Genomic DNA, 54878 nt, shown 5'->3' with positions numbered 1-54878 from the left:
TGTTCTCGGTGCGGGCGGCCTCGAGCTGCTCGACGGTGACGCGGTAGCCGGTGGTCTCGTCGGCCACGACGTCGACCGGGACACCGCCGGCGAGACGGATCGACTCCGGGTACGTCGTCCAGTACGGCGCCGGGACGATGACCTCGTCGCCCGGGTCGAGGATCGCGGCGAAGGCTTCGTAGATGGCCTGCTTGCCGCCGTTGGTGACCAGGACCTGGGTGGCGTCCACCTCGTAGCCGGAGTCGCGCAGCGTCTTCGCGGCGATCGCGGCCTTCAGCTCGGGCAGGCCGCCGGCCGGCGTGTAGCGGTGGTACTTCGGGTTCGAGCAGGCCTCGATGGCGGCCTGGACGATGTAGTCCGGAGTCGGGAAGTCCGGTTCACCGGCGCCGAAGCCGATCACCGGCCGCCCCGCGGCCTTGAGGGCCTTGGCCTTGGCGTCCACCGCGAGGGTGGCGGACTCGGAGATCGCGCCGACGCGGGCGGAGACCCGGCGCTCGGTGGGAGGGATTGCAGCGCTCATGGCCCCATCGTTTCAGACCGGAAACCTCCCCGGCACGCGGGTTTCACAGACTGAACAAGGACCGGGCAAGGACTGGACATCCGTCCGGATCGAGGCGGTGGGCTGGACGATCTTCCGCGATCAAAGTCCGTACGGGCACTTTCTGTTCGACGACCGGCCCCGGAGCACGTACACTCTCTCCTCGTTGGCCTTCACCGGCCGCACTCACCCGGTGCACACCGAGCACTCGGGCGGATGCGGTACGTTGGGGGAAATCAAAGGGTCGTAGCTCAATTGGTAGAGCACTGGTCTCCAAAACCAGCGGTTGGGGGTTCAAGTCCCTCCGGCCCTGCTACACAATCCGTTCGCCAGGATGTGTGCGCAATACGTACTGCTAAGCACCGCCGTGCGGCCTGGCCGGGCACGGCGCAGCCACGACCCGGAATCAGGTGAGGACGAGTGACGGACGCCGTGGGCTCCATCGACATGCCTGATGCCGAGGCACCGGAGTCCAATAAGAAGACTCGCAAGGGCGGCAAGCGTGGCAAGAAGGGCCCTCTGAGGCGCCTCGCCACCTTCTACCGCCAGATCGTCGCGGAACTCCGCAAGGTCGTCTGGCCGACGCGGAACCAGCTGACGACGTACACCACAGTGGTCATTGTCTTCGTCGTCATCATGATCGCCCTGGTGACCGTGATTGACTATGGGCTCGACCACGCCGCCAAATACGTATTTGGCTGAGCCAAACGCGAAGGGCGCCGTCACCGGCGCCCCTTTCGTGTGTTCCACCCCCATGTATCCAGGAAGAAGCAGCCACCGTGTCTGACCCGAACCTGAACGACGCCATCGAGTCGGTCGAGTCCGTTGAGGACGAGCTCGACATCGTGGAGGGCGCGGACACCGATAACCCGGACGAGGTCGAGGCTGCCGACGCCGCCGTTGAGCCCGCCGAAGAGGCGGCCCTGCACGTCGAGGACGAGTCCGGCGGAGACGTCGAGTCCGGCGGGGACGTCGAGTCGGGCGGAGATGTCGAGTCCGGTGGGGACGTCGAGTCCGTCGAGGACGAAGACGTTTCGGACGAGGCCCTCGCCGTCGAGGACGAGGAAGCCGAGGCCGAAGAAGAGGCCGAGGCCGAGCCCGTCGATCCCGTCGCCGCCCTGCGTGACGAACTCCGCGCGCTCCCCGGCGAGTGGTACGTCATCCACACGTACGCCGGTTACGAGAACCGCGTGAAGACCAACCTCGAGCAGCGTGCCGTCTCGCTGAACGTCGAGGACTTCATCTTCCAGGCCGAGGTGCCGCAGGAAGAGGTCGCGCAGATCAAGAACGGCGAGCGCAAGACCGTCCGCCAGAACAAGCTGCCCGGCTATGTGCTGGTGCGCATGGACCTGACGAACGAGTCCTGGGGCGTCGTCCGCAACACCCCCGGCGTCACCGGCTTCGTGGGCAACGCCTACGACCCGTACCCGCTGACCCTGGACGAGATCGTCAAGATGCTCGCTCCGGAGGCCGAGGAGAAGGCCGCCCGTGAGGCCGCCGAGGCCGAGGGCAGGCCCGCTCCGGCGCGCAAGCTCGAGGTCCAGGTGCTGGACTTCGAGGTCGGCGACTCGGTCACCGTCACCGACGGCCCGTTCGCCACGCTCCAGGCGACCATCAACGAGATCAACGCCGACTCGAAGAAGGTCAAGGGCCTTGTCGAGATCTTCGGCCGCGAGACCCCGGTCGAGCTCTCCTTCGACCAGATCCAGAAGAACTAGCAGCTTCTGGACGTACGTCTTCCGAACAGGTCAGGCGGCTCTAGCAGCCGTCTGACCTCTCGGTTTTTGGCCGCGCATGGATACCCGTTATCGTTGTGCGGTATGCCTCCATCCGGGTCGGATTCAGTGGTTCGGTTGAAGGCAGTCGTCCGGGCGTGTCTCGGACGTAGGTAGGCGAAAACGAAAGAGGACCCGGAATGCCTCCCAAGAAGAAGAAGGTCACGGGGCTTATCAAGCTCCAGATCCAGGCCGGCGCTGCCAACCCGGCTCCGCCGGTCGGCCCCGCGCTCGGTCAGCACGGCGTCAACATCATGGAGTTCTGCAAGGCCTACAACGCCGCGACCGAGTCGCAGCGTGGCTGGGTGATCCCGGTGGAGATCACGGTCTACGAAGACCGCTCCTTCACCTTCATCACCAAGACTCCGCCGGCCGCCAGGATGATCCTCAAGGCCGCGGGTGTCGAGAAGGGCTCCGGCGAGCCGCACAAGACCAAGGTCGCCAAGATCACCCAGGCGCAGGTCCGTGAGATCGCCACGACCAAGCTCCCCGACCTGAACGCCAACGACCTGGACGCCGCGTCGAAGATCATCGCCGGCACCGCCCGTTCCATGGGCATCACGGTCGAGGGCTGAACCCCAATCTCGTAGGACACACCGTGGCAGGGCCTGCTCGGCCCACACCACGACTCCTCAGAACACATCAGGAGAAGCAGTGAGCAAGCGCAGCAAGTCTCTCCGCGCTGCGGACGCCAAGGTCGACCGGGAGAAGCTCTACGCCCCGCTCGAGGCCGTCCGTCTCGCCAAGGAGACCTCCACCTCGAAGTTCGACGGCACCGTCGAGATCGCCTTCCGTCTGGGTGTCGACCCGCGCAAGGCCGACCAGATGGTCCGTGGCACCGTGAACCTCCCGCACGGCACCGGTAAGACCGCCCGGGTCCTGGTCTTTGCGACCGGTGACCGTGCCGAGGCCGCACTCGCCGCGGGCGCCGACATCGTCGGCTCCGACGAGCTCATCGACGAGGTGTCGAAGGGCCGTCTGGACTTCGACGCCGTCGTCGCCACCCCGGACCTCATGGGCAAGGTCGGCCGCCTCGGCCGAGTCCTCGGCCCGCGTGGTCTGATGCCGAACCCGAAGACCGGCACCGTGACCCCGGACGTGGCCAAGGCCGTGACCGAGATCAAGGGCGGCAAGATCGAGTTCCGCGTCGACAAGCACTCGAACCTGCACTTCATCATCGGCAAGACCTCGTTCGACGAGACCAAGCTGGTGGAGAACTACGGCGCCGCGCTGGACGAGATCCTTCGTCTGAAGCCGTCGGCCGCCAAGGGTCGCTACATCAAGAAGGCCGCGATCAGCACCACGATCGGCCCCGGCATTCCGCTCGACCCGAACCGCACCCGCAACCTCCTCGTCGAGGAGGACCCGGCCGCCGTCTGAGCCTTCCGCTCACCCCGGTGACCGCGTCGCGTACGCGCATCTGACACGGGCCCCGCAACCTTTCGAGGTGCGGGGCCCGTTGCCGTTTGCGGGGGATGCGGCCACCGGTGCCGTACGCCGGAGTTAGCGTGGACCTCACGGGGCGTACAAGGGGGGCACGGACGATGCACAGAACGGTGGGGCGAGGGATACTCCCGATCGCGCTGATGGCCGCGCTGACCACGGTCGCCGCGTGCGGTTTCTGGGGGGACTCGGACAGCCGCGCCGAGGAGACCCCCGCCGGGAGTGCGCGTGCGGATGCCGGTTCACTGGCCGCGCTGCGGGCCGCCGAGAAGGCCACCGGCGAGGCGGGTTCTGCCCGGATCACCTCCACGACGGTCATGGGCGACATGCTCTCCATGGAGACGGACGGCGCACTCGGCTGGGCCGGCGCCTCGACCGGCCGGCTCCGGCTCACCTACACGGGCGGCCAACTGGCCGAGACCATGCGGAAACTGGGCACTGCCTCGATGGAGGCCCGGCTGCTGCCCGACGCCTACTACGCGAAGGTCGGCGACGAGTTCGCGGCCCAGATGCACGGCAAGCACTGGATCAAGTACGCCTACGACGACCTGGAGAGCCTTCCGGGAGGCTCGGGGACGTATCTGAAGGAGCAACTCGCCAACACCGCCCCGGTTCCGCCGGTCAAGCTCCTGCTCGCCTCCAAGGACCTGCACAAGGTCGGCGAGGAGGAGGTGCGGGGCGAGCGGACCACGCATTACTCGGGCACGGTGAACGTGGCGGACCTCAAGGGCGCCGACGCCCTCAAGGAGCAGCTCGAACAGGCCGGCGTCACCACGGAGACGGTCGACGTCTGGGTCAACGGGGACGACCTGCTGGTCAAGAAGGCCGAGAAGGGCGAGCTGACGAGCGGCTCGATGTCCGCGACGGCGTACTACAGCGACTACGGCGTGCGGGTCTCCGCCCAGGAGCCACCGGCGAGCGACACCGCCGACTTCAAGGAGCTGCTCGGGTCGCAGACCCCCTGAACGTGCTGGAATCGGCCCGAGCGGGTCTCGTACGGGCGGATTTGCCTGACGCGCGGCCGTTCACGTACTCTTCCGGAGAAGCCAAAGACCGCTGGTCGTTGTCTTGTGCTCGCAAGAGGACAAGGTGACCGAAGGATCCGCTGAAACTGCGGACGACCCGCGTAGGTGACTGTGGACATGCTCCTGGAATTCTCCCAAGGAATTCGAGTTGAGCTACGCCCCGTGCGCCTGCGCCGGGGCGTTTCGTATTCCTCAGCCCCTTCTGAGCGGTCCTCATCACCCGGAAGGAGGCCACGCTTATGGCAAGGCCCGACAAGGCTGCCGCGGTAGCCGAGCTCGCGGACCAGTTCCGTAGCTCGAATGCCGCCGTGCTGACCGAGTACCGGGGTCTCACCGTGGCGCAGCTCAAGACGCTGCGTCGTTCGCTCGGTGAAGACGCCCAGTACGCCGTGGTGAAGAACACGCTGACCAAGATCGCGGCCAACGAGGCCGGGATCTCTACGCTCGACGACCTGTTCAACGGTCCGACGGCGGTCGCCTTCATCACCGGTGACCCGGTGACGTCGGCGAAGGGTCTTCGTGACTTCGCCAAGGACAACCCCAACCTCGTCATCAAGGGCGGTGTCCTTGACGGTAAGGCGCTGTCCGCCGACGAGATCAAGAAGCTTGCGGACCTCGAGTCCCGCGAGGTTCTGCTCGCCAAGCTGGCGGGTGCCTTCAAGAGCAAGCAGTCCCAGGCTGCCTCGCTCTTCCAGGCGCTGCCGTCGAAGTTCGTCCGCACCGCGGAGGCGCTTCGCGTCAAGCTGGCCGACGAGCAGGGCGGTGCCGAGTAATTCGGCTCGCGCATTGACCGCCGCCTGAGGCGACGGTCGCAGCGGGCCGAACGTACGCCCGCCTCACCAGTACATACCGGCACCTGCCGAATTAGTGGAAGGACGCCATCATGGCGAAGCTGTCCCAGGAAGAGCTGCTCGCGCAGTTCGAGAACCTCACCCTCATCGAGCTCTCCGAGTTCGTGAAGGCCTTCGAGGAGAAGTTCGACGTCACCGCCGCCGCCGCGGTCGCCGTTGCCGGCCCCGCCGGCCCGGGCGTCGTCGCCGACGCTCCGGAGGAGCAGGACGAGTTCGACGTCATCCTCACGGGTGCCGGCGAGAAGAAGATCCAGGTCATCAAGGTCGTGCGTGAGCTGACCTCGCTGGGTCTGAAGGAGGCCAAGGACCTCGTCGACGGCGCTCCGAAGCCGGTCGTCGAGAAGGTCGCGAAGGAGGCCGCCGAGAAGGCTGCCGAGTCCCTCAAGGCCGCCGGCGCCTCCGTCGAGGTCAAGTGACCCGACGAGTCCGCCGAGGACTCCTGTCGCGCTGACACAGCCGCTCACGTAGCGCTGTAACGCTGACGCACCGAAGAGCGATCACCCAACTGGGTGGTCGCTCTTCCGCGTTCCCGGGGGACCGGAAGCGGCTGCCTTGCGCTGGTGGTCGCGACGAGTAAGGTGATCTTCGTTGTGCCTCCGGCCGCCCCAGTGACGGGCTGCAAGACAGGCTGTGCGTGACAATCGCTGCACTCGGTTTGGGCATGGGGGGCCTTGACGAACCGCACGCAGCGCGCAATTCTCAGGACGCGTCGTCACAACGATCCGGATCCGAGGCATGGATCGGCGGCGAAGAGGGCAGTATCGATGTGCATCGAGGGCGTGGCTTGCAGCAGGGGTTGAGAACAACGAGGGTCTTCAAAAACCCGCACTGGACATCAGTGGGCCTAGTGGCTACACTGACCCTTTGCGCTGCCTGTTAGCTGCCTCCTGCCCGTCACCAGGGGCATACTCGTGTACGAACGCAGAGGATTGAATCGTCCCTGACCTGGCCTTTTTCGGCCGAATCGGGAACGCCTCAGCTCTGTGTCCGACATGGGACCGGTACGCGCGTAGTGAGTCCGAGCCCTCGGAAGGACCCCCTCTTGGCCGCCTCGCGCACTGCCTCGACCGCGAATACGAACAACGGCGCCAGCACCGCCCCGCTGCGCATTTCCTTTGCAAAGATCAAGGAGCCCCTCGAGGTTCCGAACCTTCTTGCGCTGCAGACCGAAAGTTTCGACTGGCTGCTCGGCAACGCCTCGTGGAAGGCTCGTGTCGAGGCGGCTCTGGAAAGTGGACAGGACGTCCCCACCAAGTCCGGTCTTGAGGAGATCTTCGAGGAGATCTCTCCGATCGAGGACTTCTCAGGGTCGATGTCCCTGACGTTCCGCGACCACCGCTTCGAGCCGCCGAAGAACTCGATCGACGAGTGCAAGGACCGTGACTTCACGTACTCCGCGCCGCTCTTCGTCACCGCCGAGTTCACCAACAACGAGACCGGCGAGATCAAGTCCCAGACGGTCTTCATGGGCGATTTCCCGCTCATGACCAACAAGGGCACCTTCGTCATCAACGGCACCGAGCGTGTCGTCGTGACGCAGCTGGTCCGTTCGCCGGGTGTCTACTTCGACTCCTCCATCGACAAGACGTCCGACAAGGACATCTTCTCGGTCAAGGTCATCCCGTCCCGGGGTGCCTGGCTGGAGATGGAGATCGACAAGCGCGACATGGTCGGTGTCCGCATCGACCGCAAGCGCAAGCAGTCCGTCACCGTTCTCCTGAAGGCTCTCGGTTGGACGACCGAGCAGATCCTGGAGGAGTTCGGCGAGTACGAGTCCATGCGCGCCACCCTGGAGAAGGACCACACCCAGGGCCAGGACGACGCGCTGCTCGACATCTACCGCAAGCTGCGTCCCGGCGAGCCGCCGACCCGTGAGGCCGCGCAGACGCTGCTCGAGAACCTCTACTTCAACCCCAAGCGCTACGACCTGGCCAATGTCGGCCGTTACAAGGTCAACAAGAAGCTGGGCGGCGAAGCCCCGCTGGACGCCGGGATCCTGACCGTCGAGGACATCATCGAGACGATCAAGTACCTGGTGAAGCTGCACGCCGGTGAGACCGAGACCGTTGGTCCCAACGGCGCCTCGATCGTCGTCGAGACCGACGACATCGACCACTTCGGCAACCGTCGTCTGCGCAACGTCGGCGAGCTCATCCAGAACCAGGTCCGCACGGGTCTGGCTCGTATGGAGCGCGTCGTCCGCGAGCGCATGACGACTCAGGACGTCGAGGCGATCACGCCGCAGACCCTGATCAACATCCGGCCGGTCGTCGCCTCCATCAAGGAGTTCTTCGGCACCAGCCAGCTGTCGCAGTTCATGGACCAGAACAACCCGCTGTCGGGCCTGACCCACAAGCGCCGTCTGAACGCGCTGGGCCCCGGTGGTCTGTCCCGTGAGCGGGCCGGCTTCGAGGTCCGTGACGTTCACCCGTCGCACTACGGCCGCATGTGTCCGATCGAGACCCCCGAAGGCCCGAACATCGGCCTGATCGGCTCGCTCGCCTCCTACGGCCGGATCAACGCGTTCGGTTTCGTCGAGACCCCGTACCGCAAGGTCACCGGTGGTGTCGTCACCGACGACGTCGACTACCTCACGGCTGACGAAGAGGACCGATTCGTCATCGCGCAGGCCAACGCGCCGCTCACCGAAGAACTTCGGTTCGAGGAGTCCCGCGTGCTGGTCCGCCGTCGTGGCGGAGAGGTCGACTACGTCCCCGGTGACGACGTCGACTACATGGACGTCTCGCCGCGCCAGATGGTGTCGGTCGCGACCGCCATGATCCCGTTCCTCGAGCACGACGACGCCAACCGTGCCCTGATGGGCGCGAACATGATGCGTCAGGCCGTGCCGCTCATCAAGTCCGAGGCGCCGCTGGTCGGCACCGGCATGGAGTACCGCTGCGCGGTCGACGCCGGTGACGTCCTGAAGTCGGAGAAGGACGGTGTGGTCCAGGAGGTCTCCGCGGACTACATCACCACCGCCAACGACGACGGTACGTACACCACGTACCGCCTCGCGAAGTTCTCCCGCTCCAACCAGGGCACGTCCGTCAACCAGAAGGTTGTCGTGGACGAGGGCGCCCGCGTCGTCGCCAGCCAGGTGCTGGCCGACGGTCCGGCGACCGAGAACGGCGAGATGGCGCTCGGCAAGAACCTGCTCGTGGCGTTCATGCCGTGGGAGGGTCACAACTACGAGGACGCGATCATCCTGTCGCAGCGCCTCGTGCAGGACGACGTCCTCTCCTCGATCCACATCGAGGAGCACGAGGTCGACGCCCGTGACACCAAGCTCGGCCCCGAGGAGATCACCCGGGACATCCCGAACGTCTCCGAGGAGGTCCTCGCCGACCTCGACGAGCGCGGCATCATCCGTATCGGTGCCGAGGTCGTCGCCGGTGACATCCTCGTCGGCAAGGTCACGCCCAAGGGTGAGACCGAGCTGACCCCCGAGGAGCGCCTGCTCCGCGCGATCTTCGGTGAGAAGGCGCGCGAGGTGCGCGACACCTCGCTGAAGGTGCCGCACGGCGAGATCGGCAAGGTCATCGGCGTCCGCGTCTTCGACCGTGAAGAGGGCGACGAGCTGCCGCCGGGCGTGAACCAGCTGGTTCGTGTCTACGTGGCGCAGAAGCGCAAGATCACGGACGGTGACAAGCTCGCCGGCCGCCACGGCAACAAGGGTGTCATCTCGAAGATCCTGCCGATCGAGGACATGCCGTTCCTGGAGGACGGCACCCCGGTCGACATCATCCTCAACCCCCTCGGTGTCCCGTCCCGAATGAACCCGGGACAGGTCCTGGAGATCCACCTCGGCTGGCTCGCCAGCCGCGGCTGGGACGTCTCCGGGCTCGGCGACGAGTGGGCGCAGCGCCTCCAGGCCATCGGCGCCGACCAGGTCGATCCGGGTACCAACGTCGCCACCCCCGTCTTCGACGGTGCGCGTGAGGACGAGCTCGCGGGTCTGCTGCAGCACACGATCCCGAACCGCGACGGCGACCGCATGGTCCTCCCGTCCGGCAAGGCACCGCTGTTCGACGGCCGCTCCGGCGAGCCGTTCCCGGAGCCGGTCTCGGTCGGCTACATGTACATCCTCAAGCTCCACCACCTGGTCGACGACAAGCTGCACGCCCGCTCGACCGGTCCGTACTCGATGATCACCCAGCAGCCGCTGGGTGGTAAGGCCCAGTTCGGTGGCCAGCGCTTCGGTGAGATGGAGGTGTGGGCGCTTGAGGCTTATGGCGCCGCGTACGCCCTCCAGGAGCTGCTGACCATCAAGTCCGACGACGTCACCGGCCGCGTGAAGGTCTACGAGGCCATCGTCAAGGGCGAGAACATCCCAGAGCCCGGCATCCCCGAGTCCTTCAAGGTGCTCATCAAGGAGATGCAGTCCCTGTGCCTCAACGTGGAGGTGCTGTCCTCGGACGGCATGTCCATCGAGATGCGCGACACCGACGAGGACGTCTTCCGCGCAGCGGAGGAGCTCGGCATCGACCTGTCCCGGCGCGAGCCGAGCAGCGTCGAAGAGGTCTGACGGGAGTCCGGAGACCTGTACTCACAGGTCTCCGGCCCCAGGACCCCCGTATCAGACCCCTAAGACTTACAACCCTGAGAGGGATTGACGCATAGTGCTCGACGTCAACTTCTTCGATGAGCTCCGGATCGGTCTGGCCACCGCTGACGACATCCGTCAGTGGAGCCACGGCGAGGTCAAGAAGCCTGAGACCATCAACTACCGCACCCTCAAGCCCGAAAAGGACGGACTCTTCTGCGAGAAGATCTTCGGTCCGACCCGGGACTGGGAGTGCTACTGCGGCAAGTACAAGCGCGTCCGCTTCAAGGGCATCATCTGTGAGCGCTGTGGCGTCGAGGTCACTCGCGCCAAGGTGCGCCGTGAGCGGATGGGCCACATCGAACTGGCCGCGCCCGTCACCCACATCTGGTACTTCAAGGGCGTTCCGTCGCGTCTTGGCTACCTGCTCGACCTCGCTCCGAAGGACCTGGAGAAGGTCATCTACTTCGCGGCGTACATGATCACGTACGTCGACGACGAGCGTCGTACGCGTGACCTGCCCTCGCTGGAGGCGCACGTCTCCGTCGAGCGTCAGCAGGTCGAGAACCGTCGTGACGCCGACCTCGAGTCGCGTGCCAAGAAGCTCGAGGGCGACCTGGCCGAGCTTGAGGCCGAGGGCGCCAAGGCCGACGTACGCCGCAAGGTGCGCGAAGGTGCCGAGCGTGAGATGAAGCAGCTGCGTGACCGTGCGCAGCGCGAGATCGACCGTCTCGACGAGGTGTGGACCCGGTTCAAGAACCTCAAGGTCCAGGACCTCGAAGGTGACGAGCTGCTCTACCGCGAGCTGCGTGACCGCTTCGGCACGTACTTCGACGGTTCGATGGGTGCCGCGGCGCTGCAGAAGCGCCTGGAGTCCTTCGACCTCGACGAAGAGGCCGAGCGGCTTCGCGAGATCATCCGTACCGGCAAGGGCCAGAAGAAGACCCGTGCGCTGAAGCGGCTGAAGGTCGTGTCTGCCTTCCTGCAGACCTCCAACAGCCCCAAGGGCATGGTCCTCGACTGCGTCCCGGTCATCCCGCCGGACCTGCGTCCGATGGTGCAGCTGGACGGTGGCCGCTTCGCGACCTCCGACCTGAACGACCTGTACCGCCGCGTGATCAACCGCAACAACCGTCTGAAGCGACTCCTTGACCTCGGCGCCCCCGAGATCATCGTGAACAACGAGAAGCGCATGCTTCAGGAGGCCGTCGACGCGCTCTTCGACAACGGCCGTCGTGGTCGCCCGGTCACGGGCCCCGGCAACCGTCCGCTGAAGTCGCTGTCCGACATGCTCAAGGGCAAGCAGGGTCGTTTCCGTCAGAACCTGCTCGGCAAGCGTGTGGACTACTCCGCGCGTTCCGTGATCGTCGTCGGTCCGCAGCTGAAGCTGCACCAGTGCGGTCTGCCCAAGGCCATGGCACTGGAGCTCTTCAAGCCGTTCGTGATGAAGCGCCTGGTGGACCTGAACCACGCGCAGAACATCAAGAGCGCCAAGCGGATGGTCGAGCGCGGCCGCACGGTCGTGTACGACGTCCTGGAAGAGGTCATCGCCGAGCACCCGGTTCTGCTGAACCGTGCGCCGACGCTGCACCGCCTCGGCATCCAGGCCTTCGAGCCGCAGCTGGTCGAGGGCAAGGCCATCCAGATCCACCCGCTCGTCTGCACCGCGTTCAACGCGGACTTCGACGGTGACCAGATGGCCGTGCACCTGCCGCTCTCCGCGGAGGCGCAGGCCGAGGCCCGCATCCTGATGCTGTCCTCGAACAACATCCTGAAGCCCGCCGACGGCCGCCCGGTCACGATGCCGACCCAGGACATGGTCCTCGGTCTGTTCTTCCTGACCACGGACGGCGAACTGCGTGACGTCAAGGGCGAGGGCCGGTCCTTCGGCTCCACGGCCGAGGCGATCATGGCGTTCGACGCCGGCGAGCTCGCGCTCCAGTCGGCCGTCGACATCCGCTTCCCGGTGGGCACCATCCCGCCGCGTGGCTGGGTGCCGCCGGTCCGCGAAGAGGGCGAGCCGGAGTGGCAGCAGGGTGACATCTTCCGGCTGCGTACGACTCTGGGCCGCGCGCTCTTCAACGAGCTGCTGCCCGAGGACTACCCGTTCGTCGACTACTCGGTGGGCAAGAAGCAGCTCTCCGAGATCGTCAACGACCTGGCCGAGCGCTACCCCAAGGTCATCGTGGCGGCGACGCTCGACAACCTGAAGGCGGCCGGCTTCTTCTGGGCGACCCGCTCCGGCGTCACCGTGGCCATCTCCGACATCGTCGTTCCCGAGGCGAAGAAGGAGATCGTCAAGGGCTTCGAGGCGCTGGACGAGAAGGTTCAGAAGCAGTACGAGCGCGGTCTGATCACCAAGGACGAGCGCACTCAGGAACTCATCGCGATCTGGACCAAGGCGACCAACGAGGTTGCCGAGGCGATGAACGCGAACTTCCCGAAGACCAACCCCATCTTCATGATGGTCGACTCGGGTGCCCGAGGAAACATGATGCAGATGCGTCAGATCGCCGGTATGCGCGGTCTGGTGTCGAACGCCAAGAACGAGACGATCCCGCGCCCCATCAAGGCCTCCTTCCGTGAAGGCCTGTCGGTGCTCGAGTACTTCATCTCGACTCACGGTGCTCGTAAGGGTCTCGCCGACACCGCCCTGCGTACCGCCGACTCGGGTTACCTCACCCGTCGTCTGGTGGACGTCTCGCAGGACGTCATCATCCGCGAGGAGGACTGCGGCACCGACCGTGGCCTCAAGCTGCACATCGCGGAGCGCGGCGAGGACGGCGTGCTGCGCAAGGCGGACAACGTCGAGACCAGCGTGTACGCACGTGCGCTGGCCGAGGACATCGTCGTCGACGGAGTGGTGCTGGCCCCGGCCAACACCGACCTGGGCGACGTCCTCATCGACGAGCTCGTCAAGCACGGCATCGAGGAGGTCAAGACCCGCTCGGTCCTGACCTGCGAGTCCGCCGTCGGCACCTGCGCCATGTGCTACGGCCGTTCGCTGGCCACCGGCAAGCTGGTCGACATCGGTGAGGCGGTCGGCATCATCGCCGCCCAGTCCATCGGTGAGCCCGGCACGCAGCTCACGATGCGTACCTTCCACACCGGTGGTGTGGCCGGTGACGACATCACCCAGGGTCTGCCCCGTGTCGTCGAGCTCTTCGAGGCTCGTACGCCCAAGGGTGTCGCCCCGATCTCGGAGGCGGCCGGCCGCATCCGTATCGAGGAGACCGAGAAGACCAAGAAGATCGTCGTCACCCCGGACGACGGCAGCGACGAGACGGCGTTCCCGATCTCGAAGCGTGCCAAGGTCATGGTGCGTGAGGGTGACCACGTGGAGGTGGGCCAGAAGCTCACCTTCGGTGCCACCAACCCGCACGACGTGCTGCGGATCCTCGGTCAGCGCGCGGTCCAGGTCCACCTGGTCGGCGAAGTCCAGAAGGTCTACAACTCGCAGGGTGTGTCGATCCACGACAAGCACATCGAGATCATCATCCGGCAGATGCTGCGCCGTGTGACGATCATCGAGTCGGGCGACGCGGAGCTGCTGCCCGGCGAGCTGGTCGAGCGTTCGAAGTTCGAGACCGAGAACCGTCGTGTGGTCCAGGAAGGCGGCCACCCGGCCTCCGGCCGTCCGCAGCTGATGGGTATCACCAAGGCCTCGCTGGCGACGGAATCCTGGCTGTCGGCCGCCTCCTTCCAGGAGACGACCCGAGTCCTGACGGATGCGGCGATCAACGCCAAGTCCGACAGCCTCATCGGCCTCAAGGAGAACGTCATCATCGGTAAGCTCATCCCGGCCGGTACGGGTCTGTCCCGCTACCGCAACATCCGGGTCGAGCCGACCGAGGAAGCCAAGGCCGCGATGTACTCGGCCGTCGGCTACGACGACATCGACTACTCGCCGTTCGGCACGGGCTCCGGCCAGGCCGTCCCGCTGGAGGACTACGACTACGGTCCGTACAACCAGTAAGGCGTACGTCTGCTGAAGGGCGGCCACTCCGTTTCGTACGGGGTGGCCGCCCTTCGGCGTGTCATCGGGTGCGGTCGGCGGGTTCAGGGCCTGTACGGGCCCCTCAGCGCCGCTCAGGGCCGTGCTGTGACGCCGTTGTCCTACGGAATCCCCAGCTCGAAGATCACGTAGTGCGCGTACCACCCCGATGCCACCGCCGCTGTCGTGAAGAAGACCAGCAGGGTCGGCAGCTTCAGGCGGCTCATCGCGGCTGCCGGGGCGAGGAGGAGGGGGAAGCAGGGGAGAAGGTAGCGCGAAGTGTTGCCGAACATCTGCTGGGTGCCCAGGACGGAGACGATGCCGGCCAGTGTGTAGGCGACCAGGACCAGGGGCGGCCGCTTGCGCAGCATCAGGGCGATCAGGAAGGGCAGCGCCACCACCAGTTGCACGGCGAGCAGGTCCGGGACGCTGAAGGCGAAGATGTAGTCGTGCTTGCCGACGGCCGTGTTGCGCAGGACGTCGTAGGTGTAGTGGCCGAAGTCGAAGTAGTGGGCCCACCCCTCCTTCTGGAGCGTGAAGTACGCCGTGAGGTCGCCCATGCTGAGGCCGACCCAGGTGATGTAGGTGAGCAGGCCGAGTGGCGCGGCGAACATGGCGTACACCGGGCCCGCGACTCCGTGTTCCCGTCTGCTCTCGCGCCGGGCGAGCGTCACCAGCGCGGCCAGTCCCACGGCGCCGATGAGCGCGGCGGACGTGGGCCTGCTGAGCCCGGCGGCGAAGGCGAGCAGTCCGGCCGTCACCCACTGGCGTTTCATCACGGCGTAGCAGCACCAGGCGGCGATCGCCACGAACACGGACTCCGAGTACACCGCCCACTCGGTGCCCGCGCCGGGTGCCACGGCCCACAGCCCGGCGGCGATCGTGCCCGCGCGGGCCCCCGCGAGCAGGGAGATCACGGCGTAGATGCCGGCCGCGGCGACGAACGAGGCCAGGACCGAGACCAGCAGGCCGGACCCGAACAGGCCGAGGCCGGTGATCTCGGACACTGTCCGGATCAGGGCCGGGTAGAGGGGGAAGTAGGCGACCGAGTTCTGCTGGACCGTGAACATGCCGCCCGGGTCGAGCCGCTCCAGCGGGCGGGGGTCGTACCCCTTCTCCGCGACCTGGAGGTACCACCAGCCGTCCCAGCTGCCGAGTACGTCCCACCAGTGGGCGCCGCCGCCGAAGCGCGGGTTCTTCTTCTGGTATTCGCCTGCGCTTTCCAGCAGCCAGGCGAAGACGCCGAGACCTACGAGCTTGGCGATGCCGTAGAGGATCAGCGGGGCGGCGTACGGTCGTACGCCTGTCGGCAGTGTGAGGCGGCCGGCCAGGTGGCCGCCGGGTATTCGGGCCCGCCAATCCCGCCAGTACCGCCGCTCCGGCCGCTCGTCCGGTATGCCGGACTCCTTCGCCGCGTTGTCGGAAATCGTGCTCATGACGGTTCCCCCCGTCCGGCCACCGACCCAGAGCGTGACTCACTGTCCCGGTGGTTGTGAACTGTCTGTACCTAAGATCGCGACAGACTTGCACATCCCGGTCCGGACCCGTCCGGAACCCCCCGTGTGTCGGCCGCTGGGCATTTGTTTTGACCACAGCGAATGAGGTAGGTACGCTCATACCTTGTGCCTGGGGTGTGCCCTGGCCCCGCTGCGTGCCTTCGAACCGCAGCGGAAGTCGTAAGCGGCCACCGTGAATCTGCGCTCTTTTCGCCTTGCGGCGGGAGTCTGCAGGCTTCGACACACCCGACCGCGTGGGTCGGCGACGTTCCAGGTTAGCTCCACCATTCGGCACACAGAAACCGGAGAAGTAGTGCCTACGATCCAGCAGCTGGTCCGGAAGGGCCGGCAGGACAAGGTCGAGAAGAACAAGACGCCCGCGCTCGAGGGTTCGCCCCAGCGTCGCGGCGTCTGCACGCGTGTGTTCACGACCACCCCGAAGAAGCCGAACTCGGCCCTGCGTAAGGTCGCGCGTGTGCGTCTGACCAGCGGGATCGAGGTCACCGCCTACATTCCGGGTGAGGGACACAACCTGCAGGAGCACTCGATCGTGCTCGTGCGCGGCGGCCGTGTGAAGGACCTGCCCGGTGTTCGCTACAAGATCATCCGCGGTTCGCTCGACACCCAGGGTGTCAAGAACCGCAAGCAGGCCCGCAGCCGCTACGGCGCCAAGAAGGAGAAGTAGAAATGCCTCGTAAGGGCCCCGCCCCGAAGCGCCCGGTCATCATCGACCCGGTCTACGGTTCCCCTCTGGTGACCTCCCTGATCAACAAGGTGCTGCTGAACGGCAAGCGCTCCACCGCCGAGCGCATCGTCTACGGCGCCATGGAGGGCCTGCGCGAGAAGACCGGCAACGACCCGGTCATCACGCTCAAGCGCGCTCTGGAGAACATCAAGCCGACCCTCGAGGTCAAGTCCCGCCGAGTCGGCGGTGCGACGTACCAGGTCCCGATCGAGGTCAAGCCCGGTCGTGCCAGCACGCTCGCGCTGCGCTGGCTCGTCGGTTACTCCCGCGCCCGTCGCGAGAAGACCATGACCGAGCGTCTGCTGAACGAGCTTCTCGACGCGTCCAACGGCCTCGGTGCCGCTGTGAAGAAGCGTGAGGACACCCACAAGATGGCCGAGTCCAACAAGGCCTTCGCGCACTACCGCTGGTAGTCGCTACCCCCATCGAGACCGAGAGAAGACCGAAGCCTTATGGCTACCACTTCACTTGACCTTGCCAGGGTCCGCAACATCGGGATCATGGCTCACATCGACGCGGGCAAGACGACCACTACTGAGCGGATCCTCTTCTACACCGGCGTCAGCTACAAGATCGGTGAAGTCCACGACGGCGCCGCCACCATGGACTGGATGGAGCAGGAGCAGGAGCGTGGCATCACGATCACCTCTGCTGCCACCACCTGTCACTGGCCGCTCGAGGACAACGACTACACGATCAACATCATCGACACCCCGGGGCACGTCGACTTCACGGTCGAGGTGGAGCGCTCGCTGCGCGTCCTCGACGGTGCCGTCACGGTGTTCGACGGTGTCGCCGGCGTTGAGCCGCAGTCCGAGACGGTGTGGCGTCAGGCCGACCGCTACGGCGTGCCGCGTATCTGCTTCGTCAACAAGCTCGACCGGACCGGCGCGGAGTTCCACCGCTGCGTCGACATGATCAAGGACCGCCTTGGTGCGGTACCGCTGATCATGCAGCTTCCGATCGGTGCCGAGATGGACTTCAAGGGCGTTGTGGACCTGGTCCGCATGAAGGCGCTCGTGTGGTCCGCCGAGGCGGCCAAGGGCGAGATGTACGACGTCGTCGACATCCCGGCCACGCATGTCGAGGCTGCCGAGGAGTACCGCGGCAAGCTCGTCGAGGCCGTCGCGGAGAACGACGACGAGATCATGGAGCTGTTCCTGGAGGGCCAGGAGCCCACCGAGGAGCAGCTGTACGCCGCGATCCGTCGCGTCACCATCGCGTCCGGCAAGTCCAAGGACGTCACGGTCACCCCGGTGTTCTGTGGCACCGCGTTCAAGAACAAGGGCGTTCAGCCCCTGCTCGACGCGGTTGTGCGCTACCTCCCGACCCCGCTTGACGTCGAGGCCATCGAGGGCCACGACGTGAAGGACCCGGAGCTCGTGGTCAAGCGCAAGCCGTCCGTTGACGAGCCGCTGTCCGCGCTCGCGTTCAAGATCATGAGCGACCCGCACCTGGGCAAGCTCACCTTCGTCCGGGTCTACTCGGGCCGCCTGGAGACTGGCACCGCGGTGCTGAACTCCGTCAAGGGCAAGAAGGAGCGCATCGGCAAGATCTACCGCATGCACGCGAACAAGCGTGAGGAGATCGACGCGGTGGGCGCCGGCGACATCGTCGCCGTCATGGGCCTCAAGCAGACCACCACCGGTGAGACGCTGTGCGACGACAAGCAGCCGGTGATCCTGGAGTCCATGGACTTCCCGGCGCCGGTCATCCAGGTCGCCATCGAGCCCAAGTCCAAGGGTGACCAGGAGAAGCTGGGTGTCGCCATCCAGCGTCTCGCGGAGGAGGACCCCTCCTTCCACGTCCACTCGGACGAGGAGACGGGCCAGACCATCCTCGGCGGTATGGGCGAGCTGCACCTCGAGGTGCTGGTCGACCGTATGAAGCGCGAGTTCCGCGTCGAGGCCAACGTCGGCAAGCCGCAGGTCGCGTACCGTGAGACGATCCGCAAGGGCGTCGAGCGTCACGACTACACCCACAAGAAGCAGACCGGTGGTACCGGTCAGTTCGCCAAGGTGCAGATCGCGATCGAGCCGATCACCGAGACCGACGGTCCGGCGTACGAGTTCGTGAACAAGGTCACCGGTGGCCGTATCCCGCGGGAGTACATCCCGTCGGTGGACGCCGGTGCGCAGGAGGCCATGCAGTTCGGCATCCTGGCCGGCTACGAGATGACGGGCGTCCGCGTCACTCTTCTCGACGGCGGCTACCACGAGGTCGACTCCTCCGAGCTCGCGTTCAAGATCGCCGGTTCGCAGGCCTTCAAGGAGGCCGCGCGTAAGGCGAGCCCCGTGCTGCTCGAGCCGATGATGGCCGTCGAGGTCACCACGCCCGAGGACTACATGGGTGAGGTAATCGGCGACATCAACTCCCGCCGTGGCCAGATCCAGGCCATGGAGGAGCGTGCCGGTGCGCGCGTCGTGAAGGGCCTCGTGCCCCTCTCGGAGATGTTCGGCTACGTCGGCGACCTCCGCAGCAAGACGTCGGGTCGCGCAAGCTACTCGATGCAGTTCGACTCCTACGCCGAGGTTCCCCGGAACGTCGCCGAGGAGATCATCGCGAAGGCCAAGGGCGAGTAACACACCCCGTTTGCACGCTTTAGGCTTGACACCGACCGCCGGGGTTCAACCCCCGGCTGAGGGACGAGCGATCGTCCCCGGGACAGAACCCCGGCGGGCGGCATCCCAGCAAAGATCACCTGGCGCCGATGAGTAAGGCGTACCAGAACCACTCCACAGGAGGACCCAGTGGCGAAGGCGAAGTTCGAGCGGACTAAGCCGCACGTCAACATCGGCACCATCGGTCACATCGACCACGGTAAGACGACCCTCACGGCCGCCATTACCAAGGTGCTGCACGACGCGTACCCGACCCTGAACGAGGCCTCGGCCTTCGACCAGATCGACAAGGCTCCTGAGGAGCGCCAGCGCGGTATCACGATCTCGATCGCGCACGTCGAGTACCAGACCGAGACGCGTCACTACGCCCACGTCGACTGCCCCGGTCACGCGGACTACATCAAGAACATGATCACGGGTGCGGCGCAGATGGACGGCGCCATCCTCGTGGTCGCGGCCACCGACGGCCCGATGCCGCAGACCAAGGAGCACGTGCTCCTGGCCCGCCAGGTCGGCGTTCCGTACATCGTTGTCGCCCTGAACAAGGCCGACATGGTGGACGACGAGGAGATCCTGGAGCTCGTCGAGCTCGAGGTTCGTGAGCTGCTCTCCGAGTACGAGTTCCCGGGCGACGACCTTCCGGTCGTCAAGGTCTCGGCGCTCAAGGCTCTCGAGGGTGACGCCGAGTGGGGTCAGACCGTCCTCGACCTGATGAAGGCCGTCGACGAGAACATCCCGCAGCCCGAGCGTGACGTCGACAAGCCGTTCCTCATGCCCATCGAGGACGTCTTCACGATCACCGGTCGTGGCACCGTCGTCACCGGTCGTATCGAGCGTGGTGTCCTCAAGGTCAACGAGACCGTCGACATCGTCGGCATCAAGACCGAGAAGACCACCACCACGGTCACCGGCATCGAGATGTTCCGCAAGCTGCTCGACGAGGGCCAGGCCGGTGAGAACGTCGGTCTGCTGCTTCGTGGCATCAAGCGCGAGGACGTCGAGCGCGGCCAGGTCATCATCAAGCCCGGCTCGGTCACCCCGCACACCTCGTTCGAGGCGCAGGCGTACATCCTGTCCAAGGACGAGGGCGGCCGTCACACGCCGTTCTTCAACAACTACCGCCCGCAGTTCTACTTCCGTACCACGGACGTGACCGGCGTCGTGACCCTCCCCGAGGGCACCGAGATGGTCATGCCGGGCGACAACACTGAGATGACCGTTGAGCTCATCCAGCCCGTCGCCATGGAAGAGGGCCTGAAGTTCGCCATCCGTGAGGGTGGCCGGACCGTGGGCGCCGGCCAGGTCGTCAAGATCAACAAGTAGTCCTGCTTGTTGGCCTGAACACCTGGTAGCTCCTTCAAGAGCTCCGAGAAGGGCCCGTACGACTTCGGTCGTACGGGCCCTTCTGCCATGCCCGGGGGTCACCAGGTGACGGGGAGCGCCACCGGTCCGCGGATCATCGTGCGCTGCCGCCAGGGGACCTGGTCGGCGGGTACGGCGAGGCGCAGCCCCGGCAGCCGGTCGAGGAGGGTGTCGATCAGGAGGTCGGTCTGCATCCGGGCGAGGACGGCGCCGGTGCAGTAGTGGGGGCCGTTGCCGTAGGCGAGATGCGCGCTGGTGTCCCGGTCGATGTCGATGCGGTCGGGGTCGGGGAAGACGTCAGGGTCGCGGTTGGCGGCGAGGTAGGAGACGTAGACGGGGTCGCCCGCGGTGATCCGTACGCCGTGGATCTCGATGTCCTCCATGGCGATGCGGGCCAGGCCGACCGAGGTGCGGTGCGGGATGTAGCGCAGGAGTTCGTCGACGGCGGCGGGGCGCGAGTCGGGCTGGCAGCGCAGGCGTTCCAGCAGCTCGGGGTCGGTCAGGATGAGGTAGAGCATCTGGCCGACGTTGTGGGTGACGGCCTCGCCGCCGATCTGGAGCGGGCCGGCGATGCCGATGGCCTCCGCCTCGCTGATGTCACCGCGGCCGACCGCGGCGCCGAGGAGCGAGAGCACGTCCTCGGCTTCGCTGCCGGCCCGCTCGCGGATGGCCTCGGTGATCCAGCCGTACATCCCGTCCTTGGCACGCTCCGCGGCCTCGGCGCCGCCCGCCGTGGAGATGATCTGCCGGGTCCAGGCGTGGATCTGCTCCCGGTCGGCGACCGGCACCCCCATCACGTCGCAGACGACGGAGAGGGGGAACGGTTCGAGGACGCGCTCGATGAGGTCGGCCGGAGGGCCGTCTTTCGCCACCCCGTCCACGAGTACGTCGAGCGTCTCCTGCGCGCGGGGGCGCAGCCGCTTCACGGCTCCCACGGTGTACGCGGCCGCCACCGCCTTGCGCAGCCGGTTGTGGTCGGGCTGGTCGGCGAACGCCAGCGATCCCGGCTTCGGCTTGAAGTGCGGTGCGATCCGGGTGACCTGTCTGTCGACCACCTCCGCGCGGCTGAAGCGGGGGTCGTTCGTGATCATCTTGACGTCGTCGTGCCGGGTGGCGAGCCACGCCCAGCCCTCCCCGTGGGGGAGCCGGATCCGGGTCAGCGGCCCCTCGCGCATCAGCTCCGCGAGCACCGGGTCGAAGTCGGTCGCGTGCAGTTCGCGGGGCGGCCAGTCCCGTACGGGGGGAGGGGGCTGGCTGGTCAGGGTGGTGGTGTCTTCTGCCATGGGTCCACCATCAAACGGCGGGGGGCGGGTGTCGCGTGGGGGTGCTCCAGGCGGAGTCAGTCGGTCACGCCGGCGGTTGGTGTGCGAGCGGTCGTGTTTCTGCGGGTGGCAGCATCCTGCGCCCTCGACTACGTACCGTTCCGGGAGCTGCCGCTGTGGCTCAAGTGGTGGAAGGTCGTGTCAAAGGTCCACGGCAAGCCGGAGGTCTGGCAGATGGAGATCGTGTACGCGGTCGGTGAAGTCTGGGAGGCCCTGCGTCTACGCCGCCCTTGAGCGGGTACGCGGGCTTGTGGCCGACGCCTCGGCTCCGTAAGGGACTTGGCCGGTGTCAAGGGAACCATCAGCGAACCGCAGGTGGCTGCTTGTTGGACGTTGGGTCAACTGTCCGGCAGCCGTGTGAGTAATGTTCTTGTCTGGTCGCTGTGAGGTGGTTATGGCGGTCGTAGCCTAAGTTGGCTCGGGGCCGCTCGGTCCTGGGAGTCTTTGTGAGGGTGGGTAGGTGTTCATGCGTGGCGCCCTAGGAAGATCGGCGATACCCGTGGGGCGCGCGGGTGGGTTGCAACAGCCGCTTCCCCCGCTCGCCGAGTCGGACTGGCGGACCGGCGTCGCCGTTGCCGAGCGGCTGATGCAGCCGCCGGCGGGTGCCCGGGACGCGAAGCCCGCTCGGGCGCAGCGCACCCGCAGCCGGCTGTACGCCCTCGACGGCATCCGGATAGCCGCCGCGCTCATGGTCGCCGTGCACCACTTCGCCGGTACGAAACGGGTGAACCAGCCGGGCAACAACATCTGGGACCGTCCGGTGTCGGACATCATGCCCAACGTGTTCCGCTTCGCGACGTACGGCTGGATCGGCGTCGAGATCTTCTTCGTGATCAGCGGATTCGTGATCTGTATGTCGTGCTGGGGGCGCTCTCCCCGGCAGTTCTTCGTCTCGCGGGTGATCCGCCTCTACCCGGCGTACTGGTTCGCCGTCCTCTTCACCTCGGGCGTGCTGATGGCCCTGCCGGGGGTGTGGGAGCGGCTGAAGCCGCGGGAGATCCTCTTCAACCTCACGATGCTGCAGTCCGGTTCGGGTGTGCAGGACGTCGACGGCGTCTACTGGACCCTCTGGTCGGAAGTGCGCTTCTACCTGCTCTTCATGCTGGTCGTCGCGACCGGTCTGACGTACCGCAAGGTCGTCGTGTTCTGCTGCCTGTGGGGGGCGGCCGCGATGATCGCCCCGGAGTCAGACTTCAGGCTGCTGGTGCTCATCGCCAACCCCGACGGTGCCTGGTACTTCATCGCGGGCCTCGTCCTCTACCTCATGCACCGCTTCGGCCAGGACCTGCTGCTGTGGGGCATGCTCGTCATGTGCTGGCTGATGGCCCAGATGGAGCTGGGGCATCGGATCGACGCGGTCGAGCACGTCTCCAGCTGGCGGGGCAGCGTGCTGATCTTCACGGTGTTCCTGCTGTTCATGGTCGGCGTCGCACTCGGTATGACCGACCGCATCCAGTGGAAGTGGCTCGTCACCGCCGGCACCATGACGTACCCGCTCTATCTGATGCACTACGCGGCCGGTACGACGGTGATCAACCGGCTCCGGGACACCATGGACGCCCGGCTGCTCGTCGCCACCGTGATCGCGGGCTTCCTGCTCCTGAGCTATCTGGTCCACCGCTTCGTGGAGCGCCCCGTGGCGCGGCTGGTGAAGAGGGGGCTGGACAGATCCTTCTCCCGGTTGCGAGAGGTCCGGAGCACGGTCTGATCCTGGACCGGGCCCCGGTCGACCGAGCCTGTGTTTGACCTGCGTCACCTTCGGGGTACGATCCTCGGCTCGATTGGCCAGGCCCATGCCCCGTATGGCAGACTGTCGGAGTTGCTCGGTCGAGCGCCGATGCTGCGCGCCTCCCGTCGGGAGGACCGGAAGCGAGTCCCACAGTACTCGTCGCCCCAACTGCCGTAAGGCAGCGCTGGGGCGGACGTACGGGAATCTTTCGGGAAGTGTCAGCGGGGTGCAGGCCAGGCACCCGGTGGGTGTTTCAGCCCCCGGTCCTGCGGTTGCTTTCGGGCGAGCCGCGTCCCTCGCAGGGAAATCCGTAACGGATATCTGTGCGGCAGGAGCGCGACACACCCGACCGCGTGGGTCGGAGGACGGGACGCGAACCCCCGGGTTCCGGAGCGTTTCACTAGACAAAGGACTACTGAGTAGCCATGGCGGGACAGAAGATCCGCATCCGGCTCAAGGCCTACGACCACGAGGTCATCGACTCCTCGGCGAAGAAGATCGTCGAGACGGTGACGCGTACTGGTGCGTCGGTCGCGGGCCCGGTGCCGCTGCCCACTGAGAAGAACGTGTACTGCGTCATCAAGTCGCCGCACAAGTACAAGGACTCGCGCGAGCACTTCGAGATGCGCACGCACAAGCGCCTGATCGACATCCTCGACCCGACGCCCAAGACCGTTGACTCCCTGATGCGACTCGACCTCCCGGCCGGTGTCGACATCGAGATCAAGCTCTAAGGGCCGGTGATCTGAGAATGGCTAAGCAGATCAAGGGCATCCTGGGCGAGAAGCTCGGCATGACGCAGGTGTGGGACGAGAACAACCGTGTTGTTCCCGTCACCGTCGTCAAGGCCGGTCCGAACGTCGTGACCCAGGTCCGTACGAATGACTCCGACGGCTACGAGTCGGTCCAGATCGCCTTCGGCGAGATCGACCCTCGCAAGGTGAACAAGCCCCTCAAGGGTCACTTCGCCAAGGCCGACGTCACCCCCCGCCGCCATCTCGTCGAGATCCGTACCGCTGACGCCAGCGAGTACACCCTCGGCCAGGAGATCACCGCCGAGACCTTCGAGGCCGGCGTCAAGGTGGACGTGACCGGCAAGAGCAAGGGCAAGGGCTTCGCCGGTGTCATGAAGCGCCACAACTTCCGTGGCCTCGGCGCCGGACACGGTGTCCAGCGCAAGCACCGCTCGCCCGGTTCCATCGGTGGCTGCGCCACCCCCGGCCGTGTGTTCAAGGGCATGCGTATGGCGGGCCGTATGGGCAACGAGCGGGTCACCACCCAGAACCTGACCGTTCATGCTGTTGACGCGGAGAAGGGACTGCTCCTCATCAAGGGAGCCATCCCGGGTCCGAACGGCGGCCTCGTCCTGGTCCGTACCGCGGCCAAGGGGGTCTGAGGACATGACCACCATTGACATTCAGTCGCCCTCCGGCGACATCGCCGGGACCGTTGAGCTCCCGGCCGAGATCTTCGACGTAGAGAAGATCAGCATCCCGCTGCTCCACCAGGTCGTCGTCGCACAGCTGGCCGCTGCCCGTCAGGGCACGCACAAGGTCAAGCGTCGTGGCGAGGTCCGCGGTGGTGGCCGCAAGCCTTACCGCCAGAAGGGCACCGGCCGCGCCCGTCAGGGTTCGACCCGCGCTCCGCAGTTCGCCGGCGGTGGCGTCGTCCACGGCCCCACGCCGCGTGACTACTCGCAGCGGACCCCGAAGAAGATGAAGGCCGCGGCCCTGCGCCACGCCCTCACCGACCGGGCCCGCAACGCTCGTATCCACGTCATCACCGACGTGATCGACGGCGAGGCCATCTCCACCAAGGCCGCGAAGAGCTTCCTCGGCAAGATCTCGGAGCGCAAGAACGTGCTCCTGGTCATCGAGCGCTCCAACGAGGCCGCGCTGCTTTCCGCGCGCAACCTGCCCCAGGTCCACATCCTGGAGCCGGGCCAGCTGAACACGTACGACGTTCTCGTCTCGGACGACGTGGTCTTCACCCAGGCCGCTTTCGAGTCCTTCGTGTCCGGCCCCCAGGCCACTGACACCGAAGGGAGCGAAGCCTGATGGCTACGCGTCACCCGAGCATCGCCTCGAAGGCCGCCAAGGCCAAGAAGGTCGCGCGCATCGCCAAGGCGAAGCGCCACGAGACCGAGGGCAAGAACACCGTCGAGACGCCGATCAGCAAGTCGTTCACGGACCACCGTGACGTGCTGCTGAAGCCGGTCGTCTCCGAGAAGAGCTACGCGCTGCTCGACGAGGGCAAGTACACCTTCGTCGTGGCGCCGGGCGCCAACAAGACCCAGATCAAGCAGGCCGTTCAGGCGGTCTTCTCGGTCAAGGTCACCGGGGTCAACACGATCAACCGCCAGGGCAAGCGCAAGCGGACCAAGAGCGGTTTCGGTAAGCGTGCTGACACCAAGCGCGCCATCGTGACCCTCGCTGAGGGCGACCGTATCGACATCTTCGGCCAGGCCTCCTAACGGAGCGCCCTGGTCCGAATATCGGACGAGGACTGAGAAATGGGAATCCGCAAGTACAAGCCGACTACGCCGGGCCGCCGTGGCTCCAGCGTCGCCGACTTCGTCGAGGTCACGCGGTCCACGCCGGAGAAGTCGCTGGTTCGCCCCCTGCACAGCAAGGGCGGCCGTAACAATTCCGGTCGTGTGACCGTTCGCCACCAGGGTGGCGGACACAAGCGCGCCTACCGCGTCATCGACTTCCGTCGCCATGACAAGGACGGCGTGCCGGCGAAGGTCGCGCACATCGAGTACGACCCCAACCGCACCGCGCGCATCGCGCTGCTGCACTACGCGGACGGCGAGAAGCGTTACATCCTCGCCCCCCGCAACCTGTCGCAGGGCGACCGCGTCGAGAACGGTCCCGGGGCCGACATCAAGCCGGGCAACAACCTGGCGCTCCGCAACATCCCGGTCGGTACCACGATCCACGCGATCGAGCTCCGTCCGGGTGGCGGCGCCAAGTTCGCCCGCTCCGCCGGTGCCTCGGTGCAGCTGCTCGCGAAGGAGGGCACCATGGCCCACCTCCGCATGCCGTCCGGTGAGATCCGCCTGGTCGACCAGCGCTGCCGCGCCACGGTCGGCGAGGTCGGTAACGCCGAGCAGAGCAACATCAACTGGGGCAAGGCCGGCCGCAAGCGCTGGCTGGGCGTCCGCCCGTCCGTTCGCGGTGTGGCGATGAACCCGGTTGACCACCCGCACGGTGGTGGTGAGGGCAAGACCTCCGGTGGTCGCCACCCGGTCTCCCCGTGGGGTCAGAAGGAGGGTCGTACTCGCTCGCCGAAGAAGGCTTCGAGCAAGTACATCGTCCGCCGCCGCAAGTCGAACAAGAAGCGCTAGGAGCGGGTTTAGATGCCGCGCAGTCTCAAGAAGGGGCCCTTCGTCGACGACCACCTGATCAAGAAGGTGGACGTACAGAACGAAGCCGGCACCAAGAACGTCATCAAGACCTGGTCCCGTCGCTCGATGATCATCCCGGCCATGCTGGGTCACACCATCGCGGTGCACAACGGCAAGACCCACATTCCGGTGTTCGTCACCGAGTCGATGGTCGGCCACAAGCTCGGCGAGTTCTCGCCGACGCGCACCTTCCGGGGTCACGTCAAGGACGACCGGAAGTCGAAGCGCCGCTAACGCGGGGTGGAATCGACCATGACAGACACTGGAAGGACAACCATGGAAGCCAGGGCCCAGGCGCGGTACATCCGCGTTACGCCCATGAAGGCCCGCCGCGTGGTGGACCTTATCCGTGGCATGGATGCCACGGAGGCTCAGGCGGTCCTGCGTTTCGCCCCGCAGGCCGCGAGCGTGCCGGTTGGCAAGGTGCTTGACAGCGCCATCGCCAACGCCGCGCACAACTACGACCACACCGACGCCGGCAGCCTCGTCATCTCTGAGGCGTACGTCGACGAGGGTCCGACCCTGAAGCGGTTCCGGCCGCGTGCCCAGGGCCGTGCCTACCGGATCCGCAAGCGGACCAGCCACATCACCGTGGTCGTCAGCAGCAAGGAAGGAACCCGGTAATGGGCCAGAAGGTTAACCCGCATGGGTTCCGGCTCGGCATCACCACGGACTTCAAGTCCCGTTGGTACGCCGACAAGCTGTACAAGGACTACGTCAAGGAAGACGTCGCCATCCGTCGGATGATGACGTCCGGCATGGAGCGCGCCGGCATCTCGAAGGTTGAGATCGAGCGCACCCGTGACCGCGTGCGGGTGGACATCCACACCGCGCGTCCCGGCATCGTCATCGGCCGCCGTGGCGCCGAGGCCGACCGCATCCGCGGCGACCTCGAGAAGCTCACGGGCAAGCAGGTCCAGCTGAACATCCTCGAGGTCAAGAACCCCGAGACGGACGCTCAGCTGGTTGCTCAGGCCGTTGCCGAGCAGCTGTCCTCCCGCGTCTCCTTCCGCCGCGCCATGCGTAAGAGCATGCAGTCGGCGATGAAGGCCGGCGCCAAGGGCATCAAGATCCAGTGTGGTGGCCGTCTCGGCGGCGCCGAGATGTCCCGCTCGGAGTTCTACCGCGAGGGCCGTGTGCCCCTGCACACCCTCCGTGCGAACGTCGACTACGGCTTCTTCGAGGCCAAGACGACCTTCGGCCGTATCGGTGTGAAGGTCTGGATCTACAAGGGCGACGTCAAGAACATCGCCGAGGTCCGCGCCGAGAACGCCGCTGCCCGTGCGGGTAACCGCCCGGCGCGCGGTGGCGCGGGTGGCGGCGCCGACCGCCCGGCCCGTGGTGGTGGCCGTGGTGGCGAGCGTGGCGGCCGCGGCCGCAAGCCGCAGCAGCAGTCAGCGCCGGCTGCCGAGGCCCCCAAGGCCGACGCTCCCGCCGCAGCTGCCGCTCCGGCTGAGAGCACCGGAACGGAGGCCTGACCGAAATGCTGATCCCCCGTAGGGTCAAGCACCGCAAGCAGCACCACCCGAAGCGCCGTGGTCAGGCCAAGGGCGGTACGCAGGTCTCGTTCGGCGAGTACGGCATTCAGGCCCTCACGCCGGCTTACGTGACCAACCGCCAGATCGAGGCGGCGCGTATTGCGATGACCCGCCACATCAAGCGTGGCGGCAAGGTCTGGATCAACATCTACCCGGACCGCCCGCTGACCAAGAAGCCTGCCGAGACCCGCATGGGTTCCGGTAAGGGTTCGCCCGAGTGGTGGGTCGCGAACGTGCACCCGGGCCGGGTCATGTTCGAACTGTCCTACCCCAACGAGAAGATCGCCCGTGAGGCCCTCACTCGCGCAGCCCACAAGCTGCCGATGAAGTGCCGGATCGTCAAGCGCGAGGCAGGTGAAGCGTGATGTCGGCCGGTACCAAGGCGTCCGAGCTGCGCGAACTGGGTGACGAGGAGCTTCTCGCGAAGCTTCGCGAAGCCAAGGAAGAGCTGTTCAACCTCCGCTTCCAGGCGGCGACCGGTCAGCTCGAGAACCACGGGCGGCTCAAGGCCGTCCGCAAGGACATCGCGCGGATCTACACCCTGATGCGTGAGCGCGAGCTGGGCATCGAGACGGTGGAGAGCGCCTGATGAGTGAGAGCAATGTGACTGAGACCGCTGAGGCTCGTGGCTTCCGCAAGACCCGTGAGGGTCTCGTCGTCAGCGACAAGATGGACAAGACCGTCGTCGTCGCTGTCGAGGACCGCGTCAAGCACGCGCTGTACGGCAAGGTCATCCGCCGTACGAACAAGCTCAAGGCCCACGACGAGCAGAACGCTGCCGGCGTCGGCGACCGCGTCCTCCTGATGGAGACCCGGCCGCTGTCCTCGACGAAGCGCTGGCGCATCGTCGAGATCCTCGAGAAGGCCAAGTAATTACCTGAGGGGTTTCCCTCAGGTTGGTTCCGCCAGGCTCGGGGCGGGAGCGCCTTAACCGGTGCTCCCGCCCCGGGAACCGGCAGACAATCAGGAGATAGACGTGATCCAGCAGGAGTCGCGACTGCGTGTCGCCGACAACACTGGTGCGAAGGAAATCCTTTGCATCCGTGTGCTCGGTGGCTCCGGTCGCCGCTACGCGGGCATCGGCGACGTCATCGTCGCCACCGTCAAGGACGCGATCCCCGGTGGCAACGTGAAGAAGGGTGACGTCATCAAGGCGGTCATCGTTCGCACCGTCAAGGAGCGCCGCCGTCCGGACGGCTCGTACATCCGCTTCGACGAGAACGCCGCTGTCATTCTCAAGAACGACGGCGACCCTCGTGGCACCCGTATCTTCGGCCCGGTGGGCCGGGAGCTGCGCGAGAAGAAGTTCATGAAGATCATCTCGCTCGCGCCGGAGGTGCTGTAAGCATGAAGATCAAGAAGGGTGACACGGTTCAGGTCATCACCGGCAAGGACAAGGGCAAGCAGGGCAAGGTCATTGCGGCCTACCCCCGCGAGGACCGCGTCCTGGTCGAGGGTGTCAACCGGGTCAAGAAGCACACCAAGGCCGGCCCGACCGCGAAGGGTTCGCAGGCCGGCGGCATCGTCACGACCGAGGCGCCCGTCCACGTCTCCAACGTCCAGCTGGTCGTTGAGAAGGACGGCAACAAGGTTGTCACGCGTGTCGGTTACCGCTTCGACGATGAGGGCAACAAGATCCGCGTTGCCAAGCGGACGGGTGAGGACATCTGATGGCTACCACCACCACTCCGCGTCTCAAGACGAAGTACCGCGAGGAAATCGCGGGCAAGCTGCTTGAAGAGTTCTCGTACGCGAACGTCATGCAGGTTCCCGGCCTCGTCAAGATCGTGGTGAACATGGGTGTCGGCGACGCCGCCCGTGACTCCAAGCTCATGGACGGTGCCGTCCGTGACCTGACCACGATCACCGGTCAGAAGCCGGCCATCACCAAGGCCCGCAAGTCCATCGCGCAGTTCAAGCTGCGCGAAGGTCAGCCGATCGGTGCCCACGTCACGCTCCGTGGCGACCGCATGTGGGAGTTCCTGGACCGCACCCTGTCGCTCGCGCTTCCGCGCATCCGCGACTTCCGTGGTCTGTCCCCCAAGCAGTTCGACGGGCGTGGCAACTACACCTTCGGTCTCACGGAGCAGGTCATGTTCCACGAGATCGACCAGGACAAGATCGACCGCGTCCGGGGTATGGACATCACCGTGGTCACCACGGCGACCAACGACGCCGAAGGCCGCGCCCTTCTCCGTCACCTCGGCTTCCCCTTCAAGGAGGCGTAACCGAGATGGCGAAGAAGGCTCTGATTGCCAAGGCTGCTCGTAAGCCCAAGTTCGGTGTGCGTGCGTACACCCGCTGCCAGCGCTGCGGCCGTCCGCACTCCGTGTACCGCAAGTTCGGCCTGTGCCGCGTCTGCCTTCGTGAGATGGCTCACCGTGGCGAGCTGCCGGGCGTGACCAAGAGCTCCTGGTAGTCCCTTAGTTGGGATTACCCGAAGCTCTCGGTAAGCAATGGGTCGGTAAGGTGCCCTGCTCTCCATGGCTTAGGCTAGGAGGGTTGGGCGCCTGCCGCCCGTACGACTTACTACGCCGTAGGTCCCCGCACCGCACCCGTCCCGCCACTGAGTGGGGAGAGGGATGGCGCACTGGAAACCCCGGCGAGAGAGGCCGAAGGCCAATTCATGACCATGACTGATCCCATCGCAGACATGCTTACTCGTCTGCGTAACGCGAACTCGGCGTACCACGACGATGTCGCGATGCCGCACAGCAAGATCAAGTCTCACATCGCGGAGATCCTCCAGCAGGAGGGCTTCATCACCGGCTGGAAGGTCGAGGACGCCGAGGTCGGCAAGAAGCTCGTCCTCGAGCTGAAGTTCGGCCCGAACCGTGAGCGCTCCATCGCGGGCATCAAGCGGATCTCGAAGCCGGGTCTGCGTGTGTACGCGAAGTCCACCTCCCTGCCCAAGGTGCTCGGTGGCCTCGGCGTGGCGATCATCTCCACGTCGCACGGTCTCCTCACCGACAAGCAGGCCGGCAAGAAGGGCGTAGGCGGAGAAGTTCTCGCCTACGTCTGGTAACGGAAGGGAACGGAGGAAACAGCTATGTCGCGTATTGGCAAGCTCCCCATCACGGTTCCCGCCGGCGTGGACGTCACCATCGACGGCCGTACGGTCCAGGTGAAGGGCCCCAAGGGCTCTCTCTCCCACACCGTCGCGGCGCCTATCGAGGTCGCCAAGGGTGAGGACGGCATTCTCAATGTCACCCGCCCGAACGACGAGCGTCAGAACAAGGCCCTCCACGGCCTGTCCCGCACGCTGGTGGCGAACATGATCACCGGCGTGACCCAGGGTTACGTGAAGAAGCTCGAAATCAGCGGTGTCGGTTACCGCGTCCTGGCGAAGGGCTCCAACCTGGAGTTCTCGCTCGGCTACAGCCACTCGATCACGGTCGAGGCGCCCGAGGGCATCTCGTTCAAGGTCGAGAACCCGACGCACTTCTCGGTCGAGGGCATCGACAAGCAGAAGGTCGGAGAGGTTGCGGCCAACATCCGCAAGCTGCGCAAGCCCGACCCGTACAAGGCCAAGGGCGTCAAGTACGAAGGCGAAGTCATCCGCCGCAAGGTCGGAAAGGCGGGTAAGTAAGCCATGGCATACGGTGTCAAGATTGCTAAGGGCGACGCTTACAAGCGTGCTGCCATCAAGCGTCGTCACATCCGGATCCGTAAGCACATCTCGGGTACGGCTGAGCGTCCTCGCCTGGTCGTGACGCGTTCCAACCGCCACATCGTGGCCCAGGTCATCGACGACGTTAAGGGTCACACCCTGGCGTCGGCGTCGACCCTGGACACCACGGTCCGCGGTGCCGAGGGCGACAAGTCCGCGCAGGCCAAGTCGGTCGGGGCCCTGGTCGCCGAGCGCGCCAAGGCCGCCGGTGTCGAGGCTGTCGTATTCGACCGTGGTGGAAACCAGTACGCCGGGCGCATTGCCGCTCTGGCGGACGCCGCCCGCGAAGCCGGACTCAAGTTCTGAGTCGCCCGTCGCGCTAGCGACTTCGGTCGCTGCGTAGCTAGCGGAAAAAGAGAGAGGTAATCCAATGGCTGGACCCCAGCGCCGCGGAAGCGGTGCCGGTGGCGGCGAGCGGCGGGACCGGAAGGGCCGTGACGGCGGCGCTGCTGCCGCCGAGAAGACCGCGTACGTTGAGCGCGTTGTCGCGATCAACCGCGTCGCCAAGGTTGTGAAGGGTGGTCGTCGCTTCAGCTTCACTGCGCTTGTCGTAGTGGGCGATGGTGACGGCACCGTCGGTGTCGGTTACGGCAAGGCCAAGGAGGTGCCGGCCGCGATCGCCAAGGGTGTTGAAGAGGCCAAGAAGCACTTCTTCAAGGTCCCCCGTATCCAGGGCACCATCCCGCACCCGATCACGGGCGAGAAGGCCGCGGGCGTCGTCCTGCTCAAGCCTGCTTCCCCCGGTACCGGCGTTATCGCCGGTGGTCCGGTGCGTGCTGTCCTGGAGTGCGCCGGCGTTCACGACATCCTGTCGAAGTCGCTCGGCTCGTCCAACGCGATCAACATCGTGCACGCGACCGTGGCGGCCCTCAAGGGCCTGCAGCGTCCCGAGGAGATCGCGGCCCGCCGCGGTCTGCCCCTCGAGGACGTCGCCCCCGCGGCTCTGCTGCGTGCACGTGCGGGAGCGGGTGCGTAATGGCTCGCCTCAAGGTCACGCAGACGAAGTCGTACATCGGCAGCAAGCAGAACCACCGCGACACCCTGCGCTCCCTTGGTCTCAAGGGCATCAACACGCAGGTCGTCAAGGAGGACCGCCCCGAGTTCCGCGGAATGGTTCACGCCGTCCGTCACCTCGTGTCGGTTGAGGAGGTCGACTGATCATGGCGGAGAACAACCCGCTCAAGATCCACAACCTCCGTCCCGCCCCGGGCGCCAAGACCGCCAAGACCCGTGTGGGTCGTGGTGAGGCGTCGAAGGGTAAGACGGCCGGTCGTGGTACCAAGGGCACGAAGGCCCGTTACCAGGTTCCGGAGCGCTTCGAGGGTGGCCAGATGCCCCTCCACATGCGTCTCCCGAAGCTCAAGGGCTTCCGGAACCCGTTCAAGACCGAGTACCAGGTCGTGAACCTCGACAAGCTGGCGTCGCTGTACCCGGAGGGTGGCGAGGTCACCGTCGAGGGGCTCGTCGCCAACGGTGCGGTTCGCAAGAACAGCCTCGTCAAGGTCCTCGGCCAGGGCGAAATCTCCGTGGCGCTGCAGGTGACGGTTGACGCCGTCTCCGGCTCCGCCAAGGAGAAGATCACCGCCGCCGGCGGTACCGTCACCGAGCTCGTCTGAATTCAGCAGGCGTCTCGATGACTTGAGCGATCCCAGCCGGGGGTGCCCACAAAAGGGGCATCCCCGGTTGGTCGTTCCTAGGGGGGCAGTGTCGCCGGTAAGGTGGCCTGCGCTGCCGAATTTCGCCCGGTGAGTCTCAAGGGAACTCCGGGCGGCCTTTGACTGTTGGTTAGCTGTCAGATATCCGTCGAACCTCAAGACCGTCACCTCTGACGCAGTAGCGCGGGGGTCGCAGGAGGCACCGTGCTCACCGCGTTCGCCCGGGCGTTCAAGACGCCCGACCTGCGCAAGAAGCTGCTCTTCACGCTCGGCATCATCGTGGTCTATCGGGTGGGTACCCACATCCCGATCCCGGGTGTCGACTACCGGAACGTGCAGACCTGTATCGATGTGGCCAAGGGCAGCAGCCAGGGTCTCTTCGGTCTGGTCAACATGTTCAGTGGTGGCGCGCTGTTGCAGATCACGATCTTCGCGCTGGGCATCATGCCGTACATCACGGCGAGCATCATCCTCCAGCTGCTGACCGTGGTGATCCCGCGCCTGGAAGCCCTCAAGAAGGAGGGCTCGGCCGGCACGGCGAAGATCACGCAGTACACGCGTTACCTGACCGTGGCGCTGGCCATCCTCCAGGGCACCGGCCTGGTCGCGACCGCTCGCAGCGGCGCGCTCTTCAGCGGCTGCCAGGTGGCCACCGAGATCGTGCCGGACCAGTCGATCTTCGTCACCGTCACGATGGTCATCACCATGACCGCCGGTACGGCCATGGTCATGTGGCTGGGCGAGCTCATCACCGACCGCGGCATCGGCAACGGCATGTCGATCCTGATGTTCATCTCGATCGCCGCGACCTTCCCGTCCGCGCTGTGGACCATCAAGACCCAGGGCACGCTGGCCGACGGCTGGATCGAGTTCGGCACGGTCATCCTGGTCGGCCTGGTCATGGTCGGCCTGGTGGTCTTCGTCGAGCAGGCTCAGCGCCGTATCCCGGTCCAGTACGCGAAGCGCATGATCGGCCGCCGGTCCTACGGAGGCACGTCTACGTACATTCCGTTGAAGGTCAACCAGGCGGGCATCATCCCTGTGATCTTCGCCTCGTCGCTGCTCTACATCCCGGCTCTGATCGCCCAGTTCTCCAGCGGAACGTCCAGCTGGAAGACGTGGATCGAGACGAACCTGACCAAGGGTGACCACCCGATCTACATCAGCGTGTACTTCTTGCTGATCGTTTTCTTCGCCTTCTTCTACGTGGCAATCTCCTTCAACCCCGAAGAAGTAGCCGACAACATGAAGAAGTATGGTGGCTTCATCCCGGGCATCCGGGCTGGTCGGCCGACCGCTGAGTACCTGAGTTACGTACTCAACCGGATCACCTGGCCGGGTTCGCTGTATCTGGGTCTGATCGCTCTCGTGCCGACGATGGCGTTGGTTGGTTTCGGGGCAAACCAGAACTTCCCGTTCGGTGGCACCAGCATCCTGATCATCGTGGGTGTCGGTCTGGAGACGGTGAAGCAGATTGAGAGCCAGCTCCAGCAGCGCAATTACGAAGGGTTCCTCCGCTGATGCGAATCGTCCTCGTCGGGCCGCCCGGCGCCGGCAAGGGAACGCAGGCCGCGTTCCTCGCCAAGAACCTGTCGATCCCGCACATCTCCACGGGCGACCTGTTCCGCGCCAACATCAGCCAGCAGACGGAACTCGGCAAGCTGGCGAAGTCCTACATGGACAAGGGCGAACTGGTACCGGACGAGGTCACGATCGCGATGGCCAAGGACCGCATGGAGCAGCCGGACGCCGAGAACGGCTTCCTGCTCGACGGCTTCCCTCGTAACGTCTCGCAGGCCGAGGCGCTCGACGAGATGCTGAAGAACGAGGGCATGAAGCTCGACGCGGTGCTCGACCTTGAGGTCCCCGAGGACGAGGTGGTCAAGCGGATCGCCGGCCGTCGCGTCTGCCGGAACGAATCGGCGCACGTCTTCCATGTCACGTACAAGCCGCCGAAGCAGGATGGCGTGTGCGATGTCTGCGGTGGCGAGCTGTACCAGCGTGACGACGACTCCGAGGAGACCGTGCGCAAGCGCCTCGAGGTCTACCACACGCAGACCGAGCCGATCATCGACTACTACAAGGCCCAGGGCCTGGTCGTCACGATCTCCGCGCTCGGCAAGGTGGAAGAGGTCACGGGGCGTGCGATGGAGGCGTTGGCTCGCGAGGATGCGTGATCTCGCGGGGCGCGTTGAGCGGTAGCTGAGCGGTAAGTAGTGCGTTGCTTCGGCCGCGGCACCCTGGGGGTGCCGCGGCCGAGGTGTGTGGCGGGGCCTGGCCCCGGCTGGGGGCTGCTTCGCGCCGCGCGGCCCGGGACAGGGTGGCTGGTTCGCTCTGCGTGGGTGCTCGTGTCGCGGGTGCTCGTGGGGCGCGTTGTGCCGGGTGGTGGGTCGGGGCCGTACCGGAGCATCCGTCCTCGGTCTGGCGCGGAATCGGTTGCTCAAGAGGGTGGCGGTGTTGACGCGCCAGCCGCTGCGGGCGGACGTTCCGGCACGTCCCCTTCCGCCGGTGGGCGGCTGCAGGCCGTACCGTCCAGAGTTCTGGCATGTTCCCTTCCGCCGGTGGGTGGCTGCGGGTCGTACCGTCCAGAGTTCTGGCATGTTCCCTTCCGCGGGTGGGCGGCTGCAGGCCGCACCGTCCAGAGTTCTGGCATGTTCCCTTCCGCGGGTGGGCGGCTGCGGGTCGTGCCGTCCAGAGTTCTGGCATGTTCCCTTCCGCCGGTGGCGGCTGCGGGCCGGACCGTCCAGCTGTAGGCGGGAGGTCTTCTCGGGGCTCGGCCTTGGGGTGCCTCGGTCCGCGGGGCAGGTGGGGGCACCCGTATCGTTGGAGTAGTCCGTTCTCTCCGGTCAAGGAAGGCCGCAGTCGCCATGGTGCAGATCAAGACCCCCGAGCAGATCGCCAAGATGCGTGAGGCGGGCCTGGTCGTCGCCGCCATTCACGCGGCCACCCGTGAGGCGGCCGTGCCCGGTGCCACCACGAAGGACCTGGACGAGGTCGCGCGCAAGGTGCTCGCCGAGCACGGGGCCAAGTCGAACTTCCTCGGGTACGGCGGTTTCCCGGCCACCATCTGCACCTCGGCCAACGAGGTCGTCGTCCATGGCATCCCGGACGACAAGACCGTCCTCAAGGACGGCGACATCATCTCCATCGACGCCGGTGCGATCGTCGACGGCTGGCACGGCGACGCCGCGTACACCGCGTTCGTGGGCACCGGTCACGCTCCGGAGCTCATCGAGCTCTCGCGGGTGACCGAGGAGTCGATGTGGGCGGGCATCGCCGCGATGAAGCTGGGCAACCGGCTCGTCGACGTCTCCCGGGCCATCGAGACGTACATCCGCCGCCAGCCCAAGGTCGGCGGCGGCCGGTACGGGATCGTCGAGGACTACGGCGGCCACGGCATCGGCACCGAGATGCACATGGACCCGCACCTCCTGAACTACGTCGAGCGCCGGCGTGGCAAGGGACCCAAGCTGGTCCCGGGGTTCTGCCTCGCCATCGAGCCGATGGTGTCCCTTGGCACACCGAAGACCGAAGTGCTGGAGGACAACTGGACCGTCATCACGACGGACGGGACCTGGTCCTCGCACTGGGAGCACTCCGTGGCGTTGACGGAGGAGGGGCCGCTGGTGCTGACGGCTCCGGACGGTGGGCGGGCGAAGCTGGCGGAGCACGGGGTTGTGGCTGCGCCGGATCCGCTGGCGTAGTGGTCGTGTAGGGGATCCGCGCGGGGGGCGAGCTGCTGTGATGGCGATGTTCCTGGCGGCTGGTCTGCGGCGGTTTGTGGGCGTCGGCGTGGGGGTTCTGGTTAATGATCTTTGAAGTCGGGCATTCTTCCTCGATTCGTCTTTCCGGGTGCGCTGACGTAGACTGACTCGTCGGCTCTCGTGCACCCGCATGTCTGCATGCGCTCGTACGGAGTCGATCAAGGTAGTCGATTCGAAGGGCGAAGCGTGGCCAAGAAGCAAGGTGCCATCGAGATCGAGGGCACTGTCGTCGAGTCTCTTCCGAACGCAATGTTCAAGGTTGAGCTCCAGAACGGCCACCAGGTTCTGGCACACATCAGCGGCAAGATGCGTATGCACTACATCCGCATCCTCCCTGACGACAGGGTCGTGGTGGAGCTGTCTCCGTACGACCTGACGCGTGGCCGGATCGTCTACCGGTACAAGTAGATCTTGCCTGTGCCCCGCTTCCGCGGGGTGGTGGCACTGACCCGGAGAACCTCACCAATGAAGGTCAAGCCGAGCGTCAAGAAGATCTGCGACAAGTGCAGGGTGATCCGCCGTCACGGCCGGGTCATGGTCATCTGCGAAAACCCGCGCCACAAGCAGCGCCAGGGCTGACGCACGACCGACCTTCTGCTTCCGCAGATACTTCGCGCGACGCAAGTAGTACATGTTCATACGCAGAGCCCAGGGCTGAGTCGCATCAGGCCTGACACCCCCGGTCGGAGGCCGGGGACCCGGTTCGTACCGAATCTTCGACATGAAGAGGACGGCGGGCGGGAACCGGCTCTGCGGAAGACCTCCGAACGACAACTGGAGCCATTGAATGGCACGCGTTTCCGGTGTTGACATCCCGCGCGAAAAGCGCGTGGAGGTTGCCCTCACCTACGTGTTCGGCATCGGCCGGACCCTCTCGCAGAAGACGCTGGCCGAGACCGGCGTCAACCCGAACACCCGCGTTCGTGACCTCTCCGAGGAGGAGCTGGTCAAGATCCGCGAGTACGTGGACGCCAACTTCAAGACCGAGGGTGACCTCCGTCGCGAGGTGCAGGCCGACATCCGCCGCAAGGTCGAGATCGGCTGCTACCAGGGTCTGCGTCACCGTCGCGGTCTGCCCGTTCACGGTCAGCGCACCAGCACGAACGCTCGTACCCGCAAGGGCCCGCGTCGCGCGATCGCCGGTAAGAAGAAGCCGGGCAAGAAGTAGTCCACAGCGGACAACGCTTCATCAGCGGTCTTCGCTGTAGGACCGACCACCTCCCCGTAGGAGTTATAGATGCCCCCCAAGGGTCGTCAGGGCGCTGCCAAGAAGGTGCGCCGCAAGGAAAAGAAGAACGTCGCTCATGGGCACGCCCACATCAAGAGCACGTTCAACAACACGATCGTCTCGATCACGGACCCCGCGGGCAACGTGATCTCCTGGGCCTCTGCCGGCCACGTCGGCTTCAAGGGCTCGCGCAAGTCCACCCCCTTCGCCGCGCAGATGGCCGCCGAGTCGGCTGCCCGTCGCGCGCAGGAGCACGGCATGCGCAAGGTTGACGTCTTCGTGAAGGGCCCGGGCTCCGGTCGCGAGACCGCGATCCGCTCCCTCCAGGCCACTGGCCTCGAGGTCGGCTCCATCCAGGACGTCACCCCCACCCCGCACAACGGCTGCCGTCCGCCCAAGCGTCGCCGCGTCTGACGCACGGCTGTCTTACGTTTTCCCGGGGTGCGGGCGGTATGGCCTTTCGGGGCCGTGCCGCCCGTACCCTTGTAGTAATCAAGGGCGTCAAATAGTGGGTGCCCATGACTGAAGGAATTTCTTCATGCTGATCGCTCAGCGTCCCTCGTTGACCGAAGAGGTCGTCGACGAGTTCCGCTCCCGGTTCGTCATCGAGCCGCTGGAGCCGGGCTTCGGCTACACCCTCGGCAACTCGCTCCGTCGTACGCTCCTCTCCTCGATCCCCGGCGCTGCTGTCACCAGCATCCGGATCGACGGTGTCCTGCACGAGTTCACCACCGTGCCGGGCGTCAAGGAGGACGTCACCGACCTGATCCTCAACATCAAGCAGCTCGTCGTGAGCAGTGAGCACGATGAGCCGGTCGTGATGTACCTGCGCAAGCAGGGTCCGGGTCTGGTCACCGCCGCCGACATCGCGCCCCCGGCCGGTGTCGAGGTGCACAACCCCGACCTCGTCCTCGCCACGCTGAACGGCAAGGGCAAGCTGGAGATGGAGCTGACCGTCGAGCGCGGTCGCGGCTACGTCTCCGCGGTGCAGAACAAGCAGGTGGGCCAGGAGATCGGCCGTATTCCGGTCGACTCCATCTACTCGCCGGTTCTGAAGGTCACGTACAAGGTCGAGGCCACGCGTGTCGAGCAGCGGACCGACTTCGACAAGCTGATCGTCGACGTCGAGACCAAGCAGGCCATGCGTCCCCGTGACGCCATGGCGTCGGCCGGTAAGACGCTGGTCGAGCTGTTCGGGCTTGCCCGTGAGCTCAACATCGACGCCGAGGGCATCGACATGGGCCCCTCGCCCACCGACGCCGCCCTCGCCGCTGATCTCGCCCTGCCGATCGAGGAGCTCGAGCTCACCGTTCGGTCCTACAACTGCCTCAAGCGTGAGGGCATCCACTCCGTGGGTGAGCTCGTCGCCCGCTCCGAGGCCGACCTCCTCGACATTCGCAACTTCGGTGCGAAGTCCATCGACGAGGTCAAGGCGAAGCTGGCCGGCATGGGCCTGGCCCTCAAGGACAGCCCGCCCGGATTCGACCCGACCGCCGCTGCCGACGCCTTCGGCGCCGACGACGACGTGGACGCGGGTTTCGTGGAGACCGAGCAGTACTGACCGGCCGGTAATGACCGACCAGTACTGATCGGGAGCCACTCCTCCGGGACCCTTCGGGGTCCCGGATCTCCGACGGGCGATCGCCCGCTCGGACACTGACCTCGGTACCTGATACGGCCGGGGCAGACACCAAGGAGAAAGATCATGCCGAAGCCCGCCAAGGGTGCCCGTCTGGGCGGCAGCGCCGCGCACGAGAAGCTGCTCCTCGCGAACCTTGCGAAGTCGCTTTTCGAGCACGGCCGCATCACCACCACGGAGGCGAAGGCCCGGCGCCTGCGCCCGTACGCGGAGCGTCTGGTCACCAAGGCGAAGAAGGGTGACCTTCACAACCGCCGCCAGGTGCTTTCGGTGATCACGGACAAGAGCATCGTGCACACGCTCTTCACCGAGATCGGCCCGCGTTACGAGAACCGTCCGGGTGGCTACACCCGTATCACCAAGATCGGTAACCGCCGTGGCGACAACGCGCCCATGGCTGTCATCGAGCTGGTGGAGGCGCTGACCGTGGCACAGGCGGCCACCGGTGAGGCCGAGGCGGCGACCAAGCGTGCCGTCAAGGAAGACGTCCTGAAGAAGGACGACGCCCCGAAGGACGCCCCGGTCGAGACCGAGGCTGCCGACGAGGTCGTCGAGGACGCCAAGCCGGCTGACGCCGTCAAGGCCGACGAGTCCGAGTCCAAGGACGCCTGAGCTTCTGCTCGTGTGTGAGCGGGTCCGCCCCCTTCGGGGCGGGCCCGCTTTCGCGTTCGGTGAGTGGGAGGGGCGGGTGCCGCACACGGCTGCGGGTCCGGCTGTGCCCACAGCCTGGGCGGCATGCTGCGGTCCCCGTCGCCCTGAGAGGATCTGTCTGTGAGTGATGAAGCAGAAGCCGGTTTCGTGCGGGTGCGGTTGGATCTGGCGTATGACGGGCGGGAGTTCTCCGGGTGGGCCAAGCAGGCCAGTGGGCGCAGGACCGTGCAGGGGGAGATCGAGGATGCCCTGCGGACGGTCACGCGGTCGGGGGACGCCCTCTATGAGCTGACCGTGGCCGGGCGGACCGACGCAGGGGTGCACGCGCGGGGGCAGGTGGCGCATGTCGATCTGCCCGAGGCGGTGTGGGCCGAGCATCGGGAGAAGCTGCTGAAGCGGCTGGCCGGGCGGTTGCCGAAGGATGTGCGGGTCTGGTCGCTGGCCGAGGCGCCGAGCGGGTTCAACGCCCGGTTCTCGGCGGTCTGGCGGCGGTACGCGTACCGGGTGACCGACAACCCCGGTGGCGTCGATCCGCTGCTGCGCAGCCACGTCCTGTGGCACGACTGGCCGCTCGACGTCGACGCCATGAACGAGGCCGCCCAACTCCTCCTCGGGGAGCACGACTTCGCCGCCTACTGCAAGAAGCGGGAGGGGGCCACGACCATTCGTACGCTGCAGGAGCTGAGCCTCGTGCGCGGGGGCGACGGGGTCATCACCGCGACGGTTCGCGCCGACGCCTTCTGCCACAACATGGTGCGGTCACTGATCGGCGCGCTGCTGTTCGTGGGGGACGGGCACCGGGGGCCCGAGTGGCCCGGGAAGGTGCTGGGTGCCGGCGTACGGGACTCGGCCGTTCATGTCGTACGGCCGCACGGGCTGACGCTGGAGGAAGTCGGTTACCCCGCCGACGAGTTGCTGGCCGCGCGGAGCAAGGAGGCGCGGAACAAGCGGACGTTGCCGTCGGCGGGGGCGGGGTGCTGCTGACTGACCGGCTGGGCGCCCGCCTGGGGCGACTGGGAGAGGCCCGCCGCGTTGCCCGGAGGCCTGCCTACTCGTTGGCCGCCGTCGACGCCTGGGCCTCGCCGCGGCGGCGGATCTGGCGGAAGGCGAACTCGGCGAGGTCGTCCCCGGCCGTGAAGACCGCGGTGTCCTTCGTGGTCACGTCCTTGCCGTCGGTGAAGCCGGCGAGGGTGAAGTAGGCATAGCGGCCGTAGGAGTTGGTGGTCGAGCGGCAGACCGCCGAGTTGCAGAAGGCCTTGACGTCGCCGCCGGACAGCGAGGCGATGATGCTCTTGGCGTCCGCCTCGCCCTTGGCCTTGGCCGCCTGGGCCTCGGTGTCGAAGACGGCGATGCCGACGGTCGCCGCGATGCCGTCCTTGCTGTAGGTGACGCGCATGAGGCGCGTGCAGTCGTTCTTGGTGAGGACCGCGGCGAGCGTGCCCTTGGCGGCCGAGGCGCAGTTCGTCGTGTCGGCCTTCGAGCCCTTGAGATAGACGCGGTCACCCATGGTCAGCGACGAACCGGGGAAGAGGATGTCCGGGCTGAGCGGTGATGTGTCCTTCTTCACGCTGGATATGAATTCCTCCGGGTCCAGCGGCGGAGGGGCCGAGGTCGGCTCGAAGGACGGTGTCAGCCCGGTGGTGCCGCTCGGGATGTCCGCGGTGGCGGGCAGGTTGCTGGGGGAGTTCGCGGCCTGGCTGCTGCCGTTCGCGGACACGACACCGACCGCGACGGCGACGCCGACCGCGACCGTGGCGAGCGCTCCGCCGCAGATCAGCAGCAGTCTGCGACGCTTGTTGCGCGACTCGGAGGCGTCGGCGAGCGCCGCCCAGTCCGGAGACCGGCTGTCCGATTCGCTGACCCACTGGGGCCGCTGCGATCCTGAATTCCAGGGATCCCATGGGGGCTGCCCCTGCCCACCCTGCCCATAGCTCATGCGCCGCATCTTAGACGGGCGTTGGGGCGTGTCGTTCCGCTTCGCCGGGCACTTGAGACCCTGGCGTGACCTGACCCCGTACGGCAAAAGTGACATCTCCGGGTGGTTGGTACGTCACGTCCCCTCGTGTGCGGAGTCCGCGCTGATTTCGTACATTCGTACGAGACATGGTCGAGGGCGGTGCCGGCCCCGGGGCGCGTTTTGACCCGTCCGGGGCGGCGCGAGTAGTCTTGTGCTTCGTTATGCGTATCGGCTTGGTCGTTCTCACGCGAGAGGCCCTTACGTAGGTTCCCTGGAGCAGTTACCAGAGGGCGGCATACGGGTCAGCGTTCCCGGCACTGTCGTCCCCAGCTGCACGATCGCTTCAGTGATGCCATGTGTCAGGACCCATCCACTGAAGAAGCGAAGGCTACGAAGTGCGTACGTTCAGCCCCAAGCCCGGCGACATCACTCGCCAGTGGTATGTCATCGATGCCCAGGACGTCGTCCTGGGTCGTCTGGCCACCACTGCCGCGAACATCCTGCGGGGCAAGCACAAGCCGATCTATGCGCCCCACGTCGATGCCGGTGACTTCGTCATCATCATCAACGCCGACAAGGTGCACCTCTCCGGCAACAAGAAGACCCAGAAGATGGCGTACCGCCACTCCGGTTACCCGGGTGGTCTGCGCTCCGTCCGTTACGACGAGCTGCTGGCGAAGAACCCCGAGAAGGCCGTCGAGAAGGCCATCAAGGGCATGATCCCCAAGAACACCCTGGGCCGTCAGGTGCTCTCCAAGCTGAAGGTCTACTCGGGCGACCAGCACCCGCACGCTGCGCAGCAGCCGGTGCCGTTCGAGATCACCCAGGTCGCGCAGTAGTTCCGGCCACCCCCTAAGACGAAAAGAAATCTGAGGACAATCGTGGCCGAGACCACCGCTGAGCAGCCGGTCGAAGAGACCGAGACCGAGCTCGTCGAGAACACCGAGAACGTCGAGAGCTACACCACCGAGTCCGAGGTGCCGCCCGTCGAGGGCGAGTACACCTCGGAGTCGCTCGCGGGCCGCTTCGGCGACCCGCAGCCGGCCGCCGGCCTGGGCCGTCGCAAGAACGCCATCGCCCGTGTCCGGATCGTCCCGGGCACCGGCAAGTGGAAGATCAACGGTCGCACCCTTGAGGACTACTTCCCCAACAAGGTGCACCAGCAGGAAGTCAACGAGCCCTTCAAGGTGCTCGAGCTCGACAACCGCTACGACGTTGTCGCCCGCATCACGGGTGGCGGCGTCTCCGGTCAGGCCGGTGCGCTCCGTCTCGGTGTCGCCCGCGCGCTGAACGAGGCCGACGTCGACAACAACCGCGGCGCCCTCAAGAAGGCCGGCTTCCTCAAGCGCGACGACCGTGCGGTCGAGCGCAAGAAGGCCGGTCTCAAGAAGGCCCGTAAGGCCCCGCAGTACAGCAAGCGTTAATCTTCGCTGCCTGCTCGTACGCGTAGCACGTGTGATCTGTCGCGCACGTGGAGTTACGCGTAGTACGTCCGAACGCCCCGGCGGCACGCCACAGTGCCGTCGGGGCGTTCGTTTATCGCAGCCTTAGGCGTATAACGGCACAAGGTGCTCAAAGGCTCGTGTGATCGGATGACGTCCGAATTCTGAAGCTTTCTCAGGAGGACAAGTGGGACGACTCTTCGGCACGGATGGCGTGCGCGGTGTCGCCAACGCGGATCTGACAGCCGAGCTCGCACTCGGTCTGTCCGTCGCGGCGGCGCACGTACTGGCCGAGGCGGGCACCTTCGCGGGCCACCGCCCGGTCGCGGTGGTCGGACGGGACCCACGTGCCTCCGGGGAGTTCCTGGAGGCCGCCGTGGTCGCCGGTCTGGCCAGCGCGGGCGTGGACGTCCTGCGCGTCGGTGTGCTGCCCACCCCCGCGGTGGCGTACCTCACCGGCGCGCTGGGTGCCGACCTCGGCGTGATGCTCTCCGCCAGCCACAACGCCATGCCCGACAACGGCATCAAGTTCTTCGCCCGCGGCGGCCACAAGCTCGCCGACGAGCTGGAGGACCGCATCGAGGGCGTCTACGAGGAGCACCGCACCGGCGCTCCCTGGGACCGGCCGACCGGCTCGGGCGTGGGGCGCGTGCGCTCGTACGACGAGGGTTTCGATCAGTACGTCGCCCACCTCGTCGCCGTACTTCCGAACCGCATCGACGGTCTGAAGGTCGTCCTGGACGAGGCGCACGGCGCCGCCGCCCGGGTGTCGCCCGAGGCCTTCACGCGGGCCGGCGCCGAGATCATCACGATCGGTGCCGAGCCGGACGGGCTCAACATCAACGACGGGTGTGGCTCCACCCACCTGGAGAAACTCCAGGCCGCCGTTCTCGAGCACGGCGCCGACCTCGGCATCGCGCACGACGGCGACGCCGACCGCTGCCTCGCCGTGGACCACACGGGTGCCGAGGTGGACGGCGACCAGATTCTGGCTGTTCTCGCGCTGGCGATGCGGGAGCGTTCCGCACTGCGCTCCGACACCGTTGTCGCGACTGTCATGTCCAATCTGGGGTTCAAGCTCGCCATGGAGCGCGAAGGACTCTCCTTCGTACAGACGGCGGTCGGTGACCGGTACGTCCTGGAGGCCATGAAGGAACACGGGTACGCGCTCGGCGGCGAGCAGTCCGGGCACGTGATCATCCTCGACCACGCCACCACCGGCGACGGCACGCTGACCGGGCTGCTCCTCGCGGCCCGGGTCGCCCAGTCCGGCCGTACGCTGCGGGACCTCGCGTCCGTCATGGAGCGGCTGCCGCAGGTCCTCATCAATGTGCCGGACGTCGACAGATCACGGGTGAGCACATCTGCCGAGCTGGCGACGGCTGTTGCCGACGCCGAGTGTGAACTCGGTTCCACCGGGCGGGTGTTGCTCCGTCCGTCCGGCACCGAGCCGCTCGTACGGGTGATGGTCGAGGCCGCCGACATCGACCACGCGCGGTCGGTGGCGGGGCGGCTTGCGGACGCGGTGAAGTCCGCGCTCGGCTAAGCCACTTCGGGTGTACGCGCGCGCTGTTTCGCCCAGAACCATTTCTGGGCGAGCAGCGTGAGCGTGCCTGCGGCGATGATGCCGCCGAGGTTGGCGAGGAGCTGCCAACTGGAGCCCCATGTCTGGGAGTAGTCCGTGTAGCTGAAGGCCACGGCGGCGTTGGCGGCCGCCGGGACCGTCGTCACCGAGATCGCGACGCCGATCAGGGCGCCCGACTTCGCGGACGTGAGGGACAAGGTGCCCGCGATGCCCGCCAGGAACGCGACCACGAACGACATCCAGTCGGGCTTCCAGATGAAGGCCGTGTTCGGCCGGGCCGCCTCCACCATCGACCTCTCGAACAGCCCGAGCGCGTCCAGCAGCCAACTGAAGCCCGCTGTCAGCACCATGGCGACGGCGAACCCGGCGAGCAGCGCCCACAGTGAGCGCCAGACCAGGTGCGGGGCGCGCCGCACCAGCGCCGTGGAGATCCCGGCGAGCGGCCCGAACTCCGGGCCCACGGCCATCGCGCCGACGATCAGGATCGCGTTGTCGAGCATCACACCGCAGGCCGCGAGCATCGTCGCGACCGCCAGGAGCCCCACGTAGGTGACGGTGAGCGTCGACTCCTCGTTCGTCGCGTCCGCCAACTGCTCCCACAGCACCGCGTCCACACCCTCGCCCGGCGCCTCGTCCTCCGCCTTGTCGGCGCGCTTGGAGAGCGAGAGATCGATGTTCTCGATGGCGATCGAGCCGGTCTTGTCGAGGTCCAAGTCGCGGAGGGCGCCGATGAGTTCGTCGCCCGCCTCGCGTGCGACATCGACCATCACGACGTCTCCGGCCGGGTTGCGGGCGGTACCCGGTAGGACCACGAGGTGGGCGGTGCCGACCGTGTTCTCGATCAGGCGTACCACGTCGTCCGTCTTGTCGGCCGGGGTGATCAGGCGCAGATGCAGCATGCCCGCAGCGTAGTCACAGCTTGCGCAGGCTCAGCTTCTGCACCTTGTGGTCCGGGCCCTTGCGGATGACGAGGGTCGCGCGGCCGCGGGTCGGGGCCACGTTCTCAAGGAGGTTGACCTTGTTGATGGTCCGCCAGGTGGTGCGGGCGTAGTCGAGGGCCTCCTCCTCGGAGACCTGGGTGTACTTGCGGAAGTACGAGGAGGGGTCCTGGAAGGCGGTGGCGCGCAGCTTGCGGAAGCGGTTGAGGTACCACGCCTCGATGTCCTCGGCGCGGGCGTCGACGTACACACTGAAGTCGAAGTAGTCGGCGAGGCCGACGCGGGTGCGGCCGTCCTGGCCGGGGAGTGCGGGCTGCAGGACGTTCAGGCCCTCGACGATCAGGATGTCCGGGCGGCGGACCGTGAGGCGCCGGCCGGGGACGATGTCGTAGATGAGGTGCGAGTAGACGGGGGCCGTCACCTCGTCCTTGCCCGCCTTGATGTCCGCCACGAACCGGGTGAGCGCGCGACGGTCGTACGACTCGGGGAAGCCCTTCCGCGACATCAGGCCGCGCGCCTCCAGCTCCTTCGTGGGGAGCAGGAAGCCGTCCGTGGTGACCAGCTCGACGCGCGGGTGCTCGGGCCAGCGGGAGAGCAGGGCCTGGAGGAGGCGCGCGACCGTGGACTTGCCGACGGCCACGGAGCCGGCGACGCCTATGACGAAGGGCGTGCCTGACTGGGAGCCCTTCTCGCCGAGGAAGGTGTTCAGGGCGCCGCGCAGGCCGTCGGTGGCGCCCACGTAGAGGTTGAGGAGGCGGCTCAGCGGGAGGTAGATGTCCCGCACCTCGTCGAGGTCGATGACATCGCCCAGACCGCGCAGCTTCTCGACCTCCTCGGCGTTCAGCGGGAGCGGCGTCTTTTCGCGCAGCGCGCTCCACTCAGCACGGGTGAGGTCGACGTAGGGAGTCGCCTCCGGCCTGGGCCGGTGGGCGCTCCGGGGGATCGAGGAGACCGGAGAGATCACACTCCATTGTTACGGGAGTGTGGATGGGGTGGGGGGTGGGGTCCGTCACGCGCCTCTGCCATCCGCTTCTGTGACCGGCCTTCGTACGGTGGCATTCGTGCGGTGGTGGGAATTTCCGATTTCGGGCACGCGGTGCCGGGATGGGGCGCGTGTGGGCCTTTAGGCTGCCGCTCATGTGCGGAATTGTGGGATACGTGGGGTCGCAGTCGGCGCTTGATGTGGTGATGGCCGGGCTGAAGCGGCTGGAGTACCGGGGGTACGACTCGGCGGGGGTCGCGGTGCCGGCGGACGGGGGGCTCGCCGCCGCGAAGAAGGCCGGGAAGCTGGTCAACCTGGAGAAGGAGCTGGTCGAACGGCCGCTGCCGGCCGGGTCGACGGGGATCGGTCACACGCGCTGGGCCACGCACGGCGGGCCCACGGACGCGAACGCCCACCCGCATCTCGACAACGCCGGCCGGGTCGCCGTCGTGCACAACGGGATCATCGAGAACTTCGCGCTGCTCCGGGCCGAGCTGGCCGGACGCGGGCACCACCTCGCCTCCGAGACGGACACCGAGGTGGTCGCCCACCTGCTCGCCGAGGAGTTCTCGGTCTGCGGCGACCTGGCGGAGGCGATGCGGCTGGTCTGCCGGCGCCTGGAGGGCGCGTTCACGCTGGTCGCCGTGCACGCCGACGAGCCCGACGTGGTCGTCGGGGCGCGCCGGAACTCGCCGCTCGTGGTGGGCGTCGGCGAGGGCGAGGCCTTCCTCGCCTCGGACGTCGCCGCCTTCATCGCCCACACCCGGTCGGCGATCGAGCTCGGCCAGGACCAGGTCGTGGAGCTGCGCCGCGACGGCGTGACGGTCACCGGCTTCGACGGCCGGCCCGCCGACGTACGCGCCTTCCACGTCGACTGGGACGCGTCGGCCGCCGAGAAGGACGGCCACGACTACTTCATGCTCAAGGAGATCGCCGAGCAGCCCAAGGCGGTCGCCGACACCCTGCTTGGTCGCATCGACGCCGACGGCCTGCTGATTCTGGACGAGGTGCGAATCCCGGTCCACGAGCTGCGCGAGATCGACAAGGTCGTCATCGTGGCGTGCGGGACCGCCTTCCACGCCGGGCTGATCGCCAAGTACGCCATCGAGCACTGGACGCGGATCCCGTGCGAGGTCGAGCTGGCGAGCGAGTTCCGGTACCGGGATCCGATCCTGGGCGCGCGGTCCCTGGTGATCGCCATCTCCCAGTCCGGCGAGACCATGGACACGCTGATGGCGCTACGGCATGCGCGCGAGCAGGGCTCGAAGGTGCTCGCCATCTGCAACACCAACGGCTCGACGATTCCGCGTGAGTCGGACGCGGTGCTGTACACGCATGCGGGTCCTGAGGTCGCCGTCGCCTCGACGAAGGCGTTCCTGACGCAGCTGGTGGCCTGTTACCTGGTGGCTCTGTATCTGGGGCAGGTACGCGGGACCAAATGGGGGGACGAGATCCAGGACGTGATCCGGGACCTGGCGGAGATCTCCGGCTCGGTGGACCGGGTCCTGGAGACCATGGAGCCTGTACGGGAGCTTGCGCGGTCCCTTGCCGACAAGAAGACGGTGCTCTTCCTCGGGCGGCACGTGGGCTATCCCGTGGCCCTGGAGGGTGCGCTCAAGCTCAAGGAGCTCGCCTACATGCACGCCGAGGGCTTCGCGGCCGGCGAGCTGAAGCACGGTCCGATCGCCCTGATCGAGGAGGACCTGCCGGTCGTGGTGGTCGTGCCCTCACCCCGCGGGCGGTCCGTGCTCCACGACAAGATCGTGTCCAACATCCAGGAGATCCGGGCGCGGGGCGCCCGCACGATCGTCATCGCGGAGGAGGGGGACGAGGCGGTGGTGCCGTACGCGGACCACTTGATCCGGATTCCGGCTACGCCTACCTTGCTTCAGCCGCTCGTCGCCACCGTGCCGTTGCAGGTCTTCGCCTGTGAGCTGGCGACGGCTCGGGGGAACGAGGTGGATCAGCCTCGGAACCTCGCCAAGTCAGTGACTGTGGAGTAGTTCTTCAGGGCGTGGAGGAAGGGTGCGAAGGCCCTTGCCGGGAAGGTGAGGGTGGCTCTGGCCGGGGTCTTCGAGTCGCGGATGGCTATGTGGGTGGGTGAGTTCGCGATCTCCACGCAGGAGTCGCCGTCGCCGGCTCCTGAGTAGGACGACTTCCGCCAGTTGTCGGGGGTGTCCATGGAGTCCCTCATAGCTCTTTCGCCAGCCTGTGGATAAAGTCGCGCGACCGTTCGGGGTCGAGCGACGCAGCCTCCACCTTACGGAAGAGCGTTCGAAAGGCGCCGAGTTGGGCTTCGGAGTCGATGAAGGCCGCGCCGTGCGGTGCATCGCGTACGACGGTGTCCAACTTGGGTACGGGGCCTCCCGCGTACGTCATGGCTGTCCAGGATCCGCCGAAGCCGTCCAGATCGAAGGGGATCACGCGGACGGTGATGTGGTCCGCCTCGGAGACTTCGAGGAGCCGGGCGAGTTGGACTCGTGAGACGGCCCGGTCGCTGACCCGGATGCGCAGCGCCGCCTCGTGGACGACCGCTTCGTAGGGGATGGGCTCGGGGCCCTCAAGGATCACCTTGCGCTGCATTCGGTGTCGGACCCGCAACTCAAGCTCCTCAAGCGGGAGTTCAGGGATCCTGTCGGAGTAGATGGCGCGGGCGTAGTCCTCTGTCTGGAGTGGGCCTGGGATGTACAGGAACTGGGCCTCGCGCAAGGACGTGGCGTGGTGCTCCAGCTCGGAGAGGGCGAGGAATGGAGTGGGTAGCGAGCCCCGGTATTCCTCCCACCAACCACGCACGCGGGCGGTCGCCATGGCGGCCAGGGCATCCACAAACGCCTCGTCTGTGCACACGTAGTGGGCTGCAAGGCGGCGCAGTCGTTTCTCGCTCACACCCGTGAGGCCGGATTCGATTTGGTTGATCTGAACGGAACTCACCCCGAGCAGTGCTGCCGCCTCGCGGCCGGTGAGGCCCGCTGCCTCTCGAAGCCTGCGAAGTTCCATCCCCAGGCGCATCTGTCGTGCCGTTGGTTCGCGCCTCAATGCCACCGCGTGCTCCTCCCAATGCGCCTGCGGGCGCGACTCGTTCGGGGTCAGATTACGCGAGCGGCTTGCTTGGCCTGTAAATAAAGGTCTACTTTCGGTGATGCGACGCACACACTGCGGAATGCAGGGACCCCGGAAGCGCACCACGCCGTCCTGCCATGACGGCTGTGGCAATACCACCGCCCGACGACCGCCCCCCCCAACCACCGAACCGGAGTTGACGCATGCCTGAAACCGAGTCCGAGCCCTGGGAGTACTTCCTGTACCTCCCGAATGATCTGCGCGCCGTCACCGTCAGCCGCCGCACCCTCCGCCTGATCCTCACCATGCACGGCCTGATCCGCCTCGTCGATGTCGGCGAACTCCTCGCGACGGAGCTGGTTTCCAACGCCGTACGCCATACCGAGGGGCCTGCCGCCCTGAGGGTGTGCTGGGCGGCGGGCGTGCTGCGGATCGGGGCGTGGGACGCCGATCCCCGGCCGCCGGAGCCGCCTCGGCGGTTCGACGAAGGCGTTGATCTGGAGGAGGGGCGCGGGCTGGCGCTGGTCCGTGCGTGCGCCGACCTCTGGAGCTGGCAGCCACTGGCCAGGGACGGCAGGCGGGGCAAGTACGTGTGGTGCGAGCTTGCTGCGGCGTAGTACGGCGTTCCCGTACCGCTGTTTTCATGTCACCGTCGGGGCCGCCCGCTTCTTTGCGAGTGTCGTGCCTCCACGGCCCGCGTCAAGGGCGCTACGCGTCGCCTACGGCGATGGCCCTCCGGGCCACCCTTGACCCGGCCCGCTCCACCACGGGCGAGAAGCGAGCGAACGGCCCGGAAGGGCGGGGTCCCCAGGTCGGCCGACGGCAGCCGTGGGCTGTGGGGTGGGCCGGAGCCGGCGGGCGCGACCGCGCCTCACCAGCACGCCGGGCGGGCCAAGCGGCGAACGGCCGGTGGGAGGGGGAGCCGATATCCGGCGAGTAGGTGGTGGGGTCGGTGTGGGGTTGGTGATTGGCAGATGTGTCCCACTTGGGGGCAGGGAAAGTCCAGGTCAGGAGCAGGGGGTGTGGGACGGATCTGCCAATTGCTTCCTGCGGGGGAGTGGTGAGGCTCTTGTGGCTTGGGAGGTCTCCGGCTGGCTCGGCCTGTCTGGCGGGAAACCGTGGGTGGGTCTGCGGGGTGGGAAATCATGGGGCATGCGATCGGACGGCTGGTATCTCAGTGACGGTGTCGATGACTTTCTCGGGCGGGCCGGGGACTTTCTGCGCTCGCGGCCCGCTCTGCACACGACGGTGCTGACGACGGTCGAGAAGCTGCGGGCTGGCGGGGCGGATGTGCCTGCTGCCGAAGCACCCGTATTCGGTCGGCTTGAGCGAGGGGGAAAGGTCCGCGCGGTCTTCTACCGCCGGAGTCCGTCCGGTCCTCTGGGGCTCACCGCCGACCTCACTCGCGACGAGGCCGACATGCTCGCCGCTCTGCTGGCCGGCCTTGGCCACCCGCTTCCCGGCGTCGGTGCGGACCACGACACCGCTACCGCTTTCGCCGAGGCCTGGGAGCGGCGGACAGGGGCGACGGCGGTACTCCGCCAGCCGCTTCATCTCTATCGGCTTGGCGCGCTCACTCCGCCGGAGCCGGTCCCGGAGGGTCGGGTTCGCGTCGCGGGGGAGGAGGACCTTGAGCAAGTCGTGCGCTGGTGCCATGAGTTCGCCGCCACTGTTGACGAGGTCCTCCCCGACTCCTGGGCCGACACACGTTTCGCGGACAAGCACTTCTCGTTCTGGGAGACCCCGGACGGTACTCCCGTCTCCATGGCGGCCATGACTTCCTTGATCGGAGGGATGGTTCGGGTGGATCCGGTCTACACCCCGGCCCATCTGCGTGGTCGCGGCTACGCGGGCGCCGTGACCGTCGCGGTGAGCCGGGCCGCGCTGGCCGCCGGTGCGAAGGAAGTCGTGCTGTACACCGACCCTGCCAACCCCACCAGCAACGCCCTCTACAAACGCATCGGATACGTCCTGCTCGCCGACTGGGCCATGTACGACTTCTCAGGGCTGCCCCGCTGACACCGCGCCGCTGAGAACTGGTTGACCCACCGGTCGCCCTTCCTTCCCGCCACCCACCGGCCGTTCGCCGCTTGGCCCGCCCGGCGTGCTGGCGAGGCGCGGTCGCGCCCGCCGGCTCCGGCCCACCCTGCAACCCACGGCTGCCGTCGGCCGACCTGGGGACCCCGCCCTTCCGGGCCGTTCGCTCGCTTCTCGCCCGTGGTGGAGCGGGCCGGGTCAAGGGTGGCCCGGAGGGCCATCGCCGTAGGCGACGCGTAGCGCCCTTGACGCGGGCCGTGGAGGCACGACACTCGCAAAGAAGCGGGCGGCCCCGACGGTGACGTAGAAGGGGGCGGTGCCCGAACGTCGTAGGGTCTCGGCATGAGCATCATCGGGGTCGGTATCGACGTGGCTGCGATCGATCGGTTCGGGGCTTCGCTGGAGCGGACGCCCGGGCTGGCCGAACGGCTCTTTCTGGAGAGCGAGTTGCTCTTGCCCAGTGGTGAGCGGCGGGGTGTCGCCTCGCTCGCGGCGCGGTTCGCTGCGAAGGAGGCGGTCGCCAAGGCGTTGGGCGCACCGGCCGGACTGCACTGGGCCGACGCGGAGGTCTATGTGGAGGACAGCGGGCAACCGCGGCTTCGGGTGACCGGGACGGTGGCGGCCCGTGCGGCGGAGCTGGGGGTGCGGTCGTGGCATGTGTCGCTGAGCCATGACGCCGGGGTCGCCTCGGCCGTGGTGGTGGCGGAGGGGTAGCCCGGTCGGCCGGTGCGTCCACGGTTGGGGCTGTGGTTCGGGGTGCCGTACGGGAGACTCGAACGTATGCGTACTGCGTACAGCGTGGAGACAGTGAGGGCGGCGGAGCGTTCGCTGATGGCCCGCCTTCCGGACGGGGCCCTGATGCAGCGGGCCGCTGCCGGACTGGCCGCCGCCTGCGGGCAGTTGCTCGGGCGGGTGTACGGCAGCCGGCTCGTGCTGCTGGTGGGGAGCGGGGACAACGGCGGGGACGCCCTGTACGCGGGGGCCCGCCTCGCGCGGCGCGGGGCTGGGGTCACCGCCGTGCTGCTCGCCCCTGAACGGACCCATGGCGGAGGGCTGGCCGCGCTGCGGCGGGCGGGTGGCACGGTCGCCCCGTCCGGCAGCGCCGAGGAGGCGATCCGACGGGCCGATCTCGTCCTCGACGGGATCGTCGGCATCGGGGGCAAGGGCGGCCTCCGGCCGGACGCGGCCGCGCTGGTCGGGGTCCTCGACGACTCCCGCGCCGCCGTCGTCGCCGTCGATCTGCCCAGCGGGGTCGAGGCGGACACCGGCGAAGTGCGCGGCGCCGCTGTCCGCGCCGACCTGACGGTCACCTTCGGGACCCACAAGCCTGGGCTGCTGATCGATCCTGCGCGGGAGTACGCCGGATCGGTGCGGCTCGTCGACATCGGGCTCGAACTGCCGGACCAGCCCGACCTGGAGGCATTGCAGCACGCGGATGTGGCGGTCCTGCTGCCGGTGCCGGGGGCGGAGAGCGACAAGTACCGGCGGGGCGTCGTCGGGATCGCCGCCGGGTCGGCGCGGTATCCCGGGGCGGCCGTGCTTGCCGTGGCGGGGGCGTTGCGGGGTGGCGCGGGGGCCGTACGGTACGTCGGGCCGGCGGCGGACGCGGTGCTCGCGCGGTTCCCGGAGACGCTGGTGTCCGACCAGGGGCCCGCGAAGGCGGGGCGGGTGCAGGCGTGGGTCGTGGGGCCTGGGGCCGGGGACGACGCGTCGGGCGTGGCGGAGGTGCTGGCGGCGGATGTGCCTGTGCTGTTGGACGCGGATGGATTGCGGCTGGCGGATCGGGATGTCGTACGGGGGCGGGGGGCGCCGACCTTGATGACTCCGCATGCCGGGGAGGCCGCGGCGTTGCTGGGGGTTCCGCGGGAGTCCGTCG

The 54878-nt window shown here is 66.9% G+C and carries 62 protein-coding genes and 1 tRNA gene (2 of these 63 cut by a window edge); 55 read left to right on the top strand and 8 right to left on the bottom strand.

Annotation, left to right across the window (positions count from 1 at the left end; all coding sequences use genetic code 11):
• Window positions 1–520: the 5' portion of a pyridoxal phosphate-dependent aminotransferase gene (locus ACFVKT_RS29765; RefSeq protein WP_385737228.1), read on the bottom strand. Its footprint begins 707 nt before the window's first position; only the first 520 of its 1227 coding nucleotides appear in the window; the start codon lies at window positions 518–520; its stop codon lies off the left edge, out of view.
• Between the two features lie 258 nt (window positions 521–778).
• On the opposite strand from ACFVKT_RS29765, the gene ACFVKT_RS29760 reads away from it, so the two are divergent.
• The 10 genes from ACFVKT_RS29760 to ACFVKT_RS29715 all read left to right on the top strand — a co-directional run bounded on the left by ACFVKT_RS29760 (window position 779) and on the right by ACFVKT_RS29715 (window position 14154).
• Window positions 779–851, top strand: a tRNA-Trp gene (locus tag ACFVKT_RS29760).
• 107 nt (window positions 852–958) lie between these two features.
• Window positions 959–1240, top strand: a complete 282-nt coding sequence (gene secE, locus ACFVKT_RS29755) for a preprotein translocase subunit SecE (protein ID WP_266831254.1) — start codon at window positions 959–961, stop codon at window positions 1238–1240.
• 77 nt (window positions 1241–1317) lie between these two features.
• A complete protein-coding gene (nusG, locus tag ACFVKT_RS29750) occupies window positions 1318–2256 on the top strand; it encodes a transcription termination/antitermination protein NusG (protein WP_385737224.1) in 939 nt (312 codons plus the stop codon).
• Window positions 2257–2453: 197 nt separating this feature from the next.
• Window positions 2454–2888 (top strand): 50S ribosomal protein L11, encoded by a 435-nt coding sequence (gene rplK, locus ACFVKT_RS29745; protein WP_385737221.1) that lies wholly within the window; start codon window positions 2454–2456, stop codon window positions 2886–2888.
• Window positions 2889–2967: 79 nt separating this feature from the next.
• Window positions 2968–3693, top strand: a complete 726-nt coding sequence (gene rplA / locus ACFVKT_RS29740) for a 50S ribosomal protein L1 (protein ID WP_385737218.1) — start codon at window positions 2968–2970, stop codon at window positions 3691–3693.
• 164 nt (window positions 3694–3857) lie between these two features.
• Window positions 3858–4721 (top strand): hypothetical protein, encoded by an 864-nt coding sequence (locus ACFVKT_RS29735; protein ID WP_385737215.1) that lies wholly within the window; start codon window positions 3858–3860, stop codon window positions 4719–4721.
• A 299-nt stretch (window positions 4722–5020) separates the two neighbouring features.
• Window positions 5021–5554 (top strand): 50S ribosomal protein L10, encoded by a 534-nt coding sequence (gene rplJ, locus ACFVKT_RS29730; RefSeq protein ID WP_385737212.1) that lies wholly within the window; start codon window positions 5021–5023, stop codon window positions 5552–5554.
• 110 nt (window positions 5555–5664) lie between these two features.
• On the top strand, window positions 5665–6048 hold the full coding sequence (gene rplL / locus ACFVKT_RS29725; protein WP_385737209.1) for a 50S ribosomal protein L7/L12: 384 nt from the start codon (window positions 5665–5667) through the stop codon (window positions 6046–6048).
• A gap of 626 nt (window positions 6049–6674) precedes the next feature.
• Window positions 6675–10160, top strand: a complete 3486-nt coding sequence (gene rpoB, locus ACFVKT_RS29720; protein ID WP_385737206.1) for a DNA-directed RNA polymerase subunit beta — start codon at window positions 6675–6677, stop codon at window positions 10158–10160.
• 94 nt (window positions 10161–10254) lie between these two features.
• On the top strand, window positions 10255–14154 hold the full coding sequence (locus ACFVKT_RS29715) for a DNA-directed RNA polymerase subunit beta' (RefSeq protein WP_385737203.1): 3900 nt from the start codon (window positions 10255–10257) through the stop codon (window positions 14152–14154).
• Between the two features lie 140 nt (window positions 14155–14294).
• On the opposite strand, the gene ACFVKT_RS29710 is transcribed toward ACFVKT_RS29715, so the two are convergent.
• Window positions 14295–15608 carry a hypothetical protein gene (locus ACFVKT_RS29710; RefSeq protein WP_385737200.1) on the bottom strand — a complete coding sequence of 438 codons (1314 nt, stop codon included), beginning with the start codon at window positions 15606–15608 and terminating at the stop codon, window positions 14295–14297.
• Window positions 15609–15981: 373 nt separating this feature from the next.
• Here ACFVKT_RS29710 and rpsL point away from each other — a divergent pair, with 373 nt between their 5' ends.
• The 4 genes from rpsL to tuf all read left to right on the top strand — a co-directional run bounded on the left by rpsL (window position 15982) and on the right by tuf (window position 20357).
• The gene (rpsL, locus tag ACFVKT_RS29705; RefSeq protein ID WP_003948652.1) at window positions 15982–16353 is read left to right on the top strand and encodes a 30S ribosomal protein S12; all 372 of its coding nucleotides are present in this window, start codon (window positions 15982–15984) and stop codon (window positions 16351–16353) included.
• Window positions 16354–16355: 2 nt separating this feature from the next.
• Window positions 16356–16826, top strand: a complete 471-nt coding sequence (rpsG, locus tag ACFVKT_RS29700; RefSeq protein ID WP_081218873.1) for a 30S ribosomal protein S7 — start codon at window positions 16356–16358, stop codon at window positions 16824–16826.
• 39 nt (window positions 16827–16865) lie between these two features.
• Window positions 16866–18995, top strand: a complete 2130-nt coding sequence (fusA, locus tag ACFVKT_RS29695) for an elongation factor G (RefSeq protein WP_385737197.1) — start codon at window positions 16866–16868, stop codon at window positions 18993–18995.
• A gap of 168 nt (window positions 18996–19163) precedes the next feature.
• Window positions 19164–20357 (top strand): elongation factor Tu, encoded by a 1194-nt coding sequence (gene tuf, locus ACFVKT_RS29690; protein WP_385737194.1) that lies wholly within the window; start codon window positions 19164–19166, stop codon window positions 20355–20357.
• Between the two features lie 98 nt (window positions 20358–20455).
• On the opposite strand, the gene ACFVKT_RS29685 is transcribed toward tuf, so the two are convergent.
• On the bottom strand, window positions 20456–21679 hold the full coding sequence (locus tag ACFVKT_RS29685; RefSeq protein WP_385737191.1) for a cytochrome P450: 1224 nt from the start codon (window positions 21677–21679) through the stop codon (window positions 20456–20458).
• Window positions 21680–21784: 105 nt separating this feature from the next.
• Here ACFVKT_RS29685 and ACFVKT_RS29680 point away from each other — a divergent pair, with 105 nt between their 5' ends.
• The 33 genes from ACFVKT_RS29680 (at window position 21785) to truA (ending at window position 41985) form a co-directional block, all read left to right on the top strand.
• On the top strand, window positions 21785–21952 hold the full coding sequence (locus tag ACFVKT_RS29680) for a hypothetical protein (RefSeq protein ID WP_385737188.1): 168 nt from the start codon (window positions 21785–21787) through the stop codon (window positions 21950–21952).
• A 226-nt stretch (window positions 21953–22178) separates the two neighbouring features.
• Entirely contained in the window at window positions 22179–23426 is a 1248-nt protein-coding gene (locus ACFVKT_RS29675; RefSeq protein WP_385737185.1) for an acyltransferase family protein, read from the top strand.
• Window positions 23427–23872: 446 nt separating this feature from the next.
• A complete protein-coding gene (rpsJ, locus tag ACFVKT_RS29670; RefSeq protein WP_003948644.1) occupies window positions 23873–24181 on the top strand; it encodes a 30S ribosomal protein S10 in 309 nt (102 codons plus the stop codon).
• A 17-nt stretch (window positions 24182–24198) separates the two neighbouring features.
• Complete coding sequence (gene rplC / locus ACFVKT_RS29665) at window positions 24199–24843, top strand: 50S ribosomal protein L3 (RefSeq protein WP_266456024.1); 645 nt, start codon at window positions 24199–24201, stop codon at window positions 24841–24843.
• A gap of 4 nt (window positions 24844–24847) precedes the next feature.
• Window positions 24848–25504 (top strand): 50S ribosomal protein L4, encoded by a 657-nt coding sequence (gene rplD, locus ACFVKT_RS29660; protein ID WP_385737182.1) that lies wholly within the window; start codon window positions 24848–24850, stop codon window positions 25502–25504.
• On the top strand, window positions 25504–25920 hold the full coding sequence (gene rplW, locus ACFVKT_RS29655; RefSeq protein WP_385737179.1) for a 50S ribosomal protein L23: 417 nt from the start codon (window positions 25504–25506) through the stop codon (window positions 25918–25920). The genes rplD and rplW overlap by 1 nt, the downstream gene beginning before the upstream one ends.
• Before the next feature lie 39 nt (window positions 25921–25959).
• Window positions 25960–26796 (top strand): 50S ribosomal protein L2, encoded by an 837-nt coding sequence (rplB, locus tag ACFVKT_RS29650; RefSeq protein ID WP_043676819.1) that lies wholly within the window; start codon window positions 25960–25962, stop codon window positions 26794–26796.
• A gap of 12 nt (window positions 26797–26808) precedes the next feature.
• The gene (gene rpsS / locus ACFVKT_RS29645) at window positions 26809–27090 is read left to right on the top strand and encodes a 30S ribosomal protein S19 (protein WP_005481224.1); all 282 of its coding nucleotides are present in this window, start codon (window positions 26809–26811) and stop codon (window positions 27088–27090) included.
• A 42-nt stretch (window positions 27091–27132) separates the two neighbouring features.
• Window positions 27133–27480, top strand: coding sequence for a 50S ribosomal protein L22 (gene rplV, locus ACFVKT_RS29640; RefSeq protein WP_006604878.1), 348 nt, complete (start codon window positions 27133–27135; stop codon window positions 27478–27480).
• On the top strand, window positions 27480–28334 hold the full coding sequence (gene rpsC, locus ACFVKT_RS29635) for a 30S ribosomal protein S3 (protein ID WP_385737174.1): 855 nt from the start codon (window positions 27480–27482) through the stop codon (window positions 28332–28334). The genes rplV and rpsC overlap by 1 nt, the downstream gene beginning before the upstream one ends.
• 5 nt (window positions 28335–28339) lie before the next feature.
• Window positions 28340–28759: a 50S ribosomal protein L16 gene (gene rplP / locus ACFVKT_RS29630; RefSeq protein ID WP_099500627.1), complete on the top strand. Its 420-nt coding sequence runs from the start codon at window positions 28340–28342 to the stop codon at window positions 28757–28759.
• A complete protein-coding gene (gene rpmC / locus ACFVKT_RS29625) occupies window positions 28759–28983 on the top strand; it encodes a 50S ribosomal protein L29 (RefSeq protein WP_003998824.1) in 225 nt (74 codons plus the stop codon). Before rplP ends, rpmC begins: the two co-directional genes overlap by 1 nt.
• Entirely contained in the window at window positions 28983–29267 is a 285-nt protein-coding gene (gene rpsQ, locus ACFVKT_RS29620; protein WP_043676826.1) for a 30S ribosomal protein S17, read from the top strand. The genes rpmC and rpsQ overlap by 1 nt, the downstream gene beginning before the upstream one ends.
• A gap of 103 nt (window positions 29268–29370) precedes the next feature.
• Window positions 29371–29739 (top strand): 50S ribosomal protein L14, encoded by a 369-nt coding sequence (gene rplN / locus ACFVKT_RS29615; protein WP_003992364.1) that lies wholly within the window; start codon window positions 29371–29373, stop codon window positions 29737–29739.
• Between the two features lie 2 nt (window positions 29740–29741).
• Window positions 29742–30065 carry a 50S ribosomal protein L24 gene (gene rplX, locus ACFVKT_RS29610; protein WP_266455993.1) on the top strand — a complete coding sequence of 108 codons (324 nt, stop codon included), beginning with the start codon at window positions 29742–29744 and terminating at the stop codon, window positions 30063–30065.
• Complete coding sequence (gene rplE / locus ACFVKT_RS29605; protein WP_385737170.1) at window positions 30065–30622, top strand: 50S ribosomal protein L5; 558 nt, start codon at window positions 30065–30067, stop codon at window positions 30620–30622. The genes rplX and rplE overlap by 1 nt, the downstream gene beginning before the upstream one ends.
• Window positions 30623–30627: 5 nt before the next feature.
• Window positions 30628–30813, top strand: coding sequence for a type Z 30S ribosomal protein S14 (locus tag ACFVKT_RS29600; RefSeq protein WP_003956452.1), 186 nt, complete (start codon window positions 30628–30630; stop codon window positions 30811–30813).
• A 207-nt stretch (window positions 30814–31020) separates the two neighbouring features.
• A complete protein-coding gene (rpsH, locus tag ACFVKT_RS29595; protein ID WP_055614920.1) occupies window positions 31021–31419 on the top strand; it encodes a 30S ribosomal protein S8 in 399 nt (132 codons plus the stop codon).
• A 24-nt stretch (window positions 31420–31443) separates the two neighbouring features.
• Entirely contained in the window at window positions 31444–31983 is a 540-nt protein-coding gene (gene rplF / locus ACFVKT_RS29590) for a 50S ribosomal protein L6 (RefSeq protein WP_385737167.1), read from the top strand.
• A gap of 3 nt (window positions 31984–31986) precedes the next feature.
• Window positions 31987–32370, top strand: a complete 384-nt coding sequence (rplR, locus tag ACFVKT_RS29585; protein ID WP_168510320.1) for a 50S ribosomal protein L18 — start codon at window positions 31987–31989, stop codon at window positions 32368–32370.
• Window positions 32371–32434: 64 nt separating this feature from the next.
• Complete coding sequence (gene rpsE / locus ACFVKT_RS29580) at window positions 32435–33040, top strand: 30S ribosomal protein S5 (RefSeq protein WP_006376045.1); 606 nt, start codon at window positions 32435–32437, stop codon at window positions 33038–33040.
• On the top strand, window positions 33040–33222 hold the full coding sequence (rpmD, locus tag ACFVKT_RS29575; RefSeq protein ID WP_383678740.1) for a 50S ribosomal protein L30: 183 nt from the start codon (window positions 33040–33042) through the stop codon (window positions 33220–33222). Before rpsE ends, rpmD begins: the two co-directional genes overlap by 1 nt.
• A gap of 2 nt (window positions 33223–33224) precedes the next feature.
• Entirely contained in the window at window positions 33225–33680 is a 456-nt protein-coding gene (rplO, locus tag ACFVKT_RS29570) for a 50S ribosomal protein L15 (RefSeq protein WP_043676833.1), read from the top strand.
• Window positions 33681–33923: 243 nt separating this feature from the next.
• Entirely contained in the window at window positions 33924–35240 is a 1317-nt protein-coding gene (secY, locus tag ACFVKT_RS29565; protein WP_385737162.1) for a preprotein translocase subunit SecY, read from the top strand.
• Window positions 35240–35896: an adenylate kinase gene (locus tag ACFVKT_RS29560; protein ID WP_385737159.1), complete on the top strand. Its 657-nt coding sequence runs from the start codon at window positions 35240–35242 to the stop codon at window positions 35894–35896. The genes secY and ACFVKT_RS29560 overlap by 1 nt, the downstream gene beginning before the upstream one ends.
• A 690-nt stretch (window positions 35897–36586) precedes the next feature.
• Window positions 36587–37423 carry a type I methionyl aminopeptidase gene (gene map, locus ACFVKT_RS29555; RefSeq protein ID WP_385737156.1) on the top strand — a complete coding sequence of 279 codons (837 nt, stop codon included), beginning with the start codon at window positions 36587–36589 and terminating at the stop codon, window positions 37421–37423.
• Window positions 37424–37669: 246 nt separating this feature from the next.
• Window positions 37670–37891: a translation initiation factor IF-1 gene (gene infA / locus ACFVKT_RS29550; RefSeq protein WP_003948620.1), complete on the top strand. Its 222-nt coding sequence runs from the start codon at window positions 37670–37672 to the stop codon at window positions 37889–37891.
• A gap of 57 nt (window positions 37892–37948) precedes the next feature.
• On the top strand, window positions 37949–38062 hold the full coding sequence (gene rpmJ / locus ACFVKT_RS29545; protein WP_003998809.1) for a 50S ribosomal protein L36: 114 nt from the start codon (window positions 37949–37951) through the stop codon (window positions 38060–38062).
• Window positions 38063–38270: 208 nt separating this feature from the next.
• A complete protein-coding gene (rpsM, locus tag ACFVKT_RS29540; protein WP_384380434.1) occupies window positions 38271–38651 on the top strand; it encodes a 30S ribosomal protein S13 in 381 nt (126 codons plus the stop codon).
• A gap of 69 nt (window positions 38652–38720) precedes the next feature.
• On the top strand, window positions 38721–39125 hold the full coding sequence (gene rpsK, locus ACFVKT_RS29535; RefSeq protein ID WP_006376016.1) for a 30S ribosomal protein S11: 405 nt from the start codon (window positions 38721–38723) through the stop codon (window positions 39123–39125).
• A gap of 124 nt (window positions 39126–39249) precedes the next feature.
• Window positions 39250–40272, top strand: a complete 1023-nt coding sequence (locus ACFVKT_RS29530) for a DNA-directed RNA polymerase subunit alpha (RefSeq protein WP_019055532.1) — start codon at window positions 39250–39252, stop codon at window positions 40270–40272.
• Between the two features lie 144 nt (window positions 40273–40416).
• A complete protein-coding gene (gene rplQ / locus ACFVKT_RS29525; RefSeq protein WP_385737151.1) occupies window positions 40417–40962 on the top strand; it encodes a 50S ribosomal protein L17 in 546 nt (181 codons plus the stop codon).
• Window positions 40963–41121: 159 nt separating this feature from the next.
• On the top strand, window positions 41122–41985 hold the full coding sequence (gene truA, locus ACFVKT_RS29520; RefSeq protein WP_385737148.1) for a tRNA pseudouridine(38-40) synthase TruA: 864 nt from the start codon (window positions 41122–41124) through the stop codon (window positions 41983–41985).
• A 64-nt stretch (window positions 41986–42049) separates the two neighbouring features.
• On the opposite strand, the gene ACFVKT_RS29515 is transcribed toward truA, so the two are convergent.
• Window positions 42050–42937 (bottom strand): hypothetical protein, encoded by an 888-nt coding sequence (locus ACFVKT_RS29515; RefSeq protein ID WP_385737145.1) that lies wholly within the window; start codon window positions 42935–42937, stop codon window positions 42050–42052.
• 416 nt (window positions 42938–43353) lie between these two features.
• On the opposite strand from ACFVKT_RS29515, the gene rplM reads away from it, so the two are divergent.
• The 3 genes from rplM (at window position 43354) to glmM (ending at window position 45946) form a co-directional block, all read left to right on the top strand.
• On the top strand, window positions 43354–43797 hold the full coding sequence (gene rplM / locus ACFVKT_RS29510; protein ID WP_055523593.1) for a 50S ribosomal protein L13: 444 nt from the start codon (window positions 43354–43356) through the stop codon (window positions 43795–43797).
• A gap of 42 nt (window positions 43798–43839) precedes the next feature.
• A complete protein-coding gene (gene rpsI / locus ACFVKT_RS29505; protein ID WP_385737140.1) occupies window positions 43840–44382 on the top strand; it encodes a 30S ribosomal protein S9 in 543 nt (180 codons plus the stop codon).
• Between the two features lie 205 nt (window positions 44383–44587).
• A complete protein-coding gene (gene glmM / locus ACFVKT_RS29500) occupies window positions 44588–45946 on the top strand; it encodes a phosphoglucosamine mutase (RefSeq protein ID WP_385737137.1) in 1359 nt (452 codons plus the stop codon).
• Here glmM and ACFVKT_RS29495 read toward each other — a convergent pair.
• Both ACFVKT_RS29495 and coaA read right to left on the bottom strand, forming a co-directional pair.
• The gene (locus tag ACFVKT_RS29495) at window positions 45943–46884 is read right to left on the bottom strand and encodes a DUF389 domain-containing protein (protein ID WP_385737134.1); all 942 of its coding nucleotides are present in this window, start codon (window positions 46882–46884) and stop codon (window positions 45943–45945) included. The two genes, glmM and ACFVKT_RS29495, sit on opposite strands and share 4 nt — an antisense overlap.
• A gap of 13 nt (window positions 46885–46897) precedes the next feature.
• Window positions 46898–47887, bottom strand: coding sequence for a type I pantothenate kinase (coaA, locus tag ACFVKT_RS29490; protein ID WP_385737131.1), 990 nt, complete (start codon window positions 47885–47887; stop codon window positions 46898–46900).
• A 173-nt stretch (window positions 47888–48060) separates the two neighbouring features.
• Between coaA and glmS the strand changes: the two genes are divergently transcribed.
• Window positions 48061–49908, top strand: a complete 1848-nt coding sequence (gene glmS / locus ACFVKT_RS29485) for a glutamine--fructose-6-phosphate transaminase (isomerizing) (protein WP_385737128.1) — start codon at window positions 48061–48063, stop codon at window positions 49906–49908.
• Here the strand turns inward: glmS and ACFVKT_RS29480 are convergent.
• Both ACFVKT_RS29480 and ACFVKT_RS29475 read right to left on the bottom strand, forming a co-directional pair.
• A complete protein-coding gene (locus ACFVKT_RS29480) occupies window positions 49869–50087 on the bottom strand; it encodes a DUF397 domain-containing protein (protein ID WP_385737126.1) in 219 nt (72 codons plus the stop codon). The genes glmS and ACFVKT_RS29480 overlap by 40 nt on opposite strands.
• 8 nt (window positions 50088–50095) lie before the next feature.
• Window positions 50096–50947: a helix-turn-helix domain-containing protein gene (locus ACFVKT_RS29475; protein WP_385737123.1), complete on the bottom strand. Its 852-nt coding sequence runs from the start codon at window positions 50945–50947 to the stop codon at window positions 50096–50098.
• Between the two features lie 221 nt (window positions 50948–51168).
• Here ACFVKT_RS29475 and ACFVKT_RS29470 point away from each other — a divergent pair, with 221 nt between their 5' ends.
• The 4 genes from ACFVKT_RS29470 to ACFVKT_RS29455 form a co-directional block, all read left to right on the top strand.
• On the top strand, window positions 51169–51582 hold the full coding sequence (locus ACFVKT_RS29470; RefSeq protein WP_385737120.1) for an ATP-binding protein: 414 nt from the start codon (window positions 51169–51171) through the stop codon (window positions 51580–51582).
• 535 nt (window positions 51583–52117) lie between these two features.
• A complete protein-coding gene (locus ACFVKT_RS29465) occupies window positions 52118–52984 on the top strand; it encodes a GNAT family N-acetyltransferase (RefSeq protein WP_385737117.1) in 867 nt (288 codons plus the stop codon).
• 360 nt (window positions 52985–53344) lie between these two features.
• Window positions 53345–53716, top strand: a complete 372-nt coding sequence (locus tag ACFVKT_RS29460) for a holo-ACP synthase (protein WP_385737114.1) — start codon at window positions 53345–53347, stop codon at window positions 53714–53716.
• 66 nt (window positions 53717–53782) lie between these two features.
• Window positions 53783–54878 carry the 5' portion of an NAD(P)H-hydrate dehydratase gene (locus ACFVKT_RS29455; RefSeq protein WP_385737111.1) on the top strand. The gene runs 335 nt beyond the window's last position, so 1096 of the gene's 1431 nt are visible here — the first part of the coding sequence; its start codon is at window positions 53783–53785; its stop codon lies off the right edge, out of view.

Source organism: Streptomyces sp. NPDC127595 (assembly GCF_042671685.1).
Lineage (GTDB): Bacteria > Actinomycetota > Actinomycetes > Streptomycetales > Streptomycetaceae > Streptomyces.
The sequence above is the reverse complement of the archived record's forward strand: the minus strand, read 5'-3'. Positions and strand labels throughout refer to the sequence as shown.

Excerpts from the sequence above, each read along its gene's own strand:
- rplK (WP_385737221.1), top strand. The coding sequence starts at position 2,454 with ATGCCTCCCAAGAAGAAGAAGGTCACGGGGCTTATCAAGCTCCAGATC.
- ACFVKT_RS29735 (WP_385737215.1), top strand. The coding sequence starts at position 3,858 with ATGCACAGAACGGTGGGGCGAGGGATACTCCCGATCGCGCTGATGGCC.
- rplJ (WP_385737212.1), top strand. The coding sequence starts at position 5,021 with ATGGCAAGGCCCGACAAGGCTGCCGCGGTAGCCGAGCTCGCGGACCAG.
- rplL (WP_385737209.1), top strand. The coding sequence starts at position 5,665 with ATGGCGAAGCTGTCCCAGGAAGAGCTGCTCGCGCAGTTCGAGAACCTC.
- ACFVKT_RS29710 (WP_385737200.1), bottom strand. The coding sequence starts at position 15,608 with ATGAGCACGATTTCCGACAACGCGGCGAAGGAGTCCGGCATACCGGAC.
- rpsG (WP_081218873.1), top strand. The coding sequence starts at position 16,356 with ATGCCTCGTAAGGGCCCCGCCCCGAAGCGCCCGGTCATCATCGACCCG.
- fusA (WP_385737197.1), top strand. The coding sequence starts at position 16,866 with ATGGCTACCACTTCACTTGACCTTGCCAGGGTCCGCAACATCGGGATC.
- ACFVKT_RS29685 (WP_385737191.1), bottom strand. The coding sequence starts at position 21,679 with ATGGCAGAAGACACCACCACCCTGACCAGCCAGCCCCCTCCCCCCGTA.
- rpsJ (WP_003948644.1), top strand. The coding sequence starts at position 23,873 with ATGGCGGGACAGAAGATCCGCATCCGGCTCAAGGCCTACGACCACGAG.
- rplC (WP_266456024.1), top strand. The coding sequence starts at position 24,199 with ATGGCTAAGCAGATCAAGGGCATCCTGGGCGAGAAGCTCGGCATGACG.
- rplD (WP_385737182.1), top strand. The coding sequence starts at position 24,848 with ATGACCACCATTGACATTCAGTCGCCCTCCGGCGACATCGCCGGGACC.
- rplW (WP_385737179.1), top strand. The coding sequence starts at position 25,504 with ATGGCTACGCGTCACCCGAGCATCGCCTCGAAGGCCGCCAAGGCCAAG.
- rplB (WP_043676819.1), top strand. The coding sequence starts at position 25,960 with ATGGGAATCCGCAAGTACAAGCCGACTACGCCGGGCCGCCGTGGCTCC.
- rpsS (WP_005481224.1), top strand. The coding sequence starts at position 26,809 with ATGCCGCGCAGTCTCAAGAAGGGGCCCTTCGTCGACGACCACCTGATC.
- rplV (WP_006604878.1), top strand. The coding sequence starts at position 27,133 with ATGGAAGCCAGGGCCCAGGCGCGGTACATCCGCGTTACGCCCATGAAG.
- rpsC (WP_385737174.1), top strand. The coding sequence starts at position 27,480 with ATGGGCCAGAAGGTTAACCCGCATGGGTTCCGGCTCGGCATCACCACG.
- rplP (WP_099500627.1), top strand. The coding sequence starts at position 28,340 with ATGCTGATCCCCCGTAGGGTCAAGCACCGCAAGCAGCACCACCCGAAG.
- rpmC (WP_003998824.1), top strand. The coding sequence starts at position 28,759 with ATGTCGGCCGGTACCAAGGCGTCCGAGCTGCGCGAACTGGGTGACGAG.
- rpsQ (WP_043676826.1), top strand. The coding sequence starts at position 28,983 with ATGAGTGAGAGCAATGTGACTGAGACCGCTGAGGCTCGTGGCTTCCGC.
- rplX (WP_266455993.1), top strand. The coding sequence starts at position 29,742 with ATGAAGATCAAGAAGGGTGACACGGTTCAGGTCATCACCGGCAAGGAC.
- rplE (WP_385737170.1), top strand. The coding sequence starts at position 30,065 with ATGGCTACCACCACCACTCCGCGTCTCAAGACGAAGTACCGCGAGGAA.
- ACFVKT_RS29600 (WP_003956452.1), top strand. The coding sequence starts at position 30,628 with ATGGCGAAGAAGGCTCTGATTGCCAAGGCTGCTCGTAAGCCCAAGTTC.
- rpsH (WP_055614920.1), top strand. The coding sequence starts at position 31,021 with ATGACCATGACTGATCCCATCGCAGACATGCTTACTCGTCTGCGTAAC.
- rplF (WP_385737167.1), top strand. The coding sequence starts at position 31,444 with ATGTCGCGTATTGGCAAGCTCCCCATCACGGTTCCCGCCGGCGTGGAC.
- rplR (WP_168510320.1), top strand. The coding sequence starts at position 31,987 with ATGGCATACGGTGTCAAGATTGCTAAGGGCGACGCTTACAAGCGTGCT.
- rpsE (WP_006376045.1), top strand. The coding sequence starts at position 32,435 with ATGGCTGGACCCCAGCGCCGCGGAAGCGGTGCCGGTGGCGGCGAGCGG.
- rpmD (WP_383678740.1), top strand. The coding sequence starts at position 33,040 with ATGGCTCGCCTCAAGGTCACGCAGACGAAGTCGTACATCGGCAGCAAG.
- rplO (WP_043676833.1), top strand. The coding sequence starts at position 33,225 with ATGGCGGAGAACAACCCGCTCAAGATCCACAACCTCCGTCCCGCCCCG.
- ACFVKT_RS29560 (WP_385737159.1), top strand. The coding sequence starts at position 35,240 with ATGCGAATCGTCCTCGTCGGGCCGCCCGGCGCCGGCAAGGGAACGCAG.
- map (WP_385737156.1), top strand. The coding sequence starts at position 36,587 with ATGGTGCAGATCAAGACCCCCGAGCAGATCGCCAAGATGCGTGAGGCG.
- rpmJ (WP_003998809.1), top strand. The coding sequence starts at position 37,949 with ATGAAGGTCAAGCCGAGCGTCAAGAAGATCTGCGACAAGTGCAGGGTG.
- rpsM (WP_384380434.1), top strand. The coding sequence starts at position 38,271 with ATGGCACGCGTTTCCGGTGTTGACATCCCGCGCGAAAAGCGCGTGGAG.
- rpsK (WP_006376016.1), top strand. The coding sequence starts at position 38,721 with ATGCCCCCCAAGGGTCGTCAGGGCGCTGCCAAGAAGGTGCGCCGCAAG.
- ACFVKT_RS29530 (WP_019055532.1), top strand. The coding sequence starts at position 39,250 with ATGCTGATCGCTCAGCGTCCCTCGTTGACCGAAGAGGTCGTCGACGAG.
- rplQ (WP_385737151.1), top strand. The coding sequence starts at position 40,417 with ATGCCGAAGCCCGCCAAGGGTGCCCGTCTGGGCGGCAGCGCCGCGCAC.
- ACFVKT_RS29515 (WP_385737145.1), bottom strand. The coding sequence starts at position 42,937 with ATGAGCTATGGGCAGGGTGGGCAGGGGCAGCCCCCATGGGATCCCTGG.
- ACFVKT_RS29495 (WP_385737134.1), bottom strand. The coding sequence starts at position 46,884 with ATGCTGCATCTGCGCCTGATCACCCCGGCCGACAAGACGGACGACGTG.
- glmS (WP_385737128.1), top strand. The coding sequence starts at position 48,061 with ATGTGCGGAATTGTGGGATACGTGGGGTCGCAGTCGGCGCTTGATGTG.
- ACFVKT_RS29480 (WP_385737126.1), bottom strand. The coding sequence starts at position 50,087 with ATGGACACCCCCGACAACTGGCGGAAGTCGTCCTACTCAGGAGCCGGC.
- ACFVKT_RS29470 (WP_385737120.1), top strand. The coding sequence starts at position 51,169 with ATGCCTGAAACCGAGTCCGAGCCCTGGGAGTACTTCCTGTACCTCCCG.
- ACFVKT_RS29465 (WP_385737117.1), top strand. The coding sequence starts at position 52,118 with ATGCGATCGGACGGCTGGTATCTCAGTGACGGTGTCGATGACTTTCTC.
- ACFVKT_RS29460 (WP_385737114.1), top strand. The coding sequence starts at position 53,345 with ATGAGCATCATCGGGGTCGGTATCGACGTGGCTGCGATCGATCGGTTC.